This is a genomic window from Gluconacetobacter tumulisoli (assembly GCF_014174155.1).
GTDB classification, from domain to species: domain Bacteria; phylum Pseudomonadota; class Alphaproteobacteria; order Acetobacterales; family Acetobacteraceae; genus Gluconacetobacter; species Gluconacetobacter tumulisoli.
Window position 1 is genome coordinate 228,851 of record NZ_JABEQM010000002.1, and the last position, 55,724, is coordinate 284,574.

Annotated in this window: 53 protein-coding genes, 1 pseudogene and 2 riboswitches (1 of these 56 cut by a window edge); of the genes and pseudogenes, 28 read left to right on the forward strand and 26 right to left on the reverse strand. The window is 68.1% G+C overall.

Annotated features, from left to right (window positions below; translation table 11 throughout):
• Positions 1-151: 151 nt before the first annotated feature.
• Positions 152-1,102 carry a LysR substrate-binding domain-containing protein gene (locus HLH28_RS03390; RefSeq protein WP_338029642.1) on the reverse strand — a complete coding sequence of 317 codons (951 nt, stop codon included), beginning with the start codon at positions 1,100-1,102 and terminating at the stop codon, positions 152-154.
• Between the two features lie 243 nt (positions 1,103-1,345).
• Between HLH28_RS03390 and HLH28_RS03395 the strand changes: the two genes are divergently transcribed.
• Both HLH28_RS03395 and HLH28_RS03400 read left to right on the forward strand, forming a co-directional pair.
• Positions 1,346-1,582: a hypothetical protein gene (locus tag HLH28_RS03395; RefSeq protein WP_182954462.1), complete on the forward strand. Its 237-nt coding sequence runs from the start codon at positions 1,346-1,348 to the stop codon at positions 1,580-1,582.
• Between the two features lie 191 nt (positions 1,583-1,773).
• Positions 1,774-2,205 (forward strand): VOC family protein, encoded by a 432-nt coding sequence (locus HLH28_RS03400; RefSeq protein ID WP_246395635.1) that lies wholly within the window; start codon positions 1,774-1,776, stop codon positions 2,203-2,205.
• Positions 2,206-2,496: 291 nt separating this feature from the next.
• Here the strand turns inward: HLH28_RS03400 and HLH28_RS03405 are convergent, their stop codons facing one another.
• The gene (locus tag HLH28_RS03405) at positions 2,497-2,685 is read right to left on the reverse strand and encodes a hypothetical protein (RefSeq protein WP_182954463.1); all 189 of its coding nucleotides are present in this window, start codon (positions 2,683-2,685) and stop codon (positions 2,497-2,499) included.
• 262 nt (positions 2,686-2,947) lie between these two features.
• Here HLH28_RS03405 and HLH28_RS03410 point away from each other — a divergent pair, with 262 nt between their 5' ends.
• Both HLH28_RS03410 and sthA read left to right on the forward strand, forming a co-directional pair.
• Positions 2,948-3,517 carry an HPF/RaiA family ribosome-associated protein gene (locus tag HLH28_RS03410; protein ID WP_182954465.1) on the forward strand — a complete coding sequence of 190 codons (570 nt, stop codon included), beginning with the start codon at positions 2,948-2,950 and terminating at the stop codon, positions 3,515-3,517.
• 120 nt (positions 3,518-3,637) lie between these two features.
• Complete coding sequence (gene sthA / locus HLH28_RS03415; protein WP_182954468.1) at positions 3,638-5,083, forward strand: Si-specific NAD(P)(+) transhydrogenase; 1,446 nt, start codon at positions 3,638-3,640, stop codon at positions 5,081-5,083.
• Between the two features lie 10 nt (positions 5,084-5,093).
• Here sthA and HLH28_RS03420 read toward each other — a convergent pair whose 3' ends face one another.
• From HLH28_RS03420 to HLH28_RS03430, 3 genes are read right to left on the reverse strand one after another with little or no spacing between them, the layout of a single operon-like run.
• Positions 5,094-5,438: a DUF2834 domain-containing protein gene (locus HLH28_RS03420; protein ID WP_182954471.1), complete on the reverse strand. Its 345-nt coding sequence runs from the start codon at positions 5,436-5,438 to the stop codon at positions 5,094-5,096.
• A gap of 17 nt (positions 5,439-5,455) precedes the next feature.
• Positions 5,456-6,604: a heparan-alpha-glucosaminide N-acetyltransferase domain-containing protein gene (locus HLH28_RS03425; protein ID WP_182954473.1), complete on the reverse strand. Its 1,149-nt coding sequence runs from the start codon at positions 6,602-6,604 to the stop codon at positions 5,456-5,458.
• Positions 6,601-7,179 carry a TetR family transcriptional regulator gene (locus tag HLH28_RS03430; protein ID WP_182954477.1) on the reverse strand — a complete coding sequence of 193 codons (579 nt, stop codon included), beginning with the start codon at positions 7,177-7,179 and terminating at the stop codon, positions 6,601-6,603. Before HLH28_RS03430 ends, HLH28_RS03425 begins: the two co-directional genes overlap by 4 nt.
• Positions 7,180-7,359: 180 nt before the next feature.
• On the opposite strand from HLH28_RS03430, the gene HLH28_RS03435 reads away from it, so the two are divergent.
• Together HLH28_RS03435 and HLH28_RS03440 are read left to right on the forward strand one after the other, a co-directional pair.
• A complete protein-coding gene (locus HLH28_RS03435) occupies positions 7,360-8,259 on the forward strand; it encodes a S1/P1 nuclease (RefSeq protein WP_246395636.1) in 900 nt (299 codons plus the stop codon).
• A 149-nt stretch (positions 8,260-8,408) separates the two neighbouring features.
• Positions 8,409-9,938, forward strand: coding sequence for a S10 family peptidase (locus HLH28_RS03440; protein ID WP_182954479.1), 1,530 nt, complete (start codon positions 8,409-8,411; stop codon positions 9,936-9,938).
• A 155-nt stretch (positions 9,939-10,093) separates the two neighbouring features.
• Here the strand turns inward: HLH28_RS03440 and HLH28_RS03445 are convergent, their stop codons facing one another.
• Positions 10,094-11,251 (reverse strand): PepSY-associated TM helix domain-containing protein, encoded by a 1,158-nt coding sequence (locus HLH28_RS03445; RefSeq protein WP_338029643.1) that lies wholly within the window; start codon positions 11,249-11,251, stop codon positions 10,094-10,096.
• Between the two features lie 159 nt (positions 11,252-11,410).
• On the opposite strand from HLH28_RS03445, the gene HLH28_RS03450 reads away from it, so the two are divergent.
• Complete coding sequence (locus tag HLH28_RS03450; RefSeq protein WP_182954484.1) at positions 11,411-13,645, forward strand: TonB-dependent siderophore receptor; 2,235 nt, start codon at positions 11,411-11,413, stop codon at positions 13,643-13,645.
• A gap of 299 nt (positions 13,646-13,944) precedes the next feature.
• On the opposite strand, the pseudogene HLH28_RS03455 reads toward HLH28_RS03450, so the two are convergent.
• A pseudogene (locus HLH28_RS03455) lies at positions 13,945-14,595 on the reverse strand (hypothetical protein).
• A riboswitch (Fluoride riboswitch) is annotated at positions 14,592-14,654 on the reverse strand. It overlaps the preceding pseudogene by 4 nt.
• Positions 14,655-14,769: 115 nt before the next feature.
• Positions 14,770-14,854, forward strand: a riboswitch (Fluoride riboswitch).
• Here HLH28_RS03455 and HLH28_RS03460 point away from each other — a divergent pair.
• Together HLH28_RS03460 and crcB are read left to right on the forward strand one after the other, a co-directional pair.
• Positions 14,838-15,770, forward strand: coding sequence for a universal stress protein (locus tag HLH28_RS03460; protein WP_246395638.1), 933 nt, complete (start codon positions 14,838-14,840; stop codon positions 15,768-15,770). It overlaps the preceding riboswitch by 17 nt.
• Before the next feature lie 55 nt (positions 15,771-15,825).
• Positions 15,826-16,278: a fluoride efflux transporter CrcB gene (gene crcB, locus HLH28_RS03465; protein WP_182954488.1), complete on the forward strand. Its 453-nt coding sequence runs from the start codon at positions 15,826-15,828 to the stop codon at positions 16,276-16,278.
• A 195-nt stretch (positions 16,279-16,473) separates the two neighbouring features.
• Here crcB and HLH28_RS03470 read toward each other — a convergent pair whose 3' ends face one another.
• From HLH28_RS03470 to HLH28_RS03480, 3 genes are all read right to left on the reverse strand, one after another.
• Positions 16,474-16,866, reverse strand: a complete 393-nt coding sequence (locus HLH28_RS03470; RefSeq protein WP_182954491.1) for a GFA family protein — start codon at positions 16,864-16,866, stop codon at positions 16,474-16,476.
• Between the two features lie 165 nt (positions 16,867-17,031).
• Complete coding sequence (locus tag HLH28_RS03475) at positions 17,032-17,493, reverse strand: GNAT family N-acetyltransferase (RefSeq protein ID WP_182954493.1); 462 nt, start codon at positions 17,491-17,493, stop codon at positions 17,032-17,034.
• Positions 17,494-17,704: 211 nt separating this feature from the next.
• Positions 17,705-18,823, reverse strand: a complete 1,119-nt coding sequence (locus HLH28_RS03480) for an FAD-dependent oxidoreductase (protein WP_182954497.1) — start codon at positions 18,821-18,823, stop codon at positions 17,705-17,707.
• 52 nt (positions 18,824-18,875) lie between these two features.
• On the opposite strand from HLH28_RS03480, the gene HLH28_RS03485 reads away from it, so the two are divergent.
• From HLH28_RS03485 to HLH28_RS03500, 4 genes are all read left to right on the forward strand, one after another.
• The gene (locus HLH28_RS03485) at positions 18,876-19,343 is read left to right on the forward strand and encodes a MarR family winged helix-turn-helix transcriptional regulator (protein WP_182954499.1); all 468 of its coding nucleotides are present in this window, start codon (positions 18,876-18,878) and stop codon (positions 19,341-19,343) included.
• Positions 19,344-19,457: 114 nt separating this feature from the next.
• Complete coding sequence (locus tag HLH28_RS03490; RefSeq protein ID WP_182954502.1) at positions 19,458-19,916, forward strand: carboxymuconolactone decarboxylase family protein; 459 nt, start codon at positions 19,458-19,460, stop codon at positions 19,914-19,916.
• 1 nt (position 19,917) lies between these two features.
• On the forward strand, positions 19,918-20,802 hold the full coding sequence (gene sigJ, locus HLH28_RS03495) for an RNA polymerase sigma factor SigJ (RefSeq protein WP_182954504.1): 885 nt from the start codon (positions 19,918-19,920) through the stop codon (positions 20,800-20,802).
• Between the two features lie 56 nt (positions 20,803-20,858).
• Entirely contained in the window at positions 20,859-21,248 is a 390-nt protein-coding gene (locus tag HLH28_RS03500; RefSeq protein WP_182954507.1) for a cupin domain-containing protein, read from the forward strand.
• Positions 21,249-21,412: 164 nt separating this feature from the next.
• Here the strand turns inward: HLH28_RS03500 and HLH28_RS03505 are convergent, their stop codons facing one another.
• The 5 genes from HLH28_RS03505 to HLH28_RS03525 form a co-directional block, all read right to left on the reverse strand.
• Positions 21,413-22,357, reverse strand: coding sequence for a 2-hydroxyacid dehydrogenase (locus HLH28_RS03505; protein WP_182954510.1), 945 nt, complete (start codon positions 22,355-22,357; stop codon positions 21,413-21,415).
• Positions 22,358-22,362: 5 nt separating this feature from the next.
• Positions 22,363-23,667 (reverse strand): MFS transporter, encoded by a 1,305-nt coding sequence (locus HLH28_RS03510; protein ID WP_182954512.1) that lies wholly within the window; start codon positions 23,665-23,667, stop codon positions 22,363-22,365.
• A complete protein-coding gene (locus HLH28_RS03515; protein WP_338029644.1) occupies positions 23,668-26,010 on the reverse strand; it encodes a TonB-dependent receptor in 2,343 nt (780 codons plus the stop codon).
• A 524-nt stretch (positions 26,011-26,534) separates the two neighbouring features.
• The gene (locus tag HLH28_RS03520) at positions 26,535-27,221 is read right to left on the reverse strand and encodes a GntR family transcriptional regulator (RefSeq protein WP_246395639.1); all 687 of its coding nucleotides are present in this window, start codon (positions 27,219-27,221) and stop codon (positions 26,535-26,537) included.
• 170 nt (positions 27,222-27,391) lie between these two features.
• Positions 27,392-28,684 carry an NAD(P)/FAD-dependent oxidoreductase gene (locus HLH28_RS03525; RefSeq protein WP_182954518.1) on the reverse strand — a complete coding sequence of 431 codons (1,293 nt, stop codon included), beginning with the start codon at positions 28,682-28,684 and terminating at the stop codon, positions 27,392-27,394.
• 287 nt (positions 28,685-28,971) lie between these two features.
• Between HLH28_RS03525 and HLH28_RS03530 the strand changes: the two genes are divergently transcribed.
• Positions 28,972-29,433: a DoxX family protein gene (locus HLH28_RS03530; protein ID WP_182954520.1), complete on the forward strand. Its 462-nt coding sequence runs from the start codon at positions 28,972-28,974 to the stop codon at positions 29,431-29,433.
• 43 nt (positions 29,434-29,476) lie between these two features.
• On the forward strand, positions 29,477-30,295 hold the full coding sequence (locus HLH28_RS03535; protein ID WP_182954523.1) for an alpha/beta fold hydrolase: 819 nt from the start codon (positions 29,477-29,479) through the stop codon (positions 30,293-30,295).
• An 82-nt stretch (positions 30,296-30,377) separates the two neighbouring features.
• On the opposite strand, the gene HLH28_RS03540 is transcribed toward HLH28_RS03535, so the two are convergent.
• Complete coding sequence (locus HLH28_RS03540) at positions 30,378-30,722, reverse strand: VanZ family protein (protein ID WP_182954527.1); 345 nt, start codon at positions 30,720-30,722, stop codon at positions 30,378-30,380.
• 208 nt (positions 30,723-30,930) lie between these two features.
• Here HLH28_RS03540 and HLH28_RS03545 point away from each other — a divergent pair, with 208 nt between their 5' ends.
• The 3 genes from HLH28_RS03545 (at position 30,931) to HLH28_RS03555 (ending at position 36,787) form a co-directional block, all read left to right on the forward strand.
• Positions 30,931-33,366 carry a penicillin acylase family protein gene (locus tag HLH28_RS03545; RefSeq protein ID WP_182954529.1) on the forward strand — a complete coding sequence of 812 codons (2,436 nt, stop codon included), beginning with the start codon at positions 30,931-30,933 and terminating at the stop codon, positions 33,364-33,366.
• Positions 33,367-33,851: 485 nt separating this feature from the next.
• Positions 33,852-35,060 (forward strand): mechanosensitive ion channel family protein, encoded by a 1,209-nt coding sequence (locus HLH28_RS03550; RefSeq protein ID WP_182954532.1) that lies wholly within the window; start codon positions 33,852-33,854, stop codon positions 35,058-35,060.
• 326 nt (positions 35,061-35,386) lie between these two features.
• Positions 35,387-36,787, forward strand: coding sequence for a sugar porter family MFS transporter (locus tag HLH28_RS03555; RefSeq protein WP_182954935.1), 1,401 nt, complete (start codon positions 35,387-35,389; stop codon positions 36,785-36,787).
• Between the two features lie 229 nt (positions 36,788-37,016).
• Here the strand turns inward: HLH28_RS03555 and aldA are convergent, their stop codons facing one another.
• A complete protein-coding gene (gene aldA, locus HLH28_RS03560) occupies positions 37,017-38,465 on the reverse strand; it encodes an aldehyde dehydrogenase (protein ID WP_182954535.1) in 1,449 nt (482 codons plus the stop codon).
• A gap of 499 nt (positions 38,466-38,964) precedes the next feature.
• Between aldA and HLH28_RS03565 the strand changes: the two genes are divergently transcribed.
• The 3 genes from HLH28_RS03565 (at position 38,965) to HLH28_RS03575 (ending at position 42,155) form a co-directional block, all read left to right on the forward strand.
• The gene (locus HLH28_RS03565; RefSeq protein ID WP_182954538.1) at positions 38,965-39,588 is read left to right on the forward strand and encodes an FMN-binding negative transcriptional regulator; all 624 of its coding nucleotides are present in this window, start codon (positions 38,965-38,967) and stop codon (positions 39,586-39,588) included.
• A 120-nt stretch (positions 39,589-39,708) separates the two neighbouring features.
• The gene (locus HLH28_RS03570; RefSeq protein WP_408869812.1) at positions 39,709-40,122 is read left to right on the forward strand and encodes a PRC-barrel domain-containing protein; all 414 of its coding nucleotides are present in this window, start codon (positions 39,709-39,711) and stop codon (positions 40,120-40,122) included.
• 536 nt (positions 40,123-40,658) lie between these two features.
• The gene (locus tag HLH28_RS03575; RefSeq protein ID WP_182954540.1) at positions 40,659-42,155 is read left to right on the forward strand and encodes an HAL/PAL/TAL family ammonia-lyase; all 1,497 of its coding nucleotides are present in this window, start codon (positions 40,659-40,661) and stop codon (positions 42,153-42,155) included.
• 15 nt (positions 42,156-42,170) lie between these two features.
• On the opposite strand, the gene HLH28_RS03580 is transcribed toward HLH28_RS03575, so the two are convergent.
• Positions 42,171-43,049 (reverse strand): LysR family transcriptional regulator, encoded by an 879-nt coding sequence (locus HLH28_RS03580; protein WP_182954542.1) that lies wholly within the window; start codon positions 43,047-43,049, stop codon positions 42,171-42,173.
• Positions 43,050-43,241: 192 nt separating this feature from the next.
• On the opposite strand from HLH28_RS03580, the gene HLH28_RS03585 reads away from it, so the two are divergent.
• From HLH28_RS03585 to HLH28_RS03595, 3 genes are all read left to right on the forward strand, one after another.
• Positions 43,242-44,285 (forward strand): SDR family oxidoreductase, encoded by a 1,044-nt coding sequence (locus tag HLH28_RS03585; RefSeq protein WP_182954545.1) that lies wholly within the window; start codon positions 43,242-43,244, stop codon positions 44,283-44,285.
• A 187-nt stretch (positions 44,286-44,472) separates the two neighbouring features.
• Positions 44,473-45,045, forward strand: a complete 573-nt coding sequence (locus HLH28_RS03590; RefSeq protein WP_182954940.1) for an HAD family hydrolase — start codon at positions 44,473-44,475, stop codon at positions 45,043-45,045.
• A 101-nt stretch (positions 45,046-45,146) separates the two neighbouring features.
• Positions 45,147-45,641, forward strand: coding sequence for a VOC family protein (locus HLH28_RS03595; protein WP_182954548.1), 495 nt, complete (start codon positions 45,147-45,149; stop codon positions 45,639-45,641).
• 16 nt (positions 45,642-45,657) lie between these two features.
• On the opposite strand, the gene HLH28_RS03600 is transcribed toward HLH28_RS03595, so the two are convergent.
• Positions 45,658-46,665: a carbon-nitrogen hydrolase family protein gene (locus HLH28_RS03600; RefSeq protein WP_182954550.1), complete on the reverse strand. Its 1,008-nt coding sequence runs from the start codon at positions 46,663-46,665 to the stop codon at positions 45,658-45,660.
• Positions 46,666-46,737: 72 nt separating this feature from the next.
• Between HLH28_RS03600 and HLH28_RS03605 the strand changes: the two genes are divergently transcribed.
• The gene (locus tag HLH28_RS03605; protein WP_182954554.1) at positions 46,738-47,742 is read left to right on the forward strand and encodes a LysR family transcriptional regulator; all 1,005 of its coding nucleotides are present in this window, start codon (positions 46,738-46,740) and stop codon (positions 47,740-47,742) included.
• A gap of 75 nt (positions 47,743-47,817) precedes the next feature.
• On the opposite strand, the gene HLH28_RS03610 is transcribed toward HLH28_RS03605, so the two are convergent.
• Positions 47,818-48,687 carry a LysR family transcriptional regulator gene (locus HLH28_RS03610; protein WP_182954559.1) on the reverse strand — a complete coding sequence of 290 codons (870 nt, stop codon included), beginning with the start codon at positions 48,685-48,687 and terminating at the stop codon, positions 47,818-47,820.
• An 82-nt stretch (positions 48,688-48,769) separates the two neighbouring features.
• On the opposite strand from HLH28_RS03610, the gene HLH28_RS03615 reads away from it, so the two are divergent.
• Entirely contained in the window at positions 48,770-49,273 is a 504-nt protein-coding gene (locus HLH28_RS03615; protein WP_182954562.1) for an SRPBCC domain-containing protein, read from the forward strand.
• Between the two features lie 205 nt (positions 49,274-49,478).
• Here HLH28_RS03615 and HLH28_RS03620 read toward each other — a convergent pair whose 3' ends face one another.
• Positions 49,479-50,303, reverse strand: coding sequence for a hypothetical protein (locus tag HLH28_RS03620; protein WP_182954564.1), 825 nt, complete (start codon positions 50,301-50,303; stop codon positions 49,479-49,481).
• Between the two features lie 86 nt (positions 50,304-50,389).
• On the opposite strand from HLH28_RS03620, the gene HLH28_RS03625 reads away from it, so the two are divergent.
• Entirely contained in the window at positions 50,390-50,716 is a 327-nt protein-coding gene (locus HLH28_RS03625; RefSeq protein ID WP_182954567.1) for a hypothetical protein, read from the forward strand.
• Positions 50,717-51,185: 469 nt separating this feature from the next.
• Here the strand turns inward: HLH28_RS03625 and HLH28_RS03630 are convergent, their stop codons facing one another.
• Genes HLH28_RS03630 through HLH28_RS03645 form a run of 4 tightly spaced genes read right to left on the reverse strand, consistent with a single transcriptional unit; the run spans position 51,186 to position 53,787 of the window.
• Complete coding sequence (locus HLH28_RS03630) at positions 51,186-51,941, reverse strand: hypothetical protein (RefSeq protein ID WP_182954571.1); 756 nt, start codon at positions 51,939-51,941, stop codon at positions 51,186-51,188.
• Between the two features lie 9 nt (positions 51,942-51,950).
• Positions 51,951-52,436 (reverse strand): hypothetical protein, encoded by a 486-nt coding sequence (locus tag HLH28_RS03635; protein WP_182954574.1) that lies wholly within the window; start codon positions 52,434-52,436, stop codon positions 51,951-51,953.
• The gene (locus HLH28_RS03640) at positions 52,436-52,885 is read right to left on the reverse strand and encodes a hypothetical protein (RefSeq protein ID WP_182954576.1); all 450 of its coding nucleotides are present in this window, start codon (positions 52,883-52,885) and stop codon (positions 52,436-52,438) included. Before HLH28_RS03640 ends, HLH28_RS03635 begins: the two co-directional genes overlap by 1 nt.
• Positions 52,882-53,787, reverse strand: a complete 906-nt coding sequence (locus HLH28_RS03645; RefSeq protein ID WP_182954578.1) for a phage tail protein — start codon at positions 53,785-53,787, stop codon at positions 52,882-52,884. The genes HLH28_RS03640 and HLH28_RS03645 overlap by 4 nt, the downstream gene beginning before the upstream one ends.
• A 315-nt stretch (positions 53,788-54,102) precedes the next feature.
• Between HLH28_RS03645 and HLH28_RS03650 the strand changes: the two genes are divergently transcribed.
• Entirely contained in the window at positions 54,103-54,819 is a 717-nt protein-coding gene (locus HLH28_RS03650) for a YfdX family protein (protein WP_182954581.1), read from the forward strand.
• 346 nt (positions 54,820-55,165) lie between these two features.
• Here HLH28_RS03650 and HLH28_RS03655 read toward each other — a convergent pair whose 3' ends face one another.
• Positions 55,166-55,724, reverse strand: partial view of a CoA-acylating methylmalonate-semialdehyde dehydrogenase gene (locus tag HLH28_RS03655; protein ID WP_182954583.1) — the 3' end only. It continues 935 nt past the right edge of the window; the window shows 559 of its 1,494 coding nt (coding positions 936-1,494); the start codon falls outside the window, past its right edge; its stop codon occupies positions 55,166-55,168.

Genomic DNA, 55,724 nt, shown 5'->3' on the forward strand with positions numbered 1-55,724 from the left:
CAGGAAACGGTCATGCTGTAACGTTATTTATTTTTATATACCATCACCGGAACGCTTCCGAAAGGAACTTTCTATATCCTGGGGAAAACCAAAAGTTCCGCCTCCCCCCAGGGGCGAAACATCCCGGTTTCCTCCGGGCCGCACGGCCCCATTACCGGCCGGGCGATATCTCCGCCCGCATGACGGGCTGGAAGGTGGACGCACTGTCCAGAAGCCACGCGCAGAAGCGCGTCAGCATGCCGTTATGCCAGTTCGCATGCGGGGCCACGATCGCATAGGTACCCCGCCGCGCCTCGTGCCAGGGCATGCCAGGAACGCCGATCCGCTCGATCGTGCCGTTCAGCAGGTCCTGGTCACCCAGATAGCTGTCGATGATGGCGACCCCCTGGCTGTCCTTGGCGGCCGCCAGCGCCAGCGAGATATGCCACATCCGCGCGAACGGGCGGATGGCGGCCACCGGCACCGACTGGGCCTGGAACCACGCCATCCATCCCCTGTCGAAATCGGTGGTGATCAAGCGCTCGTCCAGCAGGTCGCGGGGGCCGCGGATCCGGCTGTTGATGTCGCGCGCCAGGCTGGGGCTCGCCACCGGAAAGATCGGCGGCCGGCAGATCTCCACCGCGCGCAGCGTGGGCGGCAGGACGTCCAGATCCTCGGGCCCCAGATAACGGATGTCCGCATGGAAATCGTCCTGCTCGAAATTCGATGGCGTCCGGTCGGGCCGGATCTGCAGTTCGATCTCGCGATAGGAATGGCGAAACGCATCCAGCCGGTAGACCAGCCAGTTGCAGGCAAAGCCGGGAACGCACCGGATCCGCAGCCCGCCGTCGGTGGTGACGCGCGCGTCCTCGGACGCACGCGCGATTTCCAGCAACGAACCGGCGATCCGCGCATGGTAGGATTGGCCGCGCGGCGTCAGCTCACCCGCGTCGCGGTTGATCAGGCCCACGCCCATCCATTCCTCCAGCCCCCGCAGATGCCTGCGGATGATGACCGGGCTGACACCCAGCAGCTGGGCCGCGCCACGCACGCTTCCGGTTCTGCCGAATGCCTCGAACGCCTTGAGCATGCCAAATGGAGGAATTGAAAGACGATTCACCATTACGTCGTCCCTTGCATCGTCCTGCGCGCCGGTGGGAAAATCCCTTTCATTCTGGTGCGACAACAACTATAGGATTGCCGCGCTTTCGCTGTAAACCCGCCCTCCCGGAACCCGGCGCGCCCGGCCTGCCGGTCCGATGCAGCCGGCTTCCGGCGTTCCGATCGCGGGCTGCAGGGGCCCCGCTTTCGACGGGGGCAGGGGTCACCGCCCTCGCTTCCCCCGGTTCAAGGACGCCTGCCCCCGATGCTCTATTTCATCAGCCTGTTCTGCTCTCCCCTCGCGCTGCTGCTGGCGGGGCGTCCGTTCCAGGCGGTGCTGAACGGACTGGTCTGGTTCGCCTCGCTGTTCGGCCTGGTCTTCATGCTGCTGCCGGGGCTGCTGCTGTGGGGAATCGGCGTCGCCCACGCCTTCGCCGTCATCAACGCCCGCGCGGCCGACCGCCGCGCCGAGCGACTGGCCCGCGCCCTGCACGACCGCTGAAACTCCGTCCGGGCCTCCGCGCCGGCGGCGACCCGACGTGCGTTTCCCCCGCCAGGCGGATGTCCCGGCGGGCTCTGACCGCCGCGGGACACCTCGCCGGATCACGAGTGCTCGCCGTCGCACAGGCGTGATCGCCGTTTCCCCCGCCACCGTGCCACCCTGACGTCGCCACATTCCACCGGCCGGGCCGGATGGCGGCCAGGCGGGACGGCAAGGGCATCGGACGAGCAGGGACACAGGCGATGATCGACCATGTCTCGATCGCGGTGACGCATATTCCACGCGCCCGCGCCTTCTACGACCGGGTGCTGGCGCCGCTGGGCCTGGCCTGCACCGCGGGGGACGAGACATCCTGTGCCGGATACGGGCCGGAAGGCGACGCGCCATTCTTCTGGCTGGCCCTGCAGGACGGCCCGGTCAGCCGCACCCATGTCGCCTTCACCGCCGCCACCCAGGCCGAGGTGCAGGATTTCCACCTGGCCGCGCTGGCGTCCGGCGCGCGCGACCACGGACCACCGGGCCTGCGCCCGGCCTACGGGCCGGATTACTACGCCGCCTTCGTCCTGGACCCGGACGGCCATAACATCGAGGCCGTCTGTCGCACCCCCAGCGATCTCTCCTGAGCGTGGACCCGAACACGCGCGCTGGCGGCGATCCGACGCGCGTCTTCCATGCCCCGAGTTCCATGCCCCGAGGCGCGAAAACGCACGTCGGGCCCGACCCATGGGGCCGCTCCCGCTCGCCAGCCTGCATCAAGCCCTGAACGATAGGCGCTGAACGCGCGGCTGGGGCATCGCCCGGCGGAACGTCTCCTGCCGGCGGTCCGGCGCACCACAACCGGGCCTGCCCGGCACCGCCAGGCCCCCGGCTCCAACCGATTTTTCAGGGCGCGCCCGGCCCCTCCCGCCGAAGCCTCAGCGTCGGTGGACGCGGCGCAGGCGCGCGCGATGGGCGGCGTGGATCTGGGCGGGGGTCCGGGCGGCGGGATCGCGACGTTCGGCCTCGTTGGCCGGCGCGGGGGGCGCCGGCTCGTTCGGGGCGTAGACGACGGCCCGGGGCGGCGCGTCGGACGCGCCTTCCCTCTTGGTGATATGTGCCGGCATCGACTGTCTCCGGTTCCGGATCGTCCGGCATCCACGCTCCGTGCGTGCGGCTCGACCCGTGTCACATTGTAACGCACCGATCGGCCCGGCGGTAAGAAGCTTTTTTGTCAGGCACGCCATACCCGCACATCATGCCGGGGCCGAACCGGTTCCCCGGGGCCACGCCCCCCGGGACCGGAACCGCGTGGCCGCCCCCACGTTTCCATCGGACGGAACCGCCCTATCGGCCGTCCGGCACGCCTCGAGCCACGAGGACAACGCCATGATCGTTCCCCTGCAGATCACCTTCAAGGGCCTGGAGCCCTCCCCCGCGCTCGAGGCCCGCATCCGCGCCCGGGCGACGCGCCTCGACCGGTTCGAGGACGACATCGTGGGATGCCACGTCACGATCGCCGCCCCCCACCGCCATCATCACCAGGGCTACCTGTACACGGCCTGCATCGAAATCTCCGCCCCGGGCGGCCGGATCGTGGTCTCGCACGACAATCCGCGCGACCCCGCCCATGCGGACCCGTACGTCACGGTGCGCGACGCCTTCGACGCCGCCATCCGCCAGCTGGAAGACCATGTCCGCACCCGGGGCGACCGCGCGGCGCCCCACCCGTCCCCCCTGCCCCACGGCCAGGTCACCCGGCTGGACGAGGCCGCCGGCAGCGGCGTCATCGCGACCGATGACGGGCAGGACGTGACCTTCGACCGCAACAGCGTCGTCGGCCACGCCTTCGACCGCCTGCGGGTCGGCAGCAAGGTCCGCCTGGCCGCCGCCGGGGATTCCGACGGGCTGCGCGCCAGCACGGTCTACCTGCTGGACACGCCCTATTCCGCCGCCTGACGCCGGCCCGCGCCCGGACCGGTTTTTCCCCGTCCCCCTGCCGCCGCACGGGCCGTCCGCGCGTTGCCCTGAAGACCGCGCCGTCCCCACGGGGGCGGCCAGACCGGGCAGGACGGGCGCATGACCGAATCCCACGAATACGACCTCATCGTGATCGGCAGCGGCCCGTCGGGCCGGCGCGCCGCGATCCAGGCCGCCAAGTTCGGACGCACCGTCCTGGTGATCGACCGGGGCGCGCGCGTCGGCGGGGTCTCGGTCCATACCGGCACCATCCCGTCGAAAACCCTGCGCGAAACCGTGCTCAACCTGACCGGCTGGCGCGAACGCGGCTTCTACGGCATGGCCTACCGGGTCAAGACCGACATCAGCGCCGGCGACCTGCGCGCGCGCCTGGCCAAGACGCTGGAATACGAGGTCGACGTCCTGGAACATCAGTTCGCGCGCAACGGCGTGGCCGTGCAGCGCGGGCTGGCGCATTTCGTGGATCCCCATCGCCTCGACATCCTCACCCCCGCCGGGGACACCAGGACGGTCTCCGCCGACAAGATCGTCATCGCCGTGGGCACCCGGCCCTACCGGCCGCCGCACGTGCCCTTCGACGACAGGATCGTGCTCGACAGCGACGGCATCATCAGCCTCGACCGGCTGCCGCGTGCCCTGACGGTGGTGGGCGGCGGGGTCATCGGCATCGAATACGCCACGATCTTCAGCGCGCTGGACGTGCGGGTGACCATCATCGATTCCAAGGACGGCATCCTGGAATTCGTCGATCGCGAACTGGTCGCCAATTTCATGCATCAACTGCGCGACCACGGGGTGAATTTCCGCCTCGGGGCCCGCCTGGAGGCCATCCGGATCGAATCCGGACAGCCGGTGGCGCTGCTGGAAGGCGGCCAGCGCGTGCGCGGGGACATGCTGCTCTATACCGCCGGCCGCGCGGGGGCGACGGACCAGCTCAACCTCGCCGCCTGCGGGCTGCACGCCGACCATCGCGGCCGGCTGAAGGCCGATCCGAAAACCTTCCAGACCGCCGTCCCCCATATCTACGCGACCGGCGACGTGATCGGCTTCCCCTCCCTGGCCTCGACCTCGCTGGAGCAGGGGCGCATCGCCGCGTGCCATGCCTTCCACCGGGACGTGCCGCCCGCGCCGGAATTCTTCCCCTACGGCATCTATTCCGTACCGGAAATCTCCACCGTGGGCATGAGCGAGGAAGACGCCCGCACCCGGGGCGTGCCCTATGAATGCGGCGTCGCCCGCTTCCGCGAGACCTCGCGCGGCAACATCATGGGGCTGCGCGGCGGCATGCTCAAGCTCGTGATCGCGCTGGAAACGCGCCGGCTGCTCGGCGTGCATATCGTGGGCGAGGGCGCGACCGAACTGATTCACATCGGGCAGGCGGTGCTCAATCTCGGCGGCACGCTGGACTATTTCCTCGACGCCACCTTCAACTACCCGACCCTGGCCGAGGCCTACAAGGTCGCCGCCTTCGACGCCTGGAACCGCATCGCCCCCCGCGCCCCAGAACCGCCGCCGCCCCCGGATCCGCCCGAAATCACCCCGTGACCCCGGCCCTTCAGGAAACGCGCGACATTCCTTCCATCCTCACCTGCCGCAGATACAGCATCAGCGGCAGCCCGAACGACACCCCCACCAGCAGGGTCGCCGCATAGACCGGCCACACCCGCGCCAGCCGCCCGGCCCGGCGCTCCACCCCGGCGAAGCGGAACAGCACGATCGCCGACACGACGACATCCGCCGCGCAGAACAGGCTGATCCGGTTCGCCGCCAGGTCGCGCAGGAACCGGCCGCCCCCCATCCCGCCGCCGGACCCATGGTCCAGCAGCCAGGGTACGAAGAACGCATAGGGCACGACCACGCCCAGCACGCACAGGCCCAGATACAGATGCCGCACCGGCATGCTTTCCTCCCGCGATTTCAGAACAGATGAACCCAGGACGCGGCCGGCCGGTCCCGCCGCATCCGCGCGAACCCGACGCACAGCCGATGCAGCGGCCACAGCCCGGCCAGCCAGACCAGCATCCCCACGCCGTAATGCGCGCCCGCCGGGAAAAACACCGCGCCCACCACGGCGAACAGCCACAGATGCGCCAGATAGAACGGCAGCGGCGCCCGCCCGAACCCGACGCAGATCCGCCCGATCCACCCCGCCGGGCGCGACAGGACCCGGAACAGGCACAGGTTGCCCCCCAGCATGGCCAGCACGAACACCGGCGCGGGCGGGTATTTCACCAGGTTGAAGAATTCCCGCCACGACCCGTCGCGCGGCGCGCGCAGATTGCCGAACGTCCCATGCCAGCGCAGCAGGACGGCCGCCAGCAGGCACGCGGCGCCGATCCATGCCGCGGCCCGGATCGTCTCCGCCCTCCACCGGACCAGGCACTGGCCGAAGACATGCCCCAGCAGCGCCACCCCCAGCCACGGCAGCACCGGATATTCGACATACAGCCCGCCCGTCTGCCCCGCGACCAGGCCCAGGCGCGCCGGCATCCCCACCGGGCGCCCCGCATCGCCGGGCAGGAACAGCGACGGCGACAGCACGCAGAATCCCGCCAGCAGCAGCATCGCCGCGCGCCGACGCATCACGGGCTGCAGCATCGCCAGCACGACCGTGCAGATCCCCAGCGTCGTCAGCACCGTCACCGGCAGCCGGATCGCCGGCCCGGCCCCGGGCCAGCCGCCCGGGGTCGCCCCGACCCGGCTGGCATGGATCGCGACCAGCCAGGCCGGCACCTCCACGACCCAGCTCAGCAGCATCAGCACCAGGCCGCGCAGCGCCACATGCCCGGCCAGCCGCCACCCGCTCCAGTCCGCCCGGCGGCTGGACAGCAGCGCGATTCCCGCACCCATCCAGAAGAAGAATCCCGGCGCGCACAGGTCGGACAGGACCCGGTATCCCAGCGCGACCAGGTCGGCCCATCCGGTGCCGTACCGCGTCCAGGTCCCCGCCCAGAACTCCGCCGCATGGCGGTGCACCACCAGCGCGTTCACATGGTCCGTCGCCATGACCAGCATGATCGCTCCGCGCGCCGCATCGATCCCGGCGATGCGGTCGGACCGGCTCATGCCCCGTCCCCCGCCAGCGGCAGCAGGTCGAGAAACGCATCGACCACGCCGGTCAGGCGCTCGGCCTCGTCCGTCGCGGCCAGCTCCAGCGTCGCGCCGCGCAGCATCGCGATCGTCATCCCGCCCAGCAGCCGCGCCCGCGCCGGCGTCTCCCCCGCGTTGCGGAAGCGCGCGCTCATCGTCTCCAGCCAGAAATGCGCCGTGCGCTGCGGGTAGTCGCCGAACCGCCCCGGCTCGCGCGCCGCGATCGCGTACATTTCGTAGAAGATCCGCAAGGTCGGACGCATGGCCGGGCTGGCCAGGTGCCGCCACAACGCCCGATAGATCGCGCGCGGGTCGCCATGCATCGGCAGCCGCGCCTCCACCTCCACCGCTCCGGCCTCGCGCATCGTGTCGAACACGGTGCACAGCAGCTGCTCGCGCGATCCGAAATGATACAGGATCGTCCGATGGCTGGTCCCGATCGCCGCCGCCAGCGGCCGCAGCGAAAACGCCGCCACGCCGTTCTCGCGGACATACGCGATGATTTTCTCCAGCAGCCGGGTGCGCAGTTCGGGGTCCACGGGACGCGCCATCGCCGTCTTTCCAATTCATGATCCGATCGGTTCATGAATAAACGGCACCGCCGCCGCTGTCCAGTGCCCCGACACCGGTCGGCGACGCCACCCCGGGGATTGCACATGCCCCGGCGAAACGAATAACTGTCCCTGAACCGCGGACGGGGGTCCGCACGACAGGGGATGGAGGAAAGCGGAATGGGCTTACGCAGGATGCTGGGCTGCACGGCGCTGGCGATGGGCCTGGGCACGGGGGCGGCGCAGACCGCCTATGCCTGGGGCGGCAACGGCCATGCGATCGTCGCCGACATCGCCGAGGCCCGCCTGACCCCGGCCGCCGCGCGGCAGGTCGCCGACCTGCTCGCCCTGGAAGGCCACCGGACGATGGACCAGGTCGCCTCCTGGCCCGACACGATCGGCCATATCCCGCCCGACAAGGGCGGCGCGCCGGAAACGCTGCCGTGGCATTACGTCGACATCGATGTCGACGCGCCGGCCTACGCCGCCGCCGACTGCCCGGACCGCAATTGCGTGGTGGAACGCCTGCCGGAACTGGCCCGCGTCCTGGGCGACGCCCGCGCCCCGCGCGCCAGGCGGCTGGTCGCCCTGAAATGGGTGGTGCATCTGGTGGGCGACATCCACCAGCCGCTGCACGCCGCCGAACGCGACCATGACAAGGGCGGCAACATGGTCAAGGTCAGCTATTTCGGCGAGACGCGGAACGGGCACCTCAATCTGCATTCCCTGTGGGACGAGGCGATCCTGGAACATGAAACCGGCCTGACGACCGGGCCGCACTACACGATCGACCTGGCCCGCGCCCGGCAGGAGGCCGACATCCTGAACGCCCGGATCACCCCCGGCCAGGCGGCGGCGTGGGCCCCGCAGGGCCTGCCCGGATCGCTGGACCCGACCGTCACCGCCTGGGCGAACGAAAGCCACGCCCTGGCGCGCGACGTGACCTACGCCGACCTGCCGAAGACGGGCAACGCGCTGGGCGACGCCTACGACCAGGCGGCATGGCCGGTGATCCAGATCCGCCTGGAACAGGCGGGCGTCCGGCTGGCGGACGTCCTGAACGCCGCCCTGCCCGGCTAGGACAGCAGCACCGCCCCCGCCCCCAAAGGGCATTGCCCCGGGGAAACCCGGAACTTCACAAACGCACGGGATGCAAGGGCCAGGGCCCTTGCCGGGTCCGGGCAGAGCCCGGCCTCCCCGTCCCCCCGCCACCAGACCAAGGACCGTTCATGTCACGCTCCCGCCTTGCCGCCCTCCTGCTGGCCTCGGCCTGCCTTGCGACCTCCGCCTCAGCCTCCGCCGCCGACAAGCCCGCCGAAACGCCCGGGGCCGACGCGGCGAAGCCGGACGCGCTGAAGGGCCAGGCCGCCCTGCTGCCCGCGGATTCGATCACCCGGCACCGTTTCACGGTCGGCGGCCAGACCATCGCCTACACCGCCCATGCCGGTACGCTGACCCTGCGCACCGGCGACGGCAAGCCGGGGGCAAAGGTGTTCTACGTCGCCTACACCCAGGACGGCGCCAACCCGCAGGCCCGGCCGGTCTCGTTCTTCTTCAACGGCGGCCCGGGCGCGGGGTCGGCCTACCTCAACCTGGGCGCGGCGGGTCCGCGCGTCCTGCAATTCCCCAGGGACACGCCCACCGACGGCGCGGCGGCCCACCTGGCGGACAATCCCGACAGCTGGCTTCCGGCCACGGACATGGTGTTCATCGATGCGGTCGGCACGGGCTACAGCCTGCCGGTCGACCCGTCCAAGGCCGCCGCGGCCTATTACGGCGTGACCAAGGACGGCGCGGCCTTCTCCAAGGCCATCGAGCTCTGGGTCGGGCAGAACGGGCGGCAGGCGTCGCCGCACTACCTGGTCGGCGAAAGCTACGGCGGCATCCGCTCGATCCAGGTCGCGTGGCAGCTGCAGCAGGAACAGAACCTGATCGTCAACGGCATCGTCATGATCTCGCCGGCGATCCAGATGCAGTACCTGGACACGGCCAACAACCCGGTGGCGGCGGCCATGACCCTGCCCACCTTCATCGCCGCCCATCTGGACGCGACGCACCAGCTGACGCCGGCCGCCGTGGACGACGCCTATCGCTACGCGTTCGGCCCCTACCTGACGACGCTGGCCAACGCCCCGCCGCAGGGCGCGGCCGCGCAGACGTTCTATGCCGACGTCGCCCGCCGCACGGGCCTGCCCGAAGCCGTCGTCGCCAAGCAGCGCGGCACGCTGGACCCGATGTCCCACGACGTGCGCAGCCGCGACGGGCGGCTGTACGGGCTGTACGATTTCACGCAATCCATCGCCGATCCGTACCCCGAGGGCATCGACAACAACGACAGCCCGGAAATGACGCTGTCGGGCTTCGGCCGCGCCTACGGCAACGCCTTCGCCGGCTATGCGGCGAACGAGCTGGGCTTCCGCACCGACCTGACGTACGACCTGCTGAGCATGGAGGTCAACGGCGCGTGGGCCTGGGGCGACAAGGGCTCGCCGATGACCGACCAGGTCGCGCTGCTGCGCAAGCTGCTGGCGCTCGATCCCGGGCTGCGCATCTTCGTCGCCAACGGCTATTTCGACATGGCCTGCCCCTTCGGCACCACCCGCTGGACGCGCGACCACATCCCCGTCGGCGCCGACCGGATCGGCCTGCATCTCTATGCCGGCGGCCACATGCTCTACGCCCGCCCCGACAGCCGCGCCGCCCTCTGGCACGACGTCGACAGCTTCTACACCGCCGCCCAGACCCCGCGTTCGAAGTAACCACCCCACAACCGGCAGGGCCCGTCACCCGACAGGCCCTGCCCCCGCCGCCTCCATGAAACTCCGGCATATGCCGATGGGTCGTCCGGGCCACGTCCGCTGTAGAAAGCGGCCGCGGCACTGAAGAGGGACCGGCCGTCAGTCAAGATGAATGCTCACGCACGTCCTTTTGCGACCTCTCGCGTTTCTCCCGTTCTTCTTTTCCGTAAAAAATACATCCATGTGCCAGTCGCGAAGAGAAACGTGACCGACAGGCTGGATACGACCATGACGATCTGCCCGGGCAGGCCAAGGAAGCTGCCGCGATGGACCTCGAACATGCTGGTTGCGATAACCGCGCCCGCATTTCGATTTCTATAAAGGTCGATTTTGATCTGGCGGCCGTCCCGGGCGTCAAAGTAATAATCGTCCGTCATATGCCCATGCCGGGCATGGGCTGCGAGGCGCGATATCCTTATGGGGTTGCCGTGCGCTGCCATGAAGATGGTCGCGGCGCCGAAATCGGGCTCAACATTCGCGTCAAACCGGGACCACACCGTCCCGTAAACCGCCGCCCCGTAAACCGCCGGCGTCGAGACGACCGCAGGACGCGGCCTCTCGGGTACGGCGTCCAGCAGATGCTGCACCCCGCTGCGATACCAGCCGTATGACCACCACAGTGCGGTCAATCCGCTGACGAGGTACAGGATCGCCCCCCAGCCTCCAATGACGGCATGGAGATTCCGGTAGAGAGGCGCCCCGCGACGCCTGAAATCGATGGCAAACCACGGTCGCCAACTGAAAGGCTTGCGCGGCCAGCGGAGATAGATCCCGGAGAGAGACAGGTACACGACGCACAGGGCAGCAATAGCTGTAATCTGGCGACCCGGGCCGGACCCACGCCCGGGCAACGCGAGGAAGCGGTGGATGTCTTCCACACAATCGAAGAACGATTGTCCATTGCGCGCGCCAATGATGCGGCCGTCTCGCGGGTCGATGTAGATTTCCCGCTCGCGCATCCAGGGCCGTTCTCCGGCCAGCCGCAAACGCCAGGAGCGACGATGGTCGGAATAGATCGTCAGTCGCTCGACCCTGAACCGGGGATCGGCACGACCGACCCGTGCAAGAAGGTCGTCAGGGCGCAGGAAGGGCGCTTCGGCCCCCGTCAGACGGACGACATGAGGGCTGAGACTGTCCATCATGCCGTCTTCGAAACTCAGCATGGCACCCGTTGTGGCCATGACGGCCACAACAGCCCCAAAAGTCAGGCCGAGCCATCTATGTATAGATGACAGAACCGCACGCATTTTTACGTTATCGATCCCCAATATCATCTACATGTTCACAAATGCGTCACAAACGCACAATAGAAAACGGCAATAGACGCACGTCCACCTGAATCGTCATGTCCGCCCTGCCCCTACGCTTCGTTGCGTTGCGTTTCCTTGCGGTATGCAAACCTTCTTTACATAGCGTGCGAGGCCTGTCAAAGAATGACAATCATTCGCAACATGGTGACGCTGATGCGCTCGTTATGGTCCGTTCCCGCTGTCTGCTGCGCTCTGGCTTCGGCCGCGTGGGCGGAGCCCGCCACGGCGCAATCCCTATCGGGTAACGTTTCGGAAACCTCGCCCAAGGCCAGGAACCCTCCCTCCCGGAAATCGAAGGCTCCTCAGAAGACCGATGTGCGCAGCGACGCCGTCGAGATTGGCGAGCACATCGACGTCCGGGGATCGCGGCAGGGGTTCAAATCGGAAGCCGTCCAGATCGGCTCATTTCGCAACCAGTCCATCCTGGAAGCGCCGATGATCGTGACCGTCGTGAACAGGGCGCTGCTCGACGCGGAAGGCGCCCAGTCCATGGAGGAGGCGATGCGTAATTCGCCCGGCCTCACGGCGATGGCGACGCCCCCGTTCATCGCGCCGACCTTCATGGCCCGCGGTATCCAGATCCAGGGCCGGACGAATTACCGGCTCGACGGCACGCTGCCCATTATTTCGTTCACGCCGATCCCGATGGAAGACAAGGAGGCCGTGGAGGTCCTGAAGGGAGCATCCGCAATTTATTACGGCTTCTCAACCCCGTCGGCCATGGCGAACTTCCGAATGAAGCGGGCCGGATCCAGGCCCGTCACGGACCTCACCCTGACCGGAGACAGCCAGGGCAGCTACGGCGGGGGTGTCGATTTCGGCCGGCAGGTCGGCAAGGACAGGCAGTTCGGTTACCGGATCAACGTGTACGGCACGCATATCGTCGCCCCTGTCGATGGAATCGACGGATATCGCTGGCTCACCTCCGGCGCGTTCGACTGGCGCCCCACGGAGAAGCTTCAGTTCAAGCTGGATGTGGAGCATTACCAGCAGGTCATGGACAACCCGGGCGGCCTGATCGTTCCCTCGGCGGTGGGCGCCGTCAACGGCGTCGGCGGCCATATTGCCCTTCCGCGCATACCGCGCATCTACAACAGGTACGCGCCCATCAATTCGCCCTTTGACACCGCCGCCGACAACGCATTGGGCCGCATCGACTACGCCATCTGGCGGGACTGGAGCCTGCGCCTCGAAGGCGGTCTGGCGCGGGACACACGGGCCCGGAGTGGACCGTACGTGCAGAACTACAATGTCGTGACGGGCTGGGGAAAGGAATCGGCATATTACGAAGGGGACGAAGTCTACTACAACGTGAACGCCAGGGCGGAAATATCCGGTTCGTTCAGGACATGGTTCATCAACCATGAAACTGTATCCGGCTATACCAGAAACGACCAGATTCAGGACAACCATCCGCAGATCACGTACGCCACGTTCGACCAGAACATCTACCATCCCGTCCAGATGGATATGCGAAACATGAAGGTCGTAAGCGCGAAGACGGCCTATGGGGCCGAAAATACCGACAACGGCCTCTATTTCATGGACAAGGCCCGCATGGGGAAGCACGTCATCGTGACCGGCGGGTTCCGATACGAGATTTATAAAACCCTGCAGATGAAGGACAACAGCTCCTACAGCCTGGACCGGATAACGCCTTTCGGGGCTCTCAACATCCTTCCCATCAAAAGCCTCTCCCTGTATGCCTCCTATATCGAGGGGCTTGAAAGCGCCGGCACGGCACCGAATTCCGCATCGAATTCCGGTTCCATTCTGCCACCTTCGGTCAGCGAGCAATATGAATTCGGCGGAAAATGGGATACCGGGAGAGGCCTCCTCTCGGTTGCGTATTTCCACATCAATCACGCCCTCGCTTACACAAATACCAGTGGCGTCTACGTGACGAACGGCAGGGCCGTTCACAAGGGCATCGAAGCGTCATACCAGGGAAACATCACGAAGGAAGTGTCCGCCCAGCTCTCCGGCACATGGATAGACGCCGTCCAGAAAAACACCGGATATGATTATGAAGATAACAAGAAGGTTCTGAACGTCCCAAAATGGGCCGCCTCGGCGTTCGTCCAGTACACGCCGTCCTTCTTCCCCAGGCTTTCGGTCAACGCGGGCGTGAACTACATCGGTGCGCGACCGCTGGACGTGCAGAACCTGGCGACCATTCCGGGCTACGCAATCATGAGCGCGGGCGCCAGCTATCGGACGAAGATGGGGGGACACAACATCGTCTTCAGGGCAAACGGCAACAACATAACCAATGCCCGCTACTGGGCCTCGGGCGACGATATCCTGTTCGTCGGCATGGGCGCCACCGCCCATTTCTCGGCAACGACCTCTTTCTGAGGCAGTGGAATTCATTGGAAATAATTTGAAATTTTCCATGATGAGATCGGACCGAGCGTCCTGCCGCAGTGCAGGATCTGCCGGCATGGCGGTCTGAGGAAACGATCAGGAATGGCGGTGGACCCATGATGGTTTCCTGTCCGCGAGCGGCGCGCTGTCCCACACGCCAGCGCTGACGAAGTGATGCAGCCGATCTTACGGAACCTCGCCCGCGACGACCTCGGATGGCGCGGCGACACGGAATTAAAGTCGCCGCCAGCTATCGCATACCTGCTTCCGCGCTACACTCGTCATCAATTTCAATTATTTGCCGATCTGATTGGTAAGGGTACATGTCCTGATTTTACCGTCGCAGGCTCGCGCGCGAAGGGCGACATGAACTCCGCTTCGGCAATGAATGCATACTCGATCTCCAGAAGACGGTTATATTTCGCGCTCCGCTCGCTCCGGCACAGCGAACCGGTCTTGATCTGTCCCCCTCCCATCGCGACGGCAAAGTCCGCGATGAAGGAATTCTCCGTTTCACCGGAACGGTAAGACACGATATAGGCCTACCCCGCACGTCTTGCCGCTTCAATCGCCGCGACGGTCTCGGTGACCGTACCGATCCGGTTCAGCTTGATCAGCACCGCATTGGCGGTCCTCTCGCGGATGCCACGTTCGATAAATGCGGGATTGGTGACGAAGATATCATCACCGACAATCTGTAAACGCTTGCCAGGTTTCGCAGTCTGCTCCGCGAAGCCGGCCCAGTCATCCTCGGCGGTCGCTGTCATTCCGCCATCAAGCGTCACCATCACACGGATGGTCGGGTTCCCCCGGGAATCAAGGACTTCCAGGGCGTCGATGTTGCTGACGCGGAAATCGGTATCGGAAACCATCATCGTATCCTTCCATTTCGATGGTCGCGGAAGGATACGAATCTCCTGCCGCGACAACACATGTCGCATAGGCAGGAGTCATCGGCCCCGAGGGCGGTTACGGGAGGAACTCCATCTCCCTTTCACGTTCAAGGCGTGGTCGTGGCCCTTTTCATGGTCAAGCGTGCCTGACCGCGTCGCCCCGCACATCCCGCCAACGGCATGGCTTCCAACACTTGACAAGGTCCGTCGTTCACTGGTGATATCGACGATGGCAATGGATTCTGCCTGATCGCCGCAAGGCGGTCGAACCGCTTCCCTTGTGGAAGCTGATGATTCCTACCCTGCGGGCTTGCAAGGGGAGGAATCTGTCCGGTTGTCCTTTCCTCATCGTATGGCTCCGTTATCGACCGTTGCGGGAGAACGACGTCATGCGCCTTCTGATTGTTCTGGACAGACCCGATACTGCGCTCTTTACGCTCAAGACGGCGGGTGCTTTGGCCGAACGGTTGCATGCGGATCATATTCGCATCCTGCATCCCCGCCTTGCGGACAATCCCGCGTTCCAGACTCCCGATGAGGGGATGCCGACCACGGGGGAACAGCAGCGTTTCGCTCGCGAGGTGACCGAACGCGCCGACAAATTGCGTGAAATAGCCTCTGCCTGGATGGGGCCGGCGCCAGCCGGCGTGCGACATCAACCCGACAGGCAATGGGTCGAAATCGCGGGGGACGTACGCAAGATCGCGGCGCAGGAAGCGCGAAGCGCCGATTTCGTCATTCATGGCCGCCCTCGTGCGGGCGATCCGGGCTATGTCGCGGACGCCTTCGCGGGCATCCTCTATGACGCGGAAGCCACGCTGGTTGTCGCCCCGCTTCAGGACTATTCCTCCGTCGGGCGGAGGCCGGTGATCGGATGGCGTCCCTCTCGCGCGCTCGACAATGCCATCGCGGCCGCCATGCCCCTGCTGGAAGCCGCCGAACGCGTAACCCTCATTATCGGCGAGCATGCCGGCACCAGGACGAAGCTGCCGGAGTTCACCGACGCCCTGGCCGACCGAGGCGTAAAGATCATTGTCGACCGGTTCAGGATCGATGGAGACGGCGACGTTGGCGAGCAGATTCGTGCCCATGCCCTGGCCGCCAATGCCGACCTCCTCATCATGGGTGCCTATACCCGGCCGCATTTTCTCGAATGGCTGTTCGGCGGCCCCACACAGGATGTGTTCGCCCACGCCACCCTGCCGATCCTGACCCATCACTGAATATTGAAAAAGAGCGTTCGCAGCGGCTGAGCATGCGGGCCTGGAGGATATATCCATGACGTCTGGCTTTCTCACCCCGATGTGGATCGCCGTCGCGGGCGCGATGGGAACATTGCTTCGTTATTACATGGGTCTTTTGACACTATCCTGGAGCCAGCGGCTACCGTGGGGCACAATCCTCATCAATGTGACGGGCTCCTTTGCCATTGCTTTCTTCAGTGCCCTGACGGCTGCTCACGCCCGCTTTCCCGCTTCGAACGAAACCCGGCTGATCGTCATGGCGGGGATCTGCGGTGGCTATACGACGTTTTCGGCCTTCAGCCTCCAGACCATCGATCTCGCCCGCGATGGCGCTCTGGGGCGCGCCCTGCTCAATATCACCTTCTCACTGGTCCTGTGCCTCGGCGCCACGGCAGTCGGATATGTGTCCGCCGATGGGATCAACCAGCACTCTGCGGGTGCCCGCACCCCGCCCACGCCCGACCCTGTCACCCGGCAGGGCACGTAAGAACGAAACATCGGTCCATTTGTATATTACGGATGATATATTACGGCGCCCTGACGATTGCGACCTCTCGCGTTAACCGGCATCCCGTCTCGCAGGGCATTCAAGCCTGAATGCATTTCCCCTGACGGCTACGTGCTCTTGCACGCACGGAGCGGTCCGCAGGCCAAAGCCATGGACATTGCTCGTACCGGCCTCCTATCCGCCGCGTGATCGCACATAGCGCGCAAGGTCCCCCGTTATCAGGTCCCAGTCGAGCGCCTCGCTCGTCCAGACATGAAAGGTCGGAGGAATCGCATTCGGGTTGTCCAGGCTCACCGTCATGACGTCGAGTTCGCCGGGCGTGTCATCCCGGCGATAGGTCAGGGGGGACCCGCATCGGCCGCAGAAGCTCCGGATGACGCCGGGTGAGGAACTATAATCGACCGGCACACCGCGCGTGTAGCGAAAGCCCGCGGACAGCACGCCAACGAAGGGAAGTCGGGGCGACGATGCAGCACGCCGGCAGGTCTCGCAATGGCAGATGCCACTGCTGACCGGTTCGCCCTCGGCGATATAGCGCACGGCGCCGCAAAGACATCCACCCTCCATCTACCCCTCCGACATTGGCCGGTTCGACCATTTCACACAACCGACCTCATCATGGGCGGCATAAATCGACGCTACCCGGACGCCACCTCGATTTCCGGACAGTCTCCAGGATAGGGTGCCTGCCATGTCTCTGATTGAAAGAAGAAAGCAGAGCCACGCATTCACCTACTCCAGGTCGAGATGCAGAAATTGGTTGAAGCTGCTTGGTGTATAAAGGCCAAATGCTTCACCAGCCGTGAAGCCGTACCGACGATAAAGGGTCAGCGCCGGATCAAACGCCGCACCGCGCCCCGTCTCCAGACTCGGGCGCCGGACCCCCCGGTTTTTTGCGGTCGCGATGATCGTGTCCAGAAGTGCGCGCCCCACGCCTTTTCGGACGAAATCGGGGTGCGTCCGCATGGATTTCACTTCGGCCATATCGGCCGACAGCATTTTCAATGCGCCTATCCCGGCGACCCGATCCTGACACCAGGCCGCCCAGACTGTCACGTCCGGAGTGGCGAGGCCGGACAAATCGAGAGCATAGACACTGTCGGGAGGTGACTGGGCACGCATTCCGGCAAGATGCAGCGCGAGCAATTCGCGCGTCTGCTCACCTGACAGATCGTCTTCGCGGATCTCGAACATGCGACTCGCCTCTCCGAACGGCATGAATAATATGTCCGCATTTTGCAGTAGAGAAAACAAGCACCAATGCCGTCAATGACGGCGACAGCAGTAATACATCTCCTCCGGCCAATGCGGGCCTTTCACATATTCGCCCCCGGAAGCCGCCAACCCGCCTCCGGCCGATTGCAGACCCATCCGCACATCACGCAATCGCCCTTCGGCAACAGCCTCACACCCCCACCCGCCCCCGATAATGCTCCAGCACGCCGGCCAGGGCATCCGGCGCGATGGCGCCGCGCAGGCCCGCGGCGGCCCCGGCCGCGGCGGGGGTCGCGCGGGCGACCATGGCGGCCTCGTACCGCGCGACGGCCGGCCATCCCGTCCCGTCGCCCAGCGCATCCGCCAGGTCGGCGGCATCGGCCAGCGCCAGGTTCGCCCCCTCTCCCCCGAAGGGCGACATCAGGTGCGCCGCATCCCCCAGCAGCGTCACCCCCGGCCGGCCGGGCCATCGGTACCCGATCGGCAGCGCGTGAAGCGCCCGCACCGCGATCAGGTCGCCGCGTTCGACCAGATATCGCAGCGCGGGCGCCCAGCCGGCGAAAACCTCCATCATGGCGGCCCGGACCGCCCGCGGCGACGCCACCGCCAGGCCGTGGGCGGCGGCCTCCGGCATGCGGCGCATCGCATAGGCGCGGATGTGCCCATGGCCGTTGCGTTGGGCGATCAGCGCCCGGCAATCGCCGACCGCCATCATCTTGCCACCCCCCACCAGATCGTCGACCAGGGGATGCCGATGCGCGTCGAATCCGAACTCGACCAGCGTCACGCCTTCATAGGCCGGCACGACATCCGACAGCAGCGGTCGCACGCGCGACCACGCGCCATCCGCGCCCACGACGATGTCGAAAATTTCGGCACCCCCGCGCCAGCCGATCCGATAGCGGCCGTCCGGCGCCGGCGTTATCGCCGCGACCGCGCAGCCCCAGCGCACCGTGCCCGGCGCCAGCGCGTCCAGCAGGATCCGGCGCAGCACCGTGCGGTCGATTTCCGGCCGGTCGTCCCCCGCGCCGTCGCGATCGAACAGCAGCACGCCGTCCGGATCATGGAGCCGATCGCCCTGGTCCTCCGGACGCGCCGCGGCGCGAAACGCGGCCTCCAGCCCCGCACGCCGCATGGCACGCTGGCCGGTGTCGGGATGCAGGTCCAGCGAGCCCCCCTGCGGGCGCGCCCCGGCATGGGCGTCGCGCTCGAAAACGGTGGCGGCAATGCCCCGGCCGTGCAGCAGCCGCGCCAGCATCAATCCGCCGGGCCCACCGCCGACAATCGCGATGCGAGGGGATGTCGTCATGACGAACTCCGTGATACATAGGACCCTATATATAAACATAGGCGCCTATGCAATGGCAGATGAAACAGATGAAGAAGCCGGCGAAGACTGGGATCCGATGAAGACCCCCGGCCATTACATCAGCCGAATCGCCCGCGGCTTCGCACGGGCCGGCGACGCGCGGCTGGGCGCGGTGGGCTTCGCCACCGCCCAATTGCCGGTACTGACCGCCCTCAAGGACGGCGCGAAACTGTCGCAGGCCGAACTCGCGCGCTGGGCCCGGGTGGAGCAGCCGACCATGGCGCAGCTCCTGGCCCGCATGGAACGCGACGGCATCATCCGGCGCGAACCCGATCCCCGCGATCGCCGCAGCAGCCTGGTGTCGCTGACCGCGCAGGCGCAGGCCCGGCTCCCCGCCGGCCGGGCGATCCTCGCCCAGGGCAACAGGGACGCGACCCGCGGCATGACGGACGACGAGGTGGACACGCTCGTCACCCTGCTGCGCCGCGTCCTCGCCAATGTCGAGGCCATGGAGGGCTGATCCCGCCGCCATCCGGGGGCGGCCCGTCATGTGCAAGACCACGCGACGCGAAAATATGTCACACGCCACGCACCTGTCCCGTCTTGAGGAAAACCAGCCCGAAGGATCCCCCCCATGACGGAACGTCTCGACTATTACGCCACCTCTCCCGCGCTTCTCGGGAAGATGCTGGACCTGGAACACGCCATCGCGTCCAGCGGCCTGGACCGGACCCTTCTCGAACTCGTGAAGATCCGGGCGTCCCAGATCAACGGATGCGCCTTCTGCCTCGACATGCATCTGCGGATCCTGCAGAAGGCAGGGGAAAGGACGGACAGGATCGTTCTTCTGGACGCGTGGCGCGAGGCACCGATCTATACGGCGCGCGAACGCGCGGCGCTCGGCTGGACCGAAGCCCTGACACTGGTCGCCTCGACGCATGCACCGGATGATGCCTACGAAGCCCTGGCCGGCCATTTCACCGAACAGGACATCGTCCAGCTCACGCTGGCGATCGCGATGATCAACGGCTGGAACCGCATCGTCATGGGTTTTCGGGCGCTGCCCCGTGCGCCGCGCATGCCCGGAAACTGACATGTCCGGCCCGACCGAAATCTTCATGCAGGCCCGCCCCGACATGATTGGCGTGGCCTATCGCATGACGGGTTCCCTGTCGGTCGCCGAGGACATGGCGCAGGACGCCTTCCTGCGCTGGCACGCGGCGGACCGCACGGTCATCGCGAACCCCCGGGCGTGGCTTCTCAAGGTCGTGACGCGCCTGTGCCTGGACTGGCTCAGGTCCGCGTCGCACCGGCGCGAACGTTATATCGGCCCATGGCTTCCCGAACCCCTGCTGGAGACGCCGGATGCGCCGCAGGCGATGAAACACATGCATGACCAGGACCTGTCGGTCGCCTTCCTGCTGCTGCTGCGGAGCCTGTCCCCGGCGGAGCGCGCCGTGTTCATCCTGCACGATCTCTTCGAGACGCCGTTTCACGATCTGGCCGCTCTGCTGGGCCGGAGCGAAGAGGCCTGCCGCCAGCTGGCGTCGCGCGCCCGGCGACATCTGGGCCGGCCGGATGTCCGCCCGGCCCAGGGCCATGAGGCCGCCATGCGCCTCGCCGAGGCCTTTCTTGCGGCATCCCGCAAAGGCGACGAAACGACCCTGCGGAACCTGCTCGCGCGGGATGTCCGCCTTGTTTCGGACGGTGGAGGACGACGCCCGGCGGCCCGCAATGTCATCGAAGGGGCCGACAGGATCTGTCGCCTGTTCGTCGCCCAGGCACGCAGGACCGCCGGCCGGCCGGCCGCCGTCCTCTACCGGGGCCTGATCAACGGGGCGGCGGGCTTTGTCACGCGGGAAGCCGACGGGCTGGTCCAGACCACGACGCTCCTCCTCGAAGGGGAACAGGTCACGGCCATTCATGTCGTCCGCAATCCGGACAAGCTTCGCAATGTCGAGGCGCGTCTCGTTCACTGAGGGAACGGGCCGAAAATCACACGAACTTTCCGCGTATAAAAAATGGAACACGCATCATGCGCAAGTCGGTCCTCGTCCTGTCCGCAGGCCTGTCCCTCTTTTCGACCCGCCTTCTGGCGGCACCGAAAATCACCCCTCTCCTTTCTCGCGACCTCGCAGGCCGCCCCGGCGAGGAAGCCGCGATGCTGACCGTGACCTATGGCCCGGGAGAGGGCGACCCCGTTCATCGTCATGACGCCCAGGTCTTCGTCTATGTCCTGCAGGGCACGGTCACGATGCAGGTCAGGGGCTCCAGCCCGGTTACCCTTCATGAAGGGCAGACCTTCTACGAAGGGCCGAACGATATTCACGTGCTCGGCCGCAACGCCAGCCGAACGGCCCCGGCAAGATTCCTCGTCTTCTTCGTCAAGAAAAAGGAGACGCCTTTCGTCGTCCCGGCCCGGTGACCGGAGTGGCGATCAGATCGCGCCGGCCGACGAGGCACGGATATCCGAACATCCGGAGAGGGCGCTGACATCGACGAAACCGCTTCAGGAGCCTGTCCGAAAACGCACTCCGGACCACCGTCCGCGCTTGTTTTCAACCGCCGGCGCGCATTTTCGAAAGGGCTCTAATAGCTGCGATCGGGCTGGTAGCGCAGGGGAACCTCCTCCCCCTTCAGGATCGCCTGGATGATGGCGGCCACATATCGCGCGCGTGCGCTGCGCGAGGCTTCCGCCGCCACATGGGGCGTGACCGTCACGCGGGGATGCGACCAGAACGGCGACGCCGGCGGCAGGGGTTCGTCGCGGAACACGTCCAGCACCGCGCCGAACAACGTGCCATCATCCAGGGCCCGCAGGACGTCCCCATCCACAATCAGCGTACCGCGCCCGACATTGACCAGCCCGGCGGGCCGCCGCAAGTGCGACAGCATGTCGGCATTCACGCAATTTCGGGTCTGCGGGGTGTCCGGCAGCAGGCACACCAGAATGTCGCACGACCGCAGGAAGGCCGGCAGTTCCTCCGGCCCGGCATGGCAGGCGATGCCGGGCATCTGCCGGGGGCTTCGCGCCCACCCCGCCACGCGCAGCCCGGCGCCGGCCAGCCGCCGCGCCACATGCGCGCCCAGGTTTCCCAGTCCCATCACGCCCACCGTCACGTCGGACGACATGCGCACCGCGCATGCCGCGCGCCGCCATGTCGCGTTCTGCTGGCCGATCGCCAGCGTCCGGGCGTCCCGCAGCAGCGAAAACACCGCCCACAGCACGTAATCGCCCATCTGCACGGCCGTTTCCTCGCCGCCCATGCGGATCAACGGCACGTCGCGCGGCCAGTGGGGATCCCGCGTGATGTGGTCCACGCCGGCGGCGGCGCTCAGGATGGCCCGGAGGTTGGACATGCGGGCCAGGCGGCCGGGCTCGGGGTCCCAGACCAGCGCGAAATCGACCGTGGCGGGGTCCAGCGCCGGATCGGCCCAGTCGACCACCCGCAGGCCGGGGTCGAGATCGGCGAACAGCCGGCGCCATTCGAGAAATCCCTGGTGCCCACCGGCCCTGACCGCGAGACAGACCATGCCGTTCAGTCCTTTCCGGTAGGCGCATAACGCGCCGAGAGTTTGAGGCACCCCAGGCTGATGACCACGGTGACCAGCAGGTACAGGCCCGGCAGGCTGTTGTCGTGGAAATGGTTCACCAGCCCCGACAGCAGCATCGGCGTGAAGCCGCCGAACAGAAGCTGGCCCAGCGCATAGCTGACCGCAATGGCGGTGGTGCGGTTGCGGGGCCGGAAGATCTCGGTAAACAGCGCGGGGACCGAGGCGTAATACCCGCAGTAGATCGTGGTGACCAGCACCCCCTGCACCATGACGAGCGTGAGGACCGAAGGCGCGCCGACCAGCACCCGGAACAGCGGCCACACCATCAGGCCGCCCAGCAGCGCCATGCCGCCCATCATGCGGCGGCGGTCGGTGCGGTCCCCCCGCATGGCGAACAACGGCGGCAGCACGATGGTCAGCAGGCCCGACACCATCGTGCCGACGAAGGCCGCCGACTGGTCCAGATGCAATTGGGCGCGGGCCAGCGTGGGCATGTAGATGTTCAGGTAGCTGCCGGTCGCCCCGGCACTGACCAGCCCGATCGCCACCAGAAGACGCACGGGTTCCCGCTGCAGGATCTCGCGCAGCGGCAGGTGGCCCTCCCGCCGGCTGAACTCGGGCGATTCGTCGCTGCGCAGGCGCAGCCAGGTGGTCAGCGGGCCCAGCGCCACGCCGAACAGGAACGGCAGCCGCCAGGCCCAGGCCAGGACCTGCGCGTCCGTAAAGACATGATGCAGCAGCCAGGCGATGCACGACGCCAGGGTCACGGCCACGCCGCCCGCCGACCATTGCAGGCTGGCCAGCACGCCGCGATACGCCGGGTTGCGTTCCGCCAGCATGGTGGCGGCGCTGCCGAACTCGCCCCCGGCGGCGAAGCCCTGCAGCAGGCGCGAACAGATGATGACCAGCGGCGCGAACGGCCCGATGGCGGCATAGGTGGGCACGACGGCCAGCAGCCCGGTGCCGACCGTCATCAGGATGGACGACAGCACCAGCCCCCGCCGGCGCCCGTGCCGATCGGCATAGGACCCCAGGCACGCCGCCCCGATGGGCCGGGCCACGAACGCCACGCCGAAGCTGCCCAGGCCGAGCATCAGGGACAGGCCCGGGTCATGCGCGGTGGGAAAGAACAGTTGGGAAATGGTGACGGCAAACAGGCCGTATAGGATCAGGTCATACCATTCCAGCACGCCGCCCAACGTGGTGGCGATGACGGCCAGCCACGGCACGGCTGTGCGTCCCCCCGGCGGGGGGACGCTGGCGTACGGCACGTCTGCTGTGCCCTGCATTCAGAACCCCGAACTGATGGTGACCATGCCGGTGAAATTGCCACCGGTAATATAGGTCGGCGCGGCGCCGCTGACCACCGTCCGGCCATCCGTGCCCAGAACGTTCCGGGCATTGGTCGTCAGGCCCCACGCGCCGGAGAGATAATGCGCGTTCCCCAGGTTGGTCATGTTCAGCTGGATCTGCGGACGCTTGAGGAACGCGACATCGCGGAAGCGATAGCCCAGGCCCAGATTGGCGGTCTCATAGGACGGAATCTTTTCGTCGTTCATGAAGGTCGAATATTCCGAGCCGATGTAATTGAACGAGAAATTCCCGAAAATGCTGCCATCGTCATACGAAAGGCCGATCGACCCGGAAAATTCGGGGCTCAGCACCGCCGTCTTGCCCGCCGTCGGCAGATAGGTGCCCCCCGCCGGCAGGTTGTTGTCCATCGTGGCATGCAGGTACTGGCCCGACAGGTAGGGCGCGAAATGGTGCCATCTCGGCAGGCTGAATTCCGCACTGACGCCACGGGTCGTCTGGCCGCCCGCGCTCAGCGAGGTCGTGATCGTCGTGCCGTTCACCAGGGAACTGGTCGAAATCTGCTTGTTCGTGAAATTATAGTTGAAGAACGCCAGCGCCACGTTGAAATAGCGCCCGTAATGGCGATAGCCCAGTTCCTCCGCGATGGAATATTCCGGCTTGATGCCGCCGCTGCTGTGCTGGCTGGTCATCTTGCCGGTCGACGCGTTGAACAGGTCGATCGACGGCGTGATGGCCGCAGCCTCGCGGAAGGCGGTCGTGCCGTTGAAATAGACCTGGTCGCGCGGGGTGATCTGGTAGCTGACCGCCACGCGCGGCAGGGGCTGCGCATCGTTGAAGCCGGTGGCATAGGTCGCACCGGGCACCAGGTTCGTCGCGGTGCGGTTCAGCATCGCCTCCTTGAAGCCGGCCGAAATCACCAGCCGGTCATGCAGCAGGGAATAGCTGTCCATGATGCTCAGCGCGTTCGTCTGCTGGATCAGGTGCGCGTCCCACTGGTACAGGGGAACGCCCGATGCGGTCAGGACGGGATCGTCCCCCCACCGATTGGCGTTCCCCGCCGCCGTCGGCAGGGCGTAGGAGGGATTTTCCGTATAATTCACATAGGAATACCAGTACCCGAATTTCAGGTCGTTGTGGCCCCTCTTCCAGTCCAGGACGGAATTGATGCCGAACGTGGATTCCGTGAACGTGTCATCCGACTGCGCCACGCTCTGCGCGGCCGTCCCGGCTGGAAACTGCAGCGGGCTGGCGGACCGGGACCCGAAATAGCTGTCGTTCTGGTTCAGCGTGGTTGCGCCGTTCAGCGTGCCGTCCACGTCGAACACATAGGGCGTGACGGACAGGTTCAGGTCCTTGGCCAGGTTGAACTTCATCTGGACGCTGGCGCGGGCATGCTTCCATTCATACTGATGGAATTTGTAATAATTGCTGTTCGTGCCGGTATAGTTCCTGGTGTAATTGTAATCCCAGCCGCTGGCGTTCCACTGCGCCATGGTGGGATAGGTGTAAAGATCTTCCTGCACGTCGTTATAGGACATGAAGGCCGTCACGCTGTTGCCGTTTCCCCAGTCCTTCGCCGCCTTGAAATCGACATGCCAGCGATGCAGGTTTCCCGGCCCGCGCCAGTTCGACGCATGCGTGTCCGAGAACGAGACGAAGGACCGCACGCCGCTGTGGCCGATTTCACCGGTATCGAACCGGCCGAATTCGCGGCGCAGGTTGTTCCCGCCGTAGGTCAGGTCGACCAGCCCGCCCATCTTGTGGGCCGGATCGCGCAGTTTTTCGCTGATCATGCCGCCCACGGCGCTGTAGGTCGGGGCCATGAGGTCGGGCGAACCGGGCGTAATGGTGATGGAGCCGACATTTTCCGTATCCGCCCAGCCTGCGGAGGTCGGGGAATAGTACAGGACGTCCGACGGATTCATGCCCTCCAGCTCGTAGCCGATTTCGTTCTGATTCATGCCGCGGATGGACACGCTCATGCGGTCGGTCGCCCCCGTGGGATCCGCCGAGGCCACCACCACGCCGGGCGTGTTGCGCACCAGGTTCAGCGCGTTGGTGGTAGGGGACTGGGCCGCAATATAATCGCGCGTGACGCCGCTTTTCGAAAATGGCTCGTGCTGCGCGGGCATCAGTCCGCCACCGGGTGTCAGCCCGGTCACGCCGTTCGGCGTGACGGCGGAGGTGACCACGATATCTTCGGTGCCGGTGGCCGCGACGGGGCCGGGCGGGCGGACATTGCGCGCCGCATGCGCGGGGACCGCAGGGACGACGGCAGGCTGGACACTGGCCGGCGGCCGCGCCGGCTTCCTGCGCACGGGGCTTGCCGCCTGGGTGGCAGAGGCGCTTCCGGCAGCAAAGGCGGCGACGCAAAGAAAATTAACGGAACTTGCTGAAAGACGTCGCACGTTCGTCTCCTGTCGCGACAAAAGGACGGCCTGTCGGCCTGAGATCGCACATTTGTCGTTTTCCGCCGTCCGGTATGCATAACACCGGAAAGACGAGGGTGACGACTCTTCGATCCATCATTCGGTATACCGAGAATAGCCAGAGGCGGCGCGCGCCTGTCAACACCGTTCTGACTGGAAAACTATTATTTTCGGGATCCTGGCAGATTTCTCCGCAAGGAAAACGATCTTTTCCGGACACGCGCTCATCCGGCCGGGAAATTTCTCGGACCGAATTCGGAACAACGGCCACCACGTCACGCGGCCGAGGCAGAATCCAAGGAAATCCGCAGTTTTTCAGGGAACAGGGGCGACGGGCCAGGCCGAAAACCGGATTTTCGGTACACGCAACCGGGACCGGGCAGGCCGGCCGGCTGTTCGAGCTGGTCGATCAGCTACTCGGTGGTCCGGCGCTTCTTCCTCGCCCGTTCGGCCGGGCGGGATCGTTCGCTCAGCAGAATGGCGCTGCGCAGGTGCGTATTCATTTCCGCGCGCGCCACCCCGATATCGCGCCGCCGGATCGCATCGAGAATCCGCCGATGCCCGGCCAGGGTTTCCTCAAGCGAGTAGTCGGGCAGCGAGACGAGGTTTCCCACCCGGGAAAACCAGATCTGGTCATAACTGATCTCAAGCTGGCGGCGCAGCAGTTCGTTGCGCCCGCCCGCGGCGATCAGGACGTGGAACTGGGTGTCCAGCCGTTCGAATTCGTAAAATTTTCCGTCCTGCGCCGCCTTTATCTGCGCGTCCAGGCAGGCCTCGATATCCTGCACCTGCCCGTCGTCGGCCCGCTCGCAGCACAGCGCGACGGACGCGCTTTCGATGGCTTCGCGGAATTCGTAGATCTCGCGCACGCTGTCATGCGACGGCGATACCACGACATAGAACCGCCCCTTGCGTCCGATCAGCTTGTCCTGGTGCAGGCGCTGCAGGGCTTCCCGCACCGGCGTGCGGCTGACCCCGTACCGGCGGGCGATGTCTTCTTCCTGCAGGATTGTGCCGCCCTGCACCCGGCTGTCGATCATGTCCCGCCGCAGGGCCGTATAAAGATCTTCACCGGACAGGGACGGACGGATTTCGCTCATTGATCCTGCATCGGACGGAGGGACCGGAACGTCGAACCTAGCGAAAAACCGACCCATGTCCACCCGTCCGGGCGTGACGGTTTCAGAGGCCGGTTCGAAATTCGTCCTGCCGGGCGCGGGGAGGATGTCACACGCCGGATCGCCGACGGGGCGCGTTTCGAACCGGCCTTTCATTTTCCCGTCCTTTCCCCGTTGCATCCGAAGCGCGCGAGGGTGAAATGCTCCTGCCCCGGGGCCGGCCGGCCGCCGGTGATCAGGTTGGCCATCAATTGCCCGGCCGCGGGGCCGATCCCGAACCCGTGGGCGGAAAAGCCCGTCGCCAGGTAAAGCCCGGGATATGTTCCCACGGACGACAGAACCGGCAGCGCGTCGGGCGTCACGTCGATCACGCCCGCCCACATGGCCGCCACCCTGGCGGTGCGGAATACCGGCATGTCGGCCTTCAATCGCTCGAAGGTGGCGGCCAGCGTTTTACGATCGGGTTCCGGATCGCATGCGCGATACGCCTCGAACGGGTTGGTCCGCCCCTTGCCGAACCGCTGCTCTTCCCTCAGTTCCTGGAAGAACGGCAGGCCGGCCCGCACGCTCAGCAGCTTTTTCTGCCTGAGGAAATTGGGCATGAACTGGCGCATGAAGCGGAACGCGTCCGGCGTGACATGCGTGACCGATGAATTGCGCTGCGCCACGGTATATCCGCCGTCCCGCCGCTTTCGGACCGAAAACCGCGACGACGCCACGACCGGAATCGGCCCGCCCTCCAGCGGTTCCGTCCGCAGGACGGAGGCCGTGACCTTCAGCTGCGGCAGCACGATTTCCGCCGTCTTGCACAGCCAGCGCGACCAGATGCCCGCCGCCACCACCACGCTGTCGGCCACGACGCGCCCGGTTTCGGTCCAAAACCCGCAGGCCTGGCCGCCCTGAATATCGATGGCCTTCACGGCGGTGTCGGCATGGAACGCCACCCCGGCCGCCCGCGCCTTGGCGACCAGGAACGCCATGGCGAGATCAGGCTCCGCGCAGCCGTCCTCGGGGCTGTAGAGGGCGCCGGCCCATCGCCCCCGGCTCTGCGGCATCAGGTCGGGAATGGCGGCGGATGCCAGTCTGCGGGGGGCAAAGCCCGCCGCCCGGGCGGCGTCCGCCCAGGCTTGCAGTGCCGTCCATTCCACCTCGTCCTGCGCCAGCGACAGCAGGCCGCACTGGCGGTATCCGAAATCGGCCTCTCCGGCCCATTGCCGCCACAGGGGGCGGCTGGCCAGGGCAAGCGGCAGATCTTCCATGGCCTGGCTGATGGTCCGCACCCAGCCCCAGTTGCGGCTCGACTGCTCGTAACCCGGCTGCCCCTTGTCGAACACCGCGACGGACAGCCCCGCCTGGCGCAGGAACAGGGCCGTGCACACCCCGATGATCCCGCCCCCGGCAATCGCGACATCATACCGGGACGGGGCGGACTGTTGTGATGCCATGGTGTCTTCGCGCCCTCGCAGCCATTTCGTATCCGCAGCATCCTGACCCATTCAGCATACTGAAACAATAGATAATACTCGAAATAAGCCTTAATTCACCCTTTGCGTATACTTCGACCACACCCTCAAACGATCAAAATATGGAAACGACATATTTCCGTTGTTTCTATTTATGACGCACCGGCCGGTTCGTAATGTCCGAACAACGGCAACGCGGTTCCTCGGAACGGATCTGGCGGCCGTCCCCAAGCCCCCGACCTCCGCATTTCCAGCCAAGGACCACCGCCATGAACACCCCCCTGTCCCGCGAGACCGCCCTGCCCCGCGACGCCGCCCTGCTCGTCTCGCGCACCGCCCTGGCCACGCTCTTCCTCGTCATGGGATGGGGCAAGCTGTCCGATTATTCCGGCGCCGTGGCCTACATGGCGCAGACCCATGCCCCGCTGCCGGCCCTGTCGGCGATCGTGGCGATCGCCGCCGAACTGGGCATCGGCCTGGCGCTGGTGGCGGGGGTCCTGACGGCGCCGCTGGCCCTGCTGCTCGCCGCCTACACGGTCGTCACCGCCTTCATCGGCCATCATTTCTGGACCATGGAGGGCGCGCTTCGCTACGACATGACGATCCATTTCTACAAGAATATCAGCATCGCCGGCGGCCTGGTCGCCCTCGCGGTCGCCGGGCCGGGCCGCTACGCGCTCCGCCTGCGGAACCGCCACGTCCCCGCCGCCGCCGCGTCGCGGCCGGCCTGATCCCACGCCCCGCATCCTGCCGACATCCCCAGGGAACGCCCCCATGCCGACGATCACCACCCGCGACGGAACCGCGCTCTATTACAAGGACTGGGGCACCGGCCAGCCCGTCCTCTTCAGCCACGGATGGCCGCTCAGCGCGGATATGTGGGACTACCAGATGCTGTTCCTGGCGCAGCACGGCTATCGCGCCATCGCGTTCGACCGGCGCGGCTTCGGCCGCTCCGCCCAGCCGTGGGAAGGCTACGATTACGACACGTTCGCCGACGATATCGGCGAACTGATCGAACGGCTCGACCTCACCAACGTCGTCCTGGTCGGCTTTTCGATGGGCGGCGGCGACATCGTGCGCTACATCGCCCGCCACGGCAGCGGACGGGTCGCCAAATTGGCGCTGCTCGGCGCGGTGACGCCGCTGTTCGTGAAGACGCCGGACCACCCGGCCGGCCCCGACCGCGCGGTGTTCGACGGCATCCGCGCCGGGCTCCTCGCCGACCGGGCGCAGTTCCTGGCGGATTTCAGCCCGATCTTCTACGGCACGAATCACGGCACGAAGGTGTCGAAGGCCGTGTTCGACCAGACGCTGCAGATCGCGCTGACCGCCTCGATCAAGGGCACGATCGACTGCGTCACCGCGTTCTCGGAAACCGATTTCCGGCCCGACATGGCCAGGATCGACGTGCCGACGCTGGTGCTGCACGGCGACGACGACCAGGTGGTGCCCTTCGAGGCCACCGGCAAGCTGGCGGCGGAGATGATCCCCGGTGCGACGCTCAGGCTCTATCCCGGCGCGCCGCACGCCCTGACCCTGACCCACAAGGACCAGGTCAACGCCGACCTGCTGGCCTTCCTGCAGGGCTGACCGCCACGGGACCGGGACGACGGACCGCGTTCGGGTCGACGGCCCGAACGCGCGTCGCATCGCCGCCCGCGCAGGCTACCTCTCAGCTCTCGCGGGTGGCCCGCCCCAGATAGGCCATCGCCGAGATGGCCGCGATTCCCATCATGCCGCCCAGCGCCTTGGCGATCGCATCGGGCACGCCCGCGTCGCGGCCGGGCACGGCCAGCTGTCCCAGCTCCAGGGCGATGCTGCCCGCCACCACCCCGATGGCGACCCAGAGCCGGTGCCGGGGATAGGCCAGGGAAAAGAAGGCGCCGAGGATGAAATAGGCCGCGAACCGTTCGGCCTGCGGATGCCCGGTCCCGGGCCGGTCGCTCAGCGGCCCCAGCGTCACGAAGACGATGAACAGCGCAAGTCCTGCGGCGGCGATCTGGAAAAACCGTACCATGTCTGTCCTGCACCTCATTTTTCAGGCCCGCTTTCGGCAGGCCAGGCCAGCATAGGCCGTTTATCGCCGAATCAACCCGATTTTCGACGGATTGCGGCCCCAACCCGTCCAAACGCGCCGGATCGCCGATCGGGTGCAGCTCCGCCCCCCGATTGCGGCCCGCCGTCCGCTCCGGTTTACTGGGGACGCCAGGACCGGAGCCCCCTTCATGACCCCACCCGCGCCGCCGCCACCCCGCCGCCGGACCCGCCGCCTGCTGGCCGGGGGGCTGGCGGTCCTGCTGCTGGCCGGGGCCGGGGGCGTGGGATACGGCACGTGGGTCCTGCGCGCCAGCCGCCCCGTCCTGACGGGCACGCGGCATCTGGCGGGCCTGTCCGCCCCGGTGGACATCGCGCGCGACCGCGACGGCGTGCCGACGCTGACCGCGCGCAGCCGCACCGACCTGGCGCGGGCGCTGGGCTTCCTGCACGGCCAGGAACGGTTTTTCGAAATGGACCTGCTGCGCCGCGTGGGCGCCGGCGAACTGGCCGCCCTGGTCGGCGCCGCCGCCCTGCCGGTCGACCGCGCGCACCGGCTGCACCGCTTCCGCGCCCATGCCGAACGGGTCCTGGCCCGGCAGGACCCGGCCGACCGCGCCCTGCTGTCGGCCTATACCGCCGGGGTCAATGCCGGGCTGGGCGCCCTGGGCCATGCGCCGTTCGAATACACGCTGCTGCGCGCGACGCCCGCGCCCTGGACCGACGCCGATTCCCTGCTGGTCGTCTATGCGATGTATTTCGACCTGCAAAGCGCCGACGGCAGCGCCCAGCGCCTGCGCGCGGCCCTGCGCCGGGCATGGGGGCCGGCGATGGCGGCCTTCCTGGACCCGTCCCTGACCCCGCTGGACGCCCCGGCCGACGGCTCGGCCGCCGACGGGCCGCCGATGCCCGACCGGCTGGCGCCCCAGGCCCCGTCGCCCGCCCCGCCGTCCGCCCCGTCGCCCATCCAGGCGTCCACCCGCCCCGCCGCCGCGCCCCCGGCGCCGGAACGCGGATCGAACAATATCGCCGTGTCGGGGCGGCTGACCGCGACGGGGGCCGCGATCGTCGCCGACGACATGCATCTGGGGCTGGGCGTGCCCAACATCTGGTATCGCGCCCGCCAGATCGTGCGCGACGCCCCGGACGCGCCGCCGACGCTGGACCTGATGGGCGTCACCCTGCCCGGCCAGCCCTTCCAGATCGTCGGCAGCAACACCCATGTCGCCTGGGCCTTCACCGACGGCTATATCGAAACCGGCGACCTGATCGCGCTGGACACGATGCCGGGCGATCCGACCCGCTACCGCACCCCCGACGGCGTCCGCGCGATCGAAACGGTGCGCGAGACGATCTGCGTCATCCGCGCGCCCTGCCGGCCCGACGACATCGCGCAGACCGTCTGGGGCCCGGTGGTCGGCCACGACGCCGCCGGCGCCCCGCTGGTCTGGCGCTGGAGCGCCGCCGACGACAACGCCATCCGCTATGACGGCGTCCGCGCGCTGGAACGCGCCACGGACGTGCGCGCGGCGCTGGATGCCGCCCACCGCACCGGCCTGCCGCAGGAAAACATGCTGGTCGGCGACAGCGCCGGACACATCGCCTGGACCATCATCGGCCAGGTGCCCCGCCGCGTGAACCTGAACGACCAGCTGCCGCATTCCTGGGCCGACGGCAGCCACGGCTGGAACGGCTACCTGGACGCCGCGGAAATCCCCGAAATCGTCGATCCCCCCGGCGGCCGCCTGTGGTCCGCCAACGGCCGCGTCGTGGGCGGCGCGGCGCTGGCGCTGCTGGGCGACGGCGGCTATGCCGACGGGCTGCGCGCCGGCCGGCTGCGCGACGATCTGTACGCCCGCGACCGCTTCGCCGAACCCGACCTGCTGGCGATCGAAACCGACGACCACGCCACCGTCCTGCGCCCCTGGCAGGCCCTGCTGATGCGCGCCATCGACGCGCGGCCCGGCCGGGCGGACCTGGCTGCGCTGCGCGGCCCGGTCGCGGCATGGGGCGAACATGCGCGCCCGGGCTCGGTCGGCTATCGCGTGGTCAGCACGTTCCGCACGCGGGCGCTGCGGATCGTCTTCGACGCCTATGCCCGCGCGGCGGCGGCCCCGCCCGGCCAGGCATCCGGCCCGCCGCCCCGCACGCCCGCCCGCGCCGGCTGGGCGGTCGAACGCCTGCTGACCGACCAGCCGCCCGCGCTGGTCCCGCCGCCCTATCGCGACTGGGCCGCCGTCACAGATGCGATCCTGCACGCGCTGTCCCGCGACATCGCCGCCGCCGGGGGCCTGGCGCGGTTCGACTGGGGCGCGGTCAACCGCGTCGGCATCCATCATCCGCTGGCCCGCGCCGTCCCGGGCCTGGGCTGGCTGACCGACCCGCCGGACGTGGCCGAGGCCGGCGACACGCTGGTCCCCCGCGTCGCGGTCCCCGGCTTCGGCGCCTCGGAACGCCTGGTCGTCAGCCCGGGGCACGAGGCATCCGCCCTGTTCGACATGCCGATGGGCCAGGCCGGCAACCCCCTGGCCCCCTATTACGGCGCCGGCCAGGCCGACTGGGTCGCCGGCACGCCCCGCCCCCTGCGGCCCGGCACGGCGCACTGGACGCTGACCCTCGCGCCATAGGGGCTCCCGGGGCCCGTCCCATCCCCACGGACGCGGACAAGGCGTGCGCCACACACTCTCCGGCGACCGCATCGCGCACAGGGCTTTCGCGGATATGCCGGCGCAGGCCACCGGCGCTCCGGCTCGCCGCCGAGGCACCGATCTCGTCCCAAGCCCCTTTCCCACCACGCACATGGCAGGTGGGCGCGCCACGCGGACACGAACGGCCCGTTCGCATCTCCCGCGGCGGAACCGACCGCCCTTCGCCGTCCCGCACCGCCACGCAAACCGCCCCTGATCGGCCCCGAACGCCCGTCGGAACGCCCGGCCCGGCCCCCGCCGCCGCATCGCGCGGCAGGCGGTACGCCCCGCGGCGAAAGGGGGGATTGCACTTTGGTAATCTCCCCGACCCTTTTCGCTCCGCGTCCGCTCACGATAGGCTGGCCACATTTTGATACAAAGCACGGCGTCGCCCCGGCGTCCGCAAGAGGGAGACATTTGCACCGATGAGGCACGATTACGTCACCTCGATGTCCGGCGTCCGTCACTGGTTCGACTGGCTTCCCGCCCCCGTCGCCTCGATCCTGCTGCTGGCGATCGCCGCCGCCGTCGCGCTGCTGTTCAGCCGCCTCATCACCGACGCCATTCCGCGCCTGCCCGGGCTCAAGCGCCTGCCGATCATTCCCACGCTGATCGTCCGGCTGCGCTCGGCCATCCGCATGCTGCTGATGCTGCTGGCCGCCGGCGCCGCCCTTCCCGCCGCCGCCGTGGGGCTGTCGAGCGAAACGCTCTACATGCTCGGCAAGGTTTTCGCGTTCCTGTTCATTCTCATCCTGGGATTCGGCGTCATCCGCGCCCTGCGGATCGCGACGGACAGCTATCTGACGCGCATCGCCCGGCGCGATCCGGGGGACGACATCACGGTCCGTTCCCACCAGACGCAGATACGCGTCCTGCGCCGCCTGGTCGAAATCACGCTCGGCGTCATCACGGTGGCCTCCGCGCTGATGGTGTTCGACACCGTGCAGCGCTTCGGCCTTTCCCTGTTCGCATCGGCCGGTGCCGCGTCCCTGGTCGTCGGCCTTTCCGCCCGTCCGGCGCTCAGCAACCTGATCGCGGGCATCCAGATCGCCATCACCCAGCCGATCCGCATGGAGGACATGCTGATCCTCAACGGCGACTGGGCCTGGGTCGAGGAAATCAACGCCACCTACGTCGTGCTGCGCACCTGGGACAAGCGCCGCTATATCGTGCCGATCGCCTATTTCCTGGAAAATCCCTTCCAGAACTGGACGCACAGCTCGCCCGCGCTCATCGGCTCGATCTTCCTCTGGCTCGACTACCGCACGCCGATGGACCGCATCCGCCAGTTCCTGGAGGAAGAAATCGTCCATTGCCCCGACTGGGACAAGGACCGCGCCAACCTCGCCTGCCAGGTGGCCGACAGCAACGCGCAGGTCATTTCCATCCGCATCGTCGCCGGCGCGGCCGGCGCGGGGCAGATGTGGAATCTCTGCTGCGACATGCGCGAACGTATCCTCAGGCGCCTGCGCGAGGAACTGCCGGAATGCATCCCGCGCGGCCGGACGGCGCTGGTCGGCGACGGGGCGGGCGACGACGCCTGGCCCGAGGCCCTGGTGGCCCCGCGCATCGCGCGCCCGGACCAGGGGCCGTATACCGGCCCGAACCTGCAGGCGGCACCAGCACGCGCCTGACGGGACGGCGGCGTCCCCCCGGCGCGCCGTCCCGCCCGGCCCTGACGCACAAGTGATCGGACGCCGCCACACCCGCCAACCGCTTTGACTTTGCGTCCGCCCCGACCTCGGACATACAGGTACCTTCGATGCATAGCTATGCACATCGCCGCAACGTCCGTTGCAGGGGCGTCGCGCTTCGGGACATTTCGGCTCCGCCGGTCGACATGAACGGCGGCAGGACCTGACGGCGAAGGGACCATGCCATGGCAGGGTTGAGCACGACGGACATCGACATCGCACACGGTGCGCGCGCCAGCGAAATGCACCGGCGCGCCTTCTCGATCATGCCGGAAATCGAGCGCCTGGGCGACCGCACCGCCTCCGCCCGGCGCTATGTCTCGATCGCCGCCGCCGTTGCGGCGGTCGGGGGCCTGCTGTTCGGATATGACACCGGCATCATCGCCTCCGCGCTGATTTTCGTCACGCAGAGCTTCTCGCTCTCGACATCGGGACAGGAATGGGTCGCGGCGGCGCTGAATATCGGCGCGATCTTCGGCGCCGTCTGCAGCGGCCCGATATCGGACCGGTGGGGACGACGCCCCGCCATCATGGCCGCGGCCGCCGTCTTCATCGCGGCGTCGATCGGATGCGGCCTGGCGCCGACCGTCGGCGTCCTGATGTTCGCCCGGCTGTGGCTGGGCGTGGCGATCGGCGCGACCACGCAGATCGTGCCCGTCTATGTCGCCGAACTTGCCCCCGCCGAACGGCGCGGCGGCCTGGTGTCGCTGTTCCAGCTCGCCTTTTCCCTCGGATTGCTGCTGGCCTTCCTCGTGGGATATGAATTGTCGGGCACGCCGGACTCCTGGCGTCCCATGTTCATGCTTGGCGCGGTCCCGGCCCTGCTTCTCGCACTGGGCATGATGGTCCTGCCCGAAAGCCCGCGCTGGCTGCTGCATCATCAGCAGGAACGACGCGCGGTCTCCATCCTCTACAAGCTCCGGGGCCACCATACGCCCGTCAGCCGCGAACTGTACGCCGTCCTGACGGTCGACGAAACGGAAACGGCAGGATCCGGCTGGGCGGACCTGCGGCGCCGCTGGGTGCGCCCGGCCCTGGTCGCGGCCCTGGGCATCGCGGCCCTGTCGCAGCTCTCGGGGCCCAACGTGATCGTCTATTACGCCCCGATCATTCTCTCGCAGACGGGGCTGGCACATTCCGCGGCACTGCTGACATCGGTATCGGTCGGGATCACGTCCACCATCACCACGGCAATGGGCATCGCGCTGATCGACAGGGTGGGCCGGCGGCGGATGATGCTCGTCATGCTGCCCTTCGCCGCGCTGTCGCTCTTCGTGCTCGGCGCCGTGTTCCTCGGCACCGCGCCCCTCGGCGGCATCCGCATGGTGCTCATGGTCGTGTCGCTGCTGGGCTACATCTTCTTCAATTTCGGCTCTCTCTCGGTCGCGGTATGGCTCGTGGCGGCGGAAGTCTTCCCGCTGGCCATCCGCAGCAAGGCGATGGGACTGGCCAGCGCGACCGTATGGCTGTCCGACACGATCGTCTCCCTGGTCACCCTGTCGCTGGTGCACGCGCTGGGCACGACCGGAACGTTCTGGCTGTTCGGCGCCATCAACGTCGCCGCCTTCCTGTTCGTCTGGAAATACGTGCCCGAAACGGTCGGGACAAGCCTGGAGGATATCGAGGATTCATTGCGCGCCGGCACATTCCGCCCGACCGCCCGGTAACGGAACCGGAAATCCCGGCCGGCAACACCTCGGACCGCCGCAAGCATGCATTTTGATCCAGCCCGGATAAGCCCATTTGAAATGGGATCTGGCAAGCAAGAGCGGCCTTCCGACCCGCGCCCGCCATGGAGTGTCGAGCACCGAAGCGAAACGGCCCTATCGGCCGCCCGCCACGGAACGCAGAAAACACGCGCCGGATCGCCGCCAGCGCGCGTTTTCAAAAGGACGCTCAGGCGTTCAGGTAGATGGTCTGCGTTTCCACATACGCCTCCAGCCCATGCTGGCCATCCTCGCCGCCGATGCCGCTGTCGCGATAGCCATGGTGGAAGCCATGCGCCGCCTCGCCGCCCTCGCGGTTCACATAGACCTCGCCGAATTCCAGATCGGCGTTGATCTTCATGATCCGCTCGAGGGAATTGGTGAACACATAGGCCGACAGGCCATAGCGGGACGCGTTGGCCTGGCGGATCGCATCCTCGTAGCTGTCCACCCGGATCAGCGAGAGGACCGGCCCGAACACCTCATCCTGCGTGATGTCCATCTTCTCGGTCACATCGGTCAGCAGCGTCGGCGCATAGAACTGCCCCTTGTCATAGAGGCCGCCGGTCAGGCGCGCACCGCCAAATTCAAGTTTCGCGCCCTGTTCGACCGCCCGCCTGACCATCTTGTCCACTTTTTCCAGCTCCGGACCACAGACCTTCGGCCCCATGTCCGTCGTCTCGTCCAGCGGGTTGCCGACCTTCAGGTTGCGGATGCGGCCGCGCAGCTTTTCCGCGAAGACGTCGTAAATCTTCGCATCGACATAGGTGCGCTCGTTCGCCGTGCAGACCTGGCCGGCATTGCCGAAGCGCGCCGCAACGGCGGCCTCCACGGCGCGGTCGATATCCGCATCGTCCGCCACGATGAACGGTGCCTTTCCACCCAGTTCCAGACGCACGATTTTCAGATGCTCCGCCGCGGCGGCCATGATCTTCCGGCCCGCCGGCGTGCTGCCGGTCATGGTGATCAGCCGGGTATCCGGGTGCGCCACCAGCGGCACGCCGACACGCGGACCGTCGCCCGTGACGATATTGACCACACCCGGCGGAATTTCCGCCTCGGCCACCAGCTTCGCCAGTTCCAGCGCGGCCAGCGGCGTCATTTCATGCGGCTTGACGACAATGCTGTTGCCCGCCGCCAGCGCCGGCCCGAGCTTGCGCGCGACCAGCGCCAGCGGGAAATTCCACGCGGCGATCGCACCGACCACGCCGACCGGCTTGCGGTCGATCAGGATCTTCTCGCCGGGGCGCGATCCCGGAAGAATCTCGCCTTCCAGCCGACGCGCGTTTTCGGCGGCGAAACGCAGCAGATCGGCCGCAAATCCCACCTCGACGCGCGCCTCGCGGATCGGCTTGCCCATTTCCTGCGTGATCGTGCGCGCCAGATGCTCGGCATCGCGCCGGATCAGGCCAATCAGGCGATACAGGCCATCCGCCCGCTCGGTCGCGGTCCGGCGCCGCCATGCCGGCATCGCCGCCTTCGCGGCCGCGACCGCACGATCGACGTCCTCGGACGTGCCGTTGGCCACCTGCGCCAAAATCTCGCCCGTCGCCGGATTTTCCACGGCAAGGCGCTCGCCCCGGCTGGCAGCCACCCAGCGACCGTCGATGAAAAGATCGTAGTTCTGTTGCAAACCCATGTTCCGCTCCCTGTTCCGACCCGATGGATGTGACCCGCGGCCGCGGCCTGTGCAAGAGTCAACGACGGACGGGCGGAAAGTTGCGGCCTGGCATCGTGAAAGATCGGTCAGGCGCCTGCTGTCGTTTTCCGGAAATCCATCCGTGAACATAGGTGGGTTGCAACGCCGTCAGCCCAGCTTCCTCCCGGAAAATCCGAATTTCCACACCGAAAACGCCTGTCCTCCACGCCCTCGAGACCATCATCAGATTCTCCTAGAAGAAAACAGCAAACAATCCTTCCCTTTCATTTCCTGCAACACAGACCGTCCTTTTCCTATCCTGTCGGAACGGTTCCGGTGACACCCTGAATGCCCCCACCACGCGAATGCGGGGACGACCTCGCCACCCTCCCGATCGACGGCGGGGCAACGCCAGGCCGCCCCCACTTTCAAGACAGCCCGTTAATGCCTATGGGGATCAATCCAGCCTTTCCGCGCCCAGCCCACGAGAACCGGTCCAATGTACACACCCCCCGCCTTCCGCACCGACGACCTGCCCGCCCTGCACGCGATGATGCGCGCGGCGCGGCTGGCGACGCTGGTCACCGCCACCACCGACGGCCCGATCGCGACCCCCCTGCCGCTGCTGCTGGCCGAGGACGAGGGCGAATACGGCGTGCTGTACGGCCACGTCGCCCGCGCCAATCCCCAGTGGAGCACGCCCGCGACCGGCCCGGCGATCGCCCTGTTCATGGGACCGGACGCCTATGTCTCGCCCGGCTGGTACGCCAGCAAGCGCGAACACGGCAAGGTGGTGCCGACCTGGAACTACACCGCCGTGCAGGCCGCCGGGCCGATCGAATTCTTCGACGATCCCGACCGGCTGCGCGACGTCGTCACCCGCCTGACCGACCGGCACGAGGCCGGGCGCGCCGACCGCTGGGCGGTATCCGACGCGCCGGACGCCTTCATCGCCGCCCAGCTGCGCGGCATCGTCGGACTGCGCCTGCCCATCGCCCGGCTGCAGGGCAAACGCAAGCTCAGCCAGAACCGCGCGGCCGACGACCGCGCCGGCGTGGCCGAGGGCCTGGCCGCCAGCCCCGATCCGGCCGACCAGGCCATGGCGGCCCTGATCCCGCGCTGACCGCCCGTCTTGCGCGTCGCACCATGACGTTTTCGTGCGATCGCGCCCGCGCGCCCTCCCCCTTGTTTGCCGCATCGGCATGCCCACGCTTAGTAGGCCAGAAAAAAACAGGAGGGACCCATGTCCGACTCTTTCATGAACCAGCAGCAGACCGATCTCCAGCAGACCAGCCTCAACCCGCAGGCCGAAACGCATGAACTGATCGCCTCGGACAAGGTGGAAGGCACCGCCGTCTATTCCCGCACCGGCGAAAGGCTCGGCACCGTCAAGCATTTCATGGTCGACAAGCAGACCGGCCATGTCACCTATGCGGTCATGAGCTTCGGCGGCTTCCTGGGCATCGGCAACAGCTACCACCCGCTGCCGTGGAGCGCCCTGACCTACGATCCCGGCCAGGGCGGCTACGTCGTCGACCTGACGCGCGAGCAGCTGCAATCGGCCCCCGTGTACAACGAGGACACGATGCCGAACTGGAGCGACGACATGTACGGCCGTGGAATCGACGATTATTATCGGCGCTCCACGGACTTCTGACGCCTGTCGCCGGCGGGCTGCGGGCCGGCGGGTTCCGGATACGTCGTCCGGCACCCTGCGTCCTGCGGATCCGCCGACAGGATCCCGGGCCTCGGCCCGTCGCCACACCGCGCGTCGCGCGCCGACCGGGCGTGCGGCGCGTGCGTGTGTGCGTCCCCGCCGGTCCATCGGCGGCGCGATGGCAGATGCCGGCCTGACCAACGAACGCCGCCCCGCCTGACGCGCCCCTCCACGCCCGCCGGCGCCCCGGCCCCGCGCGACATACGCGCGACATCGGCCGTGCGCCACATCGGCCTCGCAGGTCGGATCGCCCCTTCCCCCGAAACATCTCCGCCCGCCGGACCGGCAGCCTCGCGCGGCTGCGCCCGCGTCCCGGCGCCCTCTCCTCGCGGCGCCGCCCCGCCATGCACCGGACGCCTGCCGAAACGAATTCCCGGCCGGGCATCGTTGCATTATCAATACCATGACCCCAGGCCGTCGGTCCCAAGCCATCGGCCCCAGACCCACGCCCACGACCTTCGACCCGAAAGCCCCCCATGACCACGCTGATCCTCGACCGCCCCCTGACATCGGACCAGATCCACCGGATCGCCTGCCACGGCGCGACCCTGGCGCTGTCCGACGCCGCCCTGGCCCGCATCGACGCCGCCCACGCGGCCCTGCGCACGCTGGTGGACGGCGACAGGCCGGTCTACGGGCTGAACACCGGCGTGGGCGCCCTGTCGGACACGCGGATCTCCGCGGCGGAGCAGACCGCCCTGTCGCGCAAGATCCTGTTCAGCCATGCGGTCGGCGTCGGCACGCCCCTGGACGAGGCCACGACCCGCGCGATCGTCGCCTGCGCCATCAACGGCTACTGCCACGGCCGGTCCGGGATCCGGGCGGATATCGTGCTGCTGCTGGTCCGCCTGCTGAATGCGAACTGCCTGCCGGTCATCCCCCGCGACGGCTCGGTCGGCTATCTCAGCCACATGGCCCATGTCGCCCTGCCGCTGATCGGCCACGGCGCGCTGCGCCTGGACGGCGAGACCCTGCCGGCGCGCGAGGCCCTGCGGCGGCTGGACCTGGCCCCCGTGACGCTGGGCGCGAAAGAAGGGCTCTGCCTGGTCAACGGCCTGCCGTGCGCCACGGGCATCGGCGCGCTGGTGACGACCCGCCTGCGGGACCTGATGGACTGGGCCGACTGCATCGCCGCCGTCACCTTCGACGTGCTGGGCGGGCAGGTGCGCGCCTTCGACCCGCGCTCGGCCCGGCTGCGCGCCTTTCCCGGCAGCATCGCGGTGGCGGACCGGCTGACCGCGCTCCTGGCCGGGTCGCCGTCGCTGGCCCGGTCGGCCGGCGCCCGCACCCAGGACGCGCTGAGCCTGCGCGCCATCCCGCAGGTCCACGGCGCGGCGCGCGACGCGCTGGCGGGCCTGCGCGGCGCCATCGACCTGGAACTGCAGAGCCTGTCGGACAATCCGGCCATCGTCGCCGACGGCCCGGCGATCGAGGTGTTTTCCGAAGCCCACGCCGTCGGCGCCGCCCTGGCCCAGGCGATGGACCAGTCGGCGATCGTCACCGCCACCCTCGGCGGCATCGCCGAACGGCGGCTGGACCGCATGGTCAACCCCCTGGTCAGCCCCTGGCCGCCCTTCCTGGCGACCGATCCCGGCACCGGCAGCGGCTTCATGATCGCCCAGTACACCGCGGCATCGCTGGTGGCGCAGAACCGGCGGCTGGCGGCCCCGGCCAGCCTGGACGGCGGCATCACCTCGGCCCTGCAGGAAGACATCCTGGTCCACGCCACGCCCGCGGCGCTCAAGGCCGCGACAATCGTGGACAACACGCGCACCATCCTGGCGATCGAGCTGCTGGCCGCCTGCCAGTGCATCGACCTCGCCGGCGGCCCCGCCGGCTTCGCGCCCCGCACGGCGGACCTCTTCCACACCGTCCGCGCCCTCGTCCCCCGCTATGACGAGGACCACCCCCTGGCCGACGACATCACCGGCCTCGCGACCCTGCTGTCCATCACCCCGCCGCCCGCCCTCTAGACCGCCGCCGTCCCGTCAGCACATCTCGGCCAGGTACTCCATGAACGCCTGCGCCCGGCGCGAGAGATGCTGGCCGGAGGCATGGACGGCATAGATGTTGATATCCTCCTGCTTGAAGGCGTCCAGCGCGGTCTCCAGCCGGCCGGCCCGCAGGTCGGCCGCGATATCGTAGTCCGTCTTCAGAACGACCCCGGCGCCCGAGATCGCCCAGTGCCGCAGCAGCCCGCCGTCATTGGTCATCCTGTCGCCCGACACATGCACCGGCAGAGACGCCTCGCCGTCCCGGAAGCGCCAGATGCTCTGCGGATCGCCTTTCCGCGCCAGCACCAGGCAGTTATGGCCCGACAGCTCCTCGGGACGGCACGGCTTGCCATGTCGCGCCCAGTAGGCCGGCGCGGCGCAGACCGAACGCCCGCCGCGCAGGATAAGGCGCGCCTTCAGCCGGGAATCCGAAAGCGGGCCGGTCCGCAGGCCGAGGTCGTAGCCCCCATGTATCAGATCGACCACGTCGTCGCTCAACGACAGGTCGAAACGCACCGCCGGATGGCGGGCCAGGAAACCGTCGATCAGACCGCACAGCCGGGTACGCCCGAAATCGTTGAGCGACGTGACGCGGATGGTGCCTTTCAGGGGACCGTCCCCCGCGGCCTGGTCGACGGCCTCGTCCAGGGCAAGGAGGACGCCGCGGCACTGGCGCGCGAACCGCTCGCCCTCCGGGGTCAGCGCCAGCTTGCGGGTCGACCGCAGGACCAGCCGGGCGCCCACATGATCCTCCAGCCGCCGCAGGCTGGCCGTCACGGCGGACGGCGCAAGCCGCCGCGCACGCGCCACGGCGGCCAGGCTGCCCTGCTCGGCGATGTCGATGAAGACGCGGATATGCGCGAGAAGGTCCATTCTGCATATTATGTGAATGATGCCTTCATCGCGGGATCAATTCTTCTTTTCCCGCCCGCCGACCATACTGCCGCCACTCCGTTTTCCACCGGCCGGATTTCCACCGGCCGCATCCAGGCGCCTGCCGCCGGACACCGGGCCGGAGCGCGCGGCCGGACACCACGGCCGCAGACATCGTTCGACGAGGATCCCATGAGCGCACGACATGTCCTGATCGCCGGCGCCAACGGCGTGGTCGGCCTCGCCGCCCTGAACGCCTTCCAGGGCGCGGGCTGGGCCGCCACCACGCTCAGCCGCGCGACGCGCGGGCCGGGCAGCGGCGCGCATGTCAGCGCCGACCTGCTCGACCCCGAAAGCCTCGCCACGCAGGGCGGCGCGCTGAAGGGGGTCACGCATCTCTTCTACACCGCCCTCCGGCCGAACCCCGACCCGGGCGTCGAGGCGGACGAGAACGCCGCGATGCTGGAAAACCTGGTGGCGGCCCTGCGCGCGGCCGGCGCACCGCTGGAACGCCTGGTCTTCATCCAGGGCGGCAAGGTCTACGGCGCGCATCTGGGCGTCTACAAGACGCCGGCGCGCGAGGATGACAGCCGCCATTTCCCCCCCAACCTCTATTTCCGGCACGAGGATTTCGCCCGGTCGCAGGAAAGCACGGGGCTGAAATGGACGGCGCTGCGGCCCGATATCGTCATCGGCCATTCGCTGGGCTCGTCGATGAATCTCGGCAACCTGATCGGGCTGTACGGCACGCTCTGCCGCGAGACGAACACCGCGATGCAGTTCCCCGGGACGGACGCCGCCTATCGCAACACGCTGGTCAACATCGTCGGCAGCGACGTGCTGGGCGAGGCCGCGCTGTGGGCGGCGGAGAACGGCATGGACGGGGCCTTCAACATCACCAACGGCGACGTCTTCCGCTGGTCGCATGCATGGCCCCGGCTCGCGGAATGGTTCGGGGTGGAGGTCGGCGAGCCGCAGCCGATCTCGCTCGCCCGGCGCCTGCACGCGCTCCGCCCCGTCTGGGCGCAGGTTGCCGCCCGGCATGGCCTGGCCGAAGCCGATCCGGACCGGCTCGCACTGGGCGGGTTCGGCGATTTCATCTTCCATGTCGAAAAGGATGCGATCTTCGACGTGACCAGGGCGCGCCAGGCCGGCTTCCCCGGCATGACCCGCCGCTCGGACGACGTGCTGCTCGCCCACCTGGACGCCATGCGCGAACGCCGGCTCATCCCCTGAACCGGCCACCCCCCGAACGGAGGCGCCGCGCACATGCTTTTGAAAACCGACGCATGGCACATGATAAAACCGGACGCCCGGTGATTCCCCTTGACGGCAATTCCTTCCGGGGGAGTAGAACTGCAATCCAGCAGCATGCATCGGATATTCGCCGTGGGTTCATCGCACCATGACTGACCTTGGGAAAATGGCCGGGGAGAATGTCGCCGGGCTGATCTTCGACTGCGACGGAACGCTCGTGAACACACCGCCCATCTATGCGCGCGCATGGGAAAAGGGCTTCGCGGAATCCGGCGTCCGGATGCCTGCGGAATGGTTCATGGCCAGGGCCGGCATGTCCGATCACGTCCTGATGGACGCGTTCGCTTCCGATTTCAAAGCTCTCTTCGACCGGAAATCGGCGGTCCGGACAATGCGAAAGGCTTTTTTTGAAGACATCGGCGCATTGACCGAAATCGATCACGTCGCGCGGATCGCACGGGACAACCACGGCAGGCGTCCCATGGCCGTCGCCTCCGGGGGCGCCCGGATCATCGTGGAATCCTGCCTCGAGGCCACGGGCCTCATCGATCTGTTCGACGCCATCGTGACGATCGAGGACGTCGCCCATCCGAAGCCCGCGCCGGACCTGTTCCTCCGGGCGGCCGAGGTCATGGGCGTCAGCCCTGCCGAATGCATGGTCTTCGAGGACACGCCTTCGGGGCTTGAAGCGGCCTCGCGGGCAGGGATGCGGGGGATCGACATCACCAAGTTCGGGTAATCCCCCGGCCCGGACCCGCCGGCCTTGAAGCCGGCCTGCGCCGATCCACATCCCGCATGTCCTCCCGAGGCCTGGCCTCGCGGCGCGCAAGGGGAAATGCGATGTCGGGAAAGATCGTCACCTGCCTGTGGTTCGCCCCGGGCGCGGCGCGGAACGCGGCGGAATTCTATGCCGCCACCTTCCCCGACAGCCATGTCGGGCCGGCGCTTTACGCGCCCTCCGACTACCCGGGCGGTGAACAGGGGGACGAATTGACCGTCGAGTTCACCGTGCTCGGCCAGTCCTTCATCGGCCTGAACGGCCGACCGCCGTTTCCCCCGAACGAGGCGGTAAGCTTCCAGGTGATGACCGATGACCAGGCGGAAACCGACCGCTACTGGAACGCCATCGTCGAACAGGGCGGCAGCGAAAGCGACTGCGGCTGGTGCAGGGATTGCTGGGGCTTTTCCTGGCAGATCGTGCCCCGCGCCCTGATGGCCGCGATGAAGGACCCGGACCGCGCCGCCGCGAAACGGGTGATGGACGCCATGATGACCATGCGCCGGATCGACATCGCCCGGATCGAGGCCGCGCGCGCAGGCCACGCGGCGGCCTGAAGCAGGCGACCCCTGTTCACGCGGCGGTGTCGCCGCACCCGGCGGCACCTTCCGCCGCGCGGCCGCCCTCGTCCCCCGCCACGGGATGGCCGCTGGCCGGAACGACGCTCACCCCTTTGCGGGGCCGCGCATCCACCGTCAGGCTGAAGACGTCCGGCCGCGCGTAATGACCCGCGACATCCAGGTCGTAGCGCGCCCGGATCGTGTCCATCAGGTCGATATCCGCGCTCAGGACCGCCTCCCGCCCGTACACGGGCCCGGCGAGGATATCGCCCATCGGACCGACGATCACGCTCCCGCCCCGGATCAGCTCGGTCTTCGGGTCGGCGCCCTGGATGCAGTCGTAGGCCTCCGGCGCATCCGCGCGCGTCAGGTACTGGCAGGCGCTCAGCACGAAGGTCCGGCCCTCGTAGGCGATGTGCCGCATGGACGCCTGCCAGATCTCGCGTTCGTCCACCGTCGGCGCGCACCACACGTTGATCCCCCTGGCATACAGGGTCTGCCGCAGGGCGGGCATGTAGTTCTCCCAGCAGATCGCGGCACCCAGCCTGCCCACCGCCGTGTCCAGCACCGGAAGGGTGGACCCGTCGCCCTGGCCCCAGACCAGGCGCTCGCTCGCGGTGGGCATCAGCTTGCGATGCCGGTCCAGCAGCGTCCCGTCCGGACCGAAGAACAGCGCCGAGCAATAGAGGGTCGCCCCCTCCCGTTCGATCACCCCCACGACCAGATGCGCCTTCATGGCGGCGGCGAAGGCACCGATGCGGGCGGTCTCGGCGCCCGGCACATCGATCGCCGCCTGCCAGTAGCGCAGGAAATCCTCCCGCCCCTCCGCGCTGCGCGTGCCCATCCGCGCCCCGAAATCCAGCCCCTTGGGATAACCGCCGACATAGGCTTCGGGAAACACCGCCAGCTCCACGCCCTGGCGCGCCGCCTCCTCGCAGAGCGCCTGCATGCGGTCGAGAGTGCGCGGTGTGTCGAACAGGCTCGTCCCGGCCTGGACGACGGCGACGCGGCGAAGGGTCATGCGGCTGGCTCCCTGGCTCATTCCACCGCCCTCTTGCCGCACGCATGCGGATCGATCAAATTGAATGAACCGATGCGTAAAATCGACCTGACCGATATCAGCCGGTTCGACTTCAACCTTCTGGTGACGTTCCTGGCGATCTGGCAGGAACGCAGCGTGACGAAGGCGGCCACCCGCCTGTCCCTCAGCCAGTCGGCGGTCAGCACGGCGCTGACGCGCCTGCGCCGGGCGGCGGGGGACCCGCTGTTCCTGCGGACGCGCGGCGGCATGGAACCCACCCCGCGCGCCATCGCAATGGCCGCGCAGCTGACCGACGGCGCCGCGATGATCCGCGACGCGTTCCGCACGCACGCAGGATTCGCGCCGGCCACATGCACGCGCCGCTTCACGCTGGGCATGTCGGACGATTTCGAACTGGCGATCGGCCCGCTCCTGTCCGCCCGGCTGATGTCCGAGGCCCCCGGCGCCGCGATCGTCTATCGCCAGGCAAATCGCTACACGGCCGGACAGATGCTGGAGAGCGGGGAAATCGACGTGGCGATCGTCACCTCGGGCACCTCCCGCTCCTGGATGCAGCGCGAGGCGATCGGCGAGGGCGGCTACGCCTGCCTGTTCGACCCGGCCGCCTGCGGCATCGACACGGCGCCGACGCTGCGGGACTATCTCTCCCTGCCGCATGTCCTGGTCTCGTTCTCGGGCCGCGAGGGCATCGTCGATACGGCGCTGAAGGCCATCGGCCACACGCGGCGCATTCAGACCGCCCTGACGCATTTCTCCGCCCTGCCGCCCTTCCTCGCGGGCAGCCGGGTCATCGCCACGATCCCGGCCCATGCGGCGAACACGCTGGCGCGGATATCGCGGCTCCGCGCCACGCCGGTCCCGGTCGAGCTGGGCCGCTATCCCATCGCCCTCGCCTTCACGCCCGCCACGGGGACGGACGCGGCGCTGTCCTGGCTGCGCGGGGCGATCGCCGACGCGCTCGCCACCGGCCTGGCCCAGGCGGCCCACCAGACGGCCCAGACGGCCCAGATGGCCCATGTGACCCAGGCGACCCAGGCGACCCGCACCGGGCCCTGACACGGCTCGCCCGCGACGCGGCGGACATCCCGCCCCGTCCCACACCGCCCCAGCCCCAACCGTCAGCCCCAACCGTCAGGCACAATACCGCGCCAGGCCCTCCGCCAGATGGTCCAGCAGGGCACGCACCGCCGGCGCCTTCCGCAGGTCCGCATGGGTCACCACCCACAGGGGAAGGGACGCCGGACAATAATCGGGAAGAACGGGAACCAGCTGCGGATCGTCGCGGCCGATCGGTTCCTGGCAATAGCCGATCCCGATCCCCGCGCGCAGCGCGGCCAGCAGGCCCAGGTCGTCGTCGCATTCCAGGTCCGGACGCAGCGCCAGCGATGCCAGCTCCGGAATGCGGGCGATATGGTCGGCGGCGGCGACGATCCGATGCCCGGCCAGGTCCGGCAGGTCGCGCGGCGCACCATGCCGCCGCACATACTCCCGATGCGCAAACAGGCGGATCCGCACCGTCCCGACCTTCCGGCCCCACAGATCCCCCTGCCGGGGCGCGACATGGCGCACCGCCAGATCGGCCTCCCGCCCGATGACGTCCGCGACCGCGTCGGTGAGCGAGAGCCTGACGCGTACCGTCGGCCACGCCGCCATGAACGTGCCCAGGATCGGCGGCAGGACGACGGCCCCCGTGATGTGGCTGGCCGTAACGGTCAGCGTGGTCGTCATGCGCATGCGATCGGACCGCGCGAGGCTTTCCAGCGTGCGGGCCTGGTCCGTCATCATCGTCGCGACGGGCGCCAGCGCCCGCGCCAGATCCGTGGGCGTCAGCCCGGATTTCGACCGGGAGAAGAGCGGATGTCCCACCGCCGCCTCCAGCTGCGCGATCTGCCGGCTCAGGGTGGGCTGGGTCGATCCCAGCTCCCGCGCGGCCTCGGACAGGGAGCCGCACCGACAGACCGCCGCGAGACTTCGCCAGAGATGCCAGTCGATCCTGTCCATACGGATTCGTATACCTCCGCTACCGCTTTGCGCAATGGATCGGACAAGGCGGCGGTCCTACCCTCTCCCCATGGATACGAAAATGCTGATATGTGCCGCGGCGGGCGCGCTCGCCGGGGGCCTCCTTCTCGCGGGCGTGCGCGGTCCGCGACGCGACGTCGCCACGGACATCGACATCGCGGCTTCCCCCGAACGCGTATGGGCGGTGCTGACCGACATGGCGTCCTATCCGGCCTGGAATCCGTTTATCCGCCAGATGACGGGGTCGCTCAGGGCCGGCGGCCGGCTCACCATCCGGCTGGCCGCCGGCGGAACCGACGCCCCGCGGGACCAGATGGTCTTCTCCCCGCATGTGATCGCCGTCCGCCCGCCCCGCAGGCTGCAATGGATCGGCCGGCTGTGGGGCCTGCCCGGCCTGTTCACCGGCGAACATGTCTTCATCCTGCACCCCACCGACCACGGCACCCGCCTCGAACAGAACGAGCGGTTCTCCGGCCTCCTGCTATGGGTCTACGACGTGAACCCGCTCCACGCCGCCTTCCAGCGCATGAACGCGGCCCTGAAAGCGGAAGCGGAACGGCCCTGACCCGCCTCCACGTCGACGTCGCCAGGGAACTCCGGAAACATCGGGAATCGTCCGGGCCCGTTTGCAATATGGGCGGGCAAGCGGGGGCGGTCCCGCGACGCCACAGGATCGCCGCCACCTGCCGCCCGGCCGCCGCCGCGAACGGCCGAACCACGCGCCGGCCCATGCCGCCGCACCATTCTCCTCGCCATGCGATCGAACAATCTCAATCCCACCCACGCATTTTCCGTTTCTCGATCCACCCCTCGCGCGATCCATCCTCCCCCTGCAGGTAGGCCGCGTTCGCTGCCACCAGCGCGTCCCAGTCCTCGCCGCCCGGCGCCAGCCCGTCGGCGGGCATCAGCTGCCGCCAGGCCAGGCCGTGCACCTCCATCACCCGCGACCGCAGCCAGCGCCAGGTGCAGCGCCGCGTCGTCCCCCAGGTCAGCAGCGTGACCAGGTCGGCGTCCCCCGTCCCGTCATAGGCCCAGGCCAGCAGGCAATGCCCGCCCCACGACCCCGGCGTCTGGTCGCCCGGCGTGGTCGTGTCCCACACGCCGTCCCGCTGGTCGGCCAGCGCCAGGCGCACGCCCAGATACGCCGCCCCCATCCCGGCCATGATGTTGCGCATGCCATCCGGATCGTCCGGATCGGCGCTGCCCCACACCGGGAACAGCGTCTGGCCGGCCAGCGCATAGCCCCGGCGCGCGGCATGGGCCAGGACGTCCACTTCCACCCCGCCCAGGTCGGTCGCCGGGTCGCCGGGCACATAGCCGGTCGAGGCCGCATAGAACGCCTCGGCCTCCGCCGTCCCCACCGCCACCTGGTAGCCGGCCAGCGCCGCCGTCGCCCGGATATGATTGCCGATCCCAGCCGCGGTGCAGTCCCCCAGCACGTCGTTGCCCAGCATCAGCGGCGCCGGGTCGACGGCGTCGCGGACCAGGCGCGGCGGCGCGCGGCGCGCCATCATCCGCAACCCGGACAGGCGCGGCTGCCCCGGCCGGGTTTCCGCCGGCCGGCACCCCAGCCTGCCCCACGTCCCTGCTCCCATCGCGACATATCCCCTTCACGTCGACGCGACGACGCCACCACCGCCCCCGCCCGGCGTTGGCACACCACCGGACAGGAGTCCCCGTCATGCGTCGTATCCCGATCTTCATGCTCGCCTGCGCCATACCCGCGTCGCTGGCGGCGTCACCGGCCGCCTGGGCGCAGAAAAACCCGTCCCCGTCCTCGATGGATTCCGAACAGGGCCATTATCCGAAGCCGTCGCAAAAGCCGTCCTCGGACTACGACAACGCGCCCTATCTCCGGAAGCAGGGCGACAACGCGGCCAAATCCGGGTCCAGAACCTATCCCACGCCGCACGCCCTGAAACCGTCGGACGAAAACCACAAGCCACCCGGCATGGACAAGCCATCGCCCGAGCAGATGCCCAAGCCCGGACAGGGACCGCATCCCTGACCGCGACACGCCTCACCGCGACGCCATCGCCGCCGGCGGGACGCGCCCCTCCTGCAGGCACGTGACCCGCCCCGCCGTCCCGACAGGGACGGCGCCCCGGCGCGCAGGGCCACAGGGTCGGGGCGCGATCGCCGGCCGCCAGGATCTCCCGCGCCGGCCGGCCGGCAGGACGCCGGATGGGAAAGAGCCCGTCCGGCACGGTGCTGTTTCACTTTGTCGTCCTCCAATACATATCGGCATGCGCCCCTGATCTATCCTTGGCCCCAGGGAGGTCACGGGATGAAGATCGAGCTGGCCATTGCCATCATGCTGACGCTGGCCGAAATCCTCGCGGTCGGGATCCTGTTCCCGCCGTCGCGGGACACCGACGACGACGGGGACCGCATGGCGGCACTGTTCGCCGCCGGCGGGCCGCCGATACGGATCCTCCCGACACATGCCGCCCCCCGGGACGCCGGACCGCCGCGCCTCACACCCCCCGATACAGCGCCGCCCGCACCGCCGGGGCCGAGGGCGCGCCCGGCGCCGCCGTCATCGCAGCCGGCGCCAGCCCGACGGCCGCTTCCAGCAGCGGAATGATCTGCTCCGCCGTCTGGACATAGACGGCCACCCCCGGCGCGAACGCCGACACGATCGGCGTCGCGATCGTCAGGATCGTCTGGAAATCCGACGCCAGAGACGACGCCCAGCCCTTGCCGGTCTCGATGTCGATCGCCCCGCCCGACGCCGCGTTGATCTGCGCCGTGATCGTCCTGATCCGTGTCAGCGCGGCGTTGACCTGCGCGACCTGGTCGGCGGTCAGATGCGCCGACAGCGTGGGAATGCTCTCGATCGCCTCCGCCGCGAACGCGATCGCGCCGGCATCGGCATTCAGCTCGGCGGTGTTAATGACGGTGCCGGACCCGGTCGTGGTGCAGGCCGACACCGACAGCCCCACCGCCGCCAGCAGCGCCACGCCCGCCAGCGGCCTCCCGCGTCCGGACGCTCCCGGTTCGCCCGTCCCCGGCCCACCCGTTCCGGGCCGCGCCAGGTTCGTGACATTGCGAAAATTCTGCGCCAGCGCGTTCAGGATCGCATAGGCGCGCCCATAGGCCGAACGCGCGCTGGCCGGCACAGGCAGCCACGGCATCGCCGCCGCGCACACGCCGCAGATGGCGGCGACATCGACCAGGTACTGCACCGGCATGATCGTCAGAAGCGTCTGGAAAACGGTCATCGGGTCCATGCGACCCTCCTATGCTGCAATCGCGCGCCGGAACGCCGCGATCGTGATGATGGGATCCGCCGCGCCGCGCGCCGTGTTGTAGACACGCTTGTGCAGCGCGCTCATGCCCGCGGCGTCGCCGGCATCCGGCAGGACGTCGGGCGCGCGGTAATAGGCCAGCCGCGCCATCGCGCAGCCGTAGCGCAGGTTGCCGACCAGCTGCTGCACGCGCGGCAGGTCCGCACAGCTCATCCGCCGCACGCGCGCCGCGATCTCGCCGAACCGCGCGTCGGACAGGAAACTGCGCCAGATATCGTCATGGGTCGCCGGCTCCATCTGCCACAGGCCCAGCGCCGGGCCGCCGCCCAGCTGCGCCAGGAAGGCCCCGCCGCTTTCGGCCAGCGCCGTGCCCGTCAGCAGATTCACCGCCGCGTCCCCCGCCAGCCCCGCCGGCAGCGCCGCCAGCGTGGGGGCGACGACGCGCCATTTCAGCTGCGCGGGATCGATGCCGCCCATCAGCGTCCCCCCAGCCGCAGCACATGGCCGATCCAGTCGACGAACGGCTGGAACCCCAGCAGCGCCGACACGACGCCGCCGATGCCGATGCCCATGTTGCGAATCACCTTGATGCCGCCGGCAATCTGCTCGCTCTGGCGGATCAGGGTCCGCTGCGCCTCGGACAGCGGGGCCGTCGTCTCGGCGATGGTCGCGCGCATCTCGCTGCGCAGGCCGGCGATCGCCTGCTGCGTCTGCTGGGAATCGCGGTCGGCGCGCCGGTCCTGATGCTCGCCGCGCGTCCGCCCCTCGGCCGAGATCTCGGCCAGCTTGACCATCAGCCCCTGTTGCCCGGCCTCCAGCCGCCCGATCCGCACGCCATGGTCGCGCAACGCCTCGGACGCCTCGACGGGGTCCAGCAGGACCGGTTCCGGCAGGCCGCCCTCCCGCGACGGCGCGGCGGCGCTCATCCGCCGACCCCGGTATAGATGATCCGGTTCAGCATCATCGCCGGCGGAATGTTCTGGCTGGCGCCCGTGCCCGCGCTGGCGATGGTCAGGCCGGTCGCGGCGGCCGCCACGGCAATGCCGGTGGTCCCGACGCTGGTCTGCGCCGTCGCCGTCTCCTCGACGTCGCCGCCGCCGGCGAAGCTGGCCGTGATCTCGCCGCCCGAACGCTCCGGCACCACGAAGCCGCCGCCGTGATTGGGCGCGTGGGCATGGCCGGGGTCGGTGACGCCGTGGGAATGCCCCGGGTCCGTGACCGCATGCGTGTGCGACGCGGCCATCTGGCTGCCGCCCACGGCGCCCAGCTGAACGCCGTTCAACCCCGACCCTGCCTCCGTGACCAGGTTGGCCGCCGCCCCGCCCATGTTGTCGACGCCGAACGTCGCCCGCCCGCGCAGGTCGGGCAGCGCGAAATCCGTCGCGCCGTCGCCCGCGCCGTACAGGGTCCCGATCGCCGCGAACAGGGCCGCATAGGCCGTCCGCCCGACCAGTTGCCCGGCACAGAACAGCCAGCCGGGCGGCGCCGTCGCCCCGGCGAAATCCGTGACCGCCCCGACCGGCACCGCCCCCGTCCCGCCCGTCCCGGCGCCCACCGGGTCTGCCGTCCAGACCTGGCTGCCGCCGGCATCTTCCAGCACCACGGCATATCCGGGAGAACTCAGCAGGAAGATGTCACCGAACTGGCTGGCCTCGTCCGCGACGACAGGGTTGGCATTGGGGATCGTCAGGCCCGGATCGGCATAGGTCGCCTGCGGCGTGGTCGTCCCGGTCCGGTAGAACGACAGCCGCGCGCCCGCCCGCGGCACGCCGGCGGCATCCACGCTGAAACCATTGGGCCAGATGAAACGAGAGGCAGCAGAAGACATGCACCCAAACCCCCACCGCGCCCCACGCGGGGACGACCGGACAAGCGGGCGGTGCCTGTGCCCTGACGCCGCATCCTACCCGCCCGGGGGGCGGAAGGGCAACCGTGCAATCGGGCTGCCCGGAAATACGGGGCATGCGACGCGACCTTTCCCGTCGGACCGCCACCCACTCCCGCGCTCCCCGCACCCCCTCCACGCCCGCGCCACGCCGCGCCCCACGCCATGCAGCGAGGGGGACGCGGCCTTGCACGCGCGGGTCTTTGCCCCCGGCGGGAAAGGCGCGACCCTGACCGTGCCAACAGCCGAGGTCATCCGATGCAACAGCGTTCCGTTCTGTCCCTCGCCCTCCTCGCCGCCGCCCTGGTCGCCACCCCGACCATCGCCCCGGCCGCCACGCCGTCCGCCGCCCCGGTCCACACCGCGCGGCCGGACCAGGCCGCCGTCGACCATGATTTCAGCCGGCTGTCGCGGGACGGCCTGCGCGCCTACGCCGACATCGACCTCGCCCGCCAGGCCCTGGCGCAGGGCGACAAGGGCGCGGCCGGCACCTTCCTCGCCGACGCCAACACGGCGCTGGCCCGCGCCCAGACGGACAATCACGCCTTCACCCGCGCGGAATCGGCCCTGACCCCGGCCCCCCACGCACCGCAGGGCACGCCCGGCAAGACCCCCGACCCGGCCTCCGCCGCCCCGGCCGTCACCTGGATCCCGGTCGACGCGGAATATGTGGTCTCCTCCGATCCCGCCGCCGCCCCCACCGACAAGACGCAGGCCGCGAAGACCGCCAGCCAGCACCTGAAGAAAGGCGAAAGCGCCGCCGCCGCGCAAAGCCTGAAGGCCGCGGATATCGACGTCGATTTCGTCATGATCGTCGCCCCCCTGCAGACCGTGACGGCCGACGTCTATCGCGCGTCGAACCTCGTGCACGGCGCCGACACCACCGCCGCCGACCAGGCCCTGCAGGACGCCCAGAACGCCACCCGCTTCGTCGCCGACGACATGGTCTTCGTCCCCAAGGCCCCGAAAGCCTGACCCCGAACGAAAAAGGGCGCGGGGCACTGCCCCGCCCTCCGCTGGGGCCTCGGCCCCAGGCCCCGTTTACGAGGCGCTTGCACCTTTCATCACGAAAGGGCGCTGACGCCGCCATGATCAGACGCAGGTTCTGGTGACGAAAGGTCTTTTCGGACTGGCCTGGACGTGTTTCAGCGCTGGCCTTTGCGGAGACCTGTGGAGGCGTGGCCGCTGGCGGGTGGCGAACTGTCCGATTGTTCCGGCGCCGATCCCCTGCCGTCCCTGCCGGTCGCCACCCGCCATGACAAGGCGAGGAAACCGTTCCCCGCCTTTCTCGACCTCGCCGCCGCAAAGCAGGACTTGCGCCTCATGCGTGCGTGGGCATCACAAACTCGGCCCCGGCGCGGATTCCCGCCGGCCAGCGCTGCGTGATCGCCTTCATCCGCGTAAAGAAACGCACGCCTTCGGGCCCGTGCATGTGATGGTCGCCAAACAGCGAATCCTTCCAGCCGCCGAAGGAGTGGAACGCCATCGGCACGGGAATTGGCACGTTTATGCCGATCATACCTGCGCTGACGCAGTGCGTGAACGCCCGGGCCGTGTCGCCGTCCCGCGTAAAGATCGCCGATCCATTTCCATAGGGGCTGTCGTTGACGATTTTCAGCGCGGCATCGAAATCCGGCGCACGCATCACGCATAGAACCGGTCCGAAGATCTCCTCGCGATAGATGTCCATCTCCGTTGTGACATTGTCGAACAACGAACCCCCGATGAAGAAACCCTTCTCGTGTCCCGGCACCGTCAGACCGCGCCCGTCGACCACGAGCGTGGCACCCTGCTCGACCCCGGCATCGACCAGCCTGCCGATCCTCGCGCGATGCTGGGCCGTAACGACCGGGCCCATCTCATTGCTGTCGTCGGCACCG

Bases quoted from the DNA above. Each gene is read 5' to 3' on its own strand.
- HLH28_RS03615 (WP_182954562.1), top strand. From the start codon at position 48,770: ATGCTGATATGTGCCGCGGCGGGCGCGCTCGCCGGGGGCCTCCTTCTC.
- HLH28_RS03565 (WP_182954538.1), top strand. From the start codon at position 38,965: ATGTACACACCCCCCGCCTTCCGCACCGACGACCTGCCCGCCCTGCAC.
- HLH28_RS03530 (WP_182954520.1), top strand. From the start codon at position 28,972: ATGAACACCCCCCTGTCCCGCGAGACCGCCCTGCCCCGCGACGCCGCC.
- HLH28_RS03395 (WP_182954462.1), top strand. From the start codon at position 1,346: ATGCTCTATTTCATCAGCCTGTTCTGCTCTCCCCTCGCGCTGCTGCTG.
- HLH28_RS03405 (WP_182954463.1), bottom strand. From the start codon at position 2,685: ATGCCGGCACATATCACCAAGAGGGAAGGCGCGTCCGACGCGCCGCCC.
- HLH28_RS03540 (WP_182954527.1), bottom strand. From the start codon at position 30,722: ATGGTACGGTTTTTCCAGATCGCCGCCGCAGGACTTGCGCTGTTCATC.
- HLH28_RS03410 (WP_182954465.1), top strand. From the start codon at position 2,948: ATGATCGTTCCCCTGCAGATCACCTTCAAGGGCCTGGAGCCCTCCCCC.
- HLH28_RS03535 (WP_182954523.1), top strand. From the start codon at position 29,477: ATGCCGACGATCACCACCCGCGACGGAACCGCGCTCTATTACAAGGAC.
- HLH28_RS03470 (WP_182954491.1), bottom strand. From the start codon at position 16,866: ATGGAGGGTGGATGTCTTTGCGGCGCCGTGCGCTATATCGCCGAGGGC.
- HLH28_RS03525 (WP_182954518.1), bottom strand. From the start codon at position 28,684: ATGGCATCACAACAGTCCGCCCCGTCCCGGTATGATGTCGCGATTGCC.
- HLH28_RS03425 (WP_182954473.1), bottom strand. From the start codon at position 6,604: ATGAGCCGGTCCGACCGCATCGCCGGGATCGATGCGGCGCGCGGAGCG.
- HLH28_RS03575 (WP_182954540.1), top strand. From the start codon at position 40,659: ATGACCACGCTGATCCTCGACCGCCCCCTGACATCGGACCAGATCCAC.
- HLH28_RS03390 (WP_338029642.1), bottom strand. From the start codon at position 1,102: ATGGTGAATCGTCTTTCAATTCCTCCATTTGGCATGCTCAAGGCGTTC.
- HLH28_RS03460 (WP_246395638.1), top strand. From the start codon at position 14,838: ATGATTCCTACCCTGCGGGCTTGCAAGGGGAGGAATCTGTCCGGTTGT.
- HLH28_RS03645 (WP_182954578.1), bottom strand. From the start codon at position 53,787: ATGTCTTCTGCTGCCTCTCGTTTCATCTGGCCCAATGGTTTCAGCGTG.
- HLH28_RS03480 (WP_182954497.1), bottom strand. From the start codon at position 18,823: ATGACGACATCCCCTCGCATCGCGATTGTCGGCGGTGGGCCCGGCGGA.
- HLH28_RS03605 (WP_182954554.1), top strand. From the start codon at position 46,738: ATGCGTAAAATCGACCTGACCGATATCAGCCGGTTCGACTTCAACCTT.
- HLH28_RS03445 (WP_338029643.1), bottom strand. From the start codon at position 11,251: ATGATATTGGGGATCGATAACGTAAAAATGCGTGCGGTTCTGTCATCT.
- HLH28_RS03475 (WP_182954493.1), bottom strand. From the start codon at position 17,493: ATGTTCGAGATCCGCGAAGACGATCTGTCAGGTGAGCAGACGCGCGAA.
- HLH28_RS03570 (WP_408869812.1), top strand. From the start codon at position 39,709: ATGTCCGACTCTTTCATGAACCAGCAGCAGACCGATCTCCAGCAGACC.
- HLH28_RS03590 (WP_182954940.1), top strand. From the start codon at position 44,473: ATGGCCGGGGAGAATGTCGCCGGGCTGATCTTCGACTGCGACGGAACG.
- HLH28_RS03545 (WP_182954529.1), top strand. From the start codon at position 30,931: ATGACCCCACCCGCGCCGCCGCCACCCCGCCGCCGGACCCGCCGCCTG.
- HLH28_RS03400 (WP_246395635.1), top strand. From the start codon at position 1,774: ATGGCGGCCAGGCGGGACGGCAAGGGCATCGGACGAGCAGGGACACAG.
- HLH28_RS03610 (WP_182954559.1), bottom strand. From the start codon at position 48,687: ATGGACAGGATCGACTGGCATCTCTGGCGAAGTCTCGCGGCGGTCTGT.
- HLH28_RS03500 (WP_182954507.1), top strand. From the start codon at position 20,859: ATGCGCAAGTCGGTCCTCGTCCTGTCCGCAGGCCTGTCCCTCTTTTCG.
- HLH28_RS03440 (WP_182954479.1), top strand. From the start codon at position 8,409: ATGTCACGCTCCCGCCTTGCCGCCCTCCTGCTGGCCTCGGCCTGCCTT.
- HLH28_RS03555 (WP_182954935.1), top strand. From the start codon at position 35,387: ATGCCGGAAATCGAGCGCCTGGGCGACCGCACCGCCTCCGCCCGGCGC.
- HLH28_RS03550 (WP_182954532.1), top strand. From the start codon at position 33,852: ATGAGGCACGATTACGTCACCTCGATGTCCGGCGTCCGTCACTGGTTC.
- aldA (WP_182954535.1), bottom strand. From the start codon at position 38,465: ATGGGTTTGCAACAGAACTACGATCTTTTCATCGACGGTCGCTGGGTG.
- HLH28_RS03435 (WP_246395636.1), top strand. From the start codon at position 7,360: ATGGGCTTACGCAGGATGCTGGGCTGCACGGCGCTGGCGATGGGCCTG.
- HLH28_RS03490 (WP_182954502.1), top strand. From the start codon at position 19,458: ATGACGGAACGTCTCGACTATTACGCCACCTCTCCCGCGCTTCTCGGG.
- HLH28_RS03505 (WP_182954510.1), bottom strand. From the start codon at position 22,357: ATGGTCTGTCTCGCGGTCAGGGCCGGTGGGCACCAGGGATTTCTCGAA.
- HLH28_RS03600 (WP_182954550.1), bottom strand. From the start codon at position 46,665: ATGACCCTTCGCCGCGTCGCCGTCGTCCAGGCCGGGACGAGCCTGTTC.
- HLH28_RS03585 (WP_182954545.1), top strand. From the start codon at position 43,242: ATGAGCGCACGACATGTCCTGATCGCCGGCGCCAACGGCGTGGTCGGC.
- HLH28_RS03595 (WP_182954548.1), top strand. From the start codon at position 45,147: ATGTCGGGAAAGATCGTCACCTGCCTGTGGTTCGCCCCGGGCGCGGCG.
- HLH28_RS03640 (WP_182954576.1), bottom strand. From the start codon at position 52,885: ATGAGCGCCGCCGCGCCGTCGCGGGAGGGCGGCCTGCCGGAACCGGTC.
- HLH28_RS03420 (WP_182954471.1), bottom strand. From the start codon at position 5,438: ATGCCGGTGCGGCATCTGTATCTGGGCCTGTGCGTGCTGGGCGTGGTC.
- sthA (WP_182954468.1), top strand. From the start codon at position 3,638: ATGACCGAATCCCACGAATACGACCTCATCGTGATCGGCAGCGGCCCG.
- HLH28_RS03520 (WP_246395639.1), bottom strand. From the start codon at position 27,221: ATGAGCGAAATCCGTCCGTCCCTGTCCGGTGAAGATCTTTATACGGCC.
- HLH28_RS03650 (WP_182954581.1), top strand. From the start codon at position 54,103: ATGCAACAGCGTTCCGTTCTGTCCCTCGCCCTCCTCGCCGCCGCCCTG.
- sigJ (WP_182954504.1), top strand. From the start codon at position 19,918: ATGTCCGGCCCGACCGAAATCTTCATGCAGGCCCGCCCCGACATGATT.
- HLH28_RS03510 (WP_182954512.1), bottom strand. From the start codon at position 23,667: ATGCAGGGCACAGCAGACGTGCCGTACGCCAGCGTCCCCCCGCCGGGG.
- HLH28_RS03450 (WP_182954484.1), top strand. From the start codon at position 11,411: ATGACAATCATTCGCAACATGGTGACGCTGATGCGCTCGTTATGGTCC.
- crcB (WP_182954488.1), top strand. From the start codon at position 15,826: ATGACGTCTGGCTTTCTCACCCCGATGTGGATCGCCGTCGCGGGCGCG.
- HLH28_RS03625 (WP_182954567.1), top strand. From the start codon at position 50,390: ATGCGTCGTATCCCGATCTTCATGCTCGCCTGCGCCATACCCGCGTCG.
- HLH28_RS03430 (WP_182954477.1), bottom strand. From the start codon at position 7,179: ATGGCGCGTCCCGTGGACCCCGAACTGCGCACCCGGCTGCTGGAGAAA.
- HLH28_RS03485 (WP_182954499.1), top strand. From the start codon at position 18,876: ATGGCAGATGAAACAGATGAAGAAGCCGGCGAAGACTGGGATCCGATG.
- HLH28_RS03580 (WP_182954542.1), bottom strand. From the start codon at position 43,049: ATGGACCTTCTCGCGCATATCCGCGTCTTCATCGACATCGCCGAGCAG.
- HLH28_RS03635 (WP_182954574.1), bottom strand. From the start codon at position 52,436: ATGGGCGGCATCGATCCCGCGCAGCTGAAATGGCGCGTCGTCGCCCCC.
- HLH28_RS03630 (WP_182954571.1), bottom strand. From the start codon at position 51,941: ATGGACCCGATGACCGTTTTCCAGACGCTTCTGACGATCATGCCGGTG.
- HLH28_RS03620 (WP_182954564.1), bottom strand. From the start codon at position 50,303: ATGGGAGCAGGGACGTGGGGCAGGCTGGGGTGCCGGCCGGCGGAAACC.